We start from the raw sequence: 57,041 nt of genomic DNA, 5'->3' as shown, positions 1-57,041 counted from the left end.
CGTCACTGCCAGGCCCGTGGGCGTGATCGACGGCACGGATTACCGGCGCGCAGGCCAGGTCCGCAAGCTCGATGTGTCGGCTCTGCGCAGCGTGATGGACCAGGGCGGCATCGTCCTGCTGTCGCCTCTGGGCTTCTCGCCCACGGGCGAAGCCTTCAATCTGGCCATGGAAGACCTCGCCACCAACGCCGCGGTGGCCTTGCGCGCCGAAAAGCTGATCTTCCTGACCCAGAACCGCACGGTGACCGAAACCGACGGCTCGGTCGACACCGAACTGGCCCGCAAGGATGCCGACGATCTGCTGGCACAGGGTATTCTGGATGAAGACACCACGGTATTCCTGCGCCATGCCTCGCTGGCGGTCAAGCGGGGCGTGGCCCGCGCCCATCTGGTGCCCTATCCGCTCGATGGCAGCATTCTGCTCGAGATTTTCACCCACGACGGCGTGGGCACCATGGTCGTCGAAGATACGCTGGAAGACCTGCGCGCCGCCGAAGCCGATGACGTCGGCGCCATCGTGCAGCTGATCGAGCCGCTCGAGGCCGACGGCACGCTGGTACCCCGGGGCCTGGCAGCGATCGAACGCGAGCTCGAACGCTTTACGGTGCTCGAACACGATGGCGTCATCTATGGCTGCGTGGCGGTCATCCCGTATCTGGATGAGGGCATGGCCGAAATGGCCTGCCTGATCGTGCACCCCGAATGGCAGGGCACGGGCGACGGAGAAAAACTGCTGCGCCATGCCGAAACCACTGCACGCGCCATGGGCGTGCGGCGCCTGTTCGTCCTGACCACGCGCACGTCACACTGGTTTCTGAAACGGGGCTTCGTGCAGGGCGGGGTGTCCGATCTGCCATACGAGAAACGCACCCACTACAACCACTCGCGCAACAGCCTGGTGTTCATCAAGCGGCTCTGAGCCACCGCAACCGCGCAGCTGAACATTCAGCTCGGTCGTTGCGCGATTCGCCTCGCGCCGTCGAACGTTCGACCCAGTCGTTGTGGGATCCGCCCTACGCCGTTGGGCGCTCAGCCGCGCGGCCGTGGCGGTTCGCCCCGCGCCATGCGTTCGGTGTTGCTGACCCCGGTGTGCCGCACGTCATCGCCCAGCACCATGTAGATCACCCGCTCGGCCATGTTCTTCGCGTGATCCCCGATGCGCTCGAGCGCGCGGGCGATGAAGATCAGATCGATCGAATGTGAAATGGTACGCGGGTCTTCGATCATGTAGGTGATGATGTGACGCAGCGAGGCCTTCCATTCTTTGTCGACCGCCTTGTCGTTGCGCACCACCTGCGCAGCCGCCACCGGATCTTCGCGGGCGAAGGCATCGAGCGCAGCTCGAATCATGCTGGCCACGGCATCGGCCATGTGGCGCAGTTCGACCACCGGCTCGTAGGCCGAATCGGCCTCGTGCAGCCGACGCGCCACCTTTGCGATTTTCTCGGCCTCATCGCCGCAGCGCTCCATGTCGGTGAGCATCTTGGAGATGGACAGCAGGAGCCGCAAGTCGACCGCCGTGGGCTGGTTGCGGGCAATCAGCTGGCTGATGCGTTCGTCGATTTCGACCTCGAGCTGGTTGACCTGGCGCTCGTGTTCGCGCACCCGATCGACCAGATGCAGGTCGCCTTCGGACAGCGCCTGTATGCCATCGAGCACCATGGATTCGACCACACCGCCCATCTGCAGAAACATGGAACGGGTGGTTTCGAGCTCGGCGTGAAATTGCTTGTTGGTATGCTCCAGCATGACGGGCTCCAGGTCAGTCTTGCAATTCGAGGCGGGCAATGCCAGCCTGGCCCGCCACCAGGGCCAGATGGGCGCCGGAGATGGCAAACAGCCCACAGGTGACCACCCCAGGGATGTTGTTGATCAGCGCCTCGAATTCGGCGGGCTGGCTGCCATAGGCCAGGCCGGCCACATCGATGATCTGGTTGCCGTTATCGGTGATGAAGCCGGCACGCAATTCGGGCCGCCCACCCAGCTGGCGCATTTCGCGCGCCACGGATTCGCGCGCCAGCGGAATGACTTCGATGGGCAATGGAAACCGCCCCAGGGTTTCGACCAGTTTGGTCTCATCGACGATGCAGATGAAGCGATCGGCCACCGAGGCAACGATTTTTTCGCGGGTCAATGCCCCGCCGCCCCCCTTGATGAGATTGAGCTGATGGTCGACTTCGTCGGCCCCATCGACATAGAACGGCAGGCTTGCGACCTGATTCAGGTCGAGCACCTGGATACCTGCTGCCTGCAGGCGCCGGGTACTGCGCTCTGAACTGGATACCGCAGCCCCGAACGCATCACGATGGACCCCCAGCAGATCGATGAAACGGTCTACCGTGGAACCGGTGCCCACACCGAGCACGCTTTCGGGCTGCAGCTGGGGCAGTATGACATCGAGCGCGGCCTGCGCAACCTGCTGCTTGAGCTGGTCTTGTGTGATCATGGAAGCCCTGTTGACGGATCGTGATACGAGGCTTCCATTGTAATGGTTCTGGACACCGCCCTGTCCCTCTCGCTGACGCCCCCTTTCTTGGCAGCAAGGCTTGTGAAACACGCCGTCTGCAGCGCAGCGGATCACAGCCTTGCCGCACGCCCCTGCATCCGATTGACCGCCACCACCACCACGCCGACTGCCAGGATGAACAGCGTGGCCAGCGCATTGATTTCGGGTTTCAGCCCAAGGCGCACCCGGGAGAACACCTCGAGAGGCAGGGTGGTATAGCCCGGCCCTGACAGGAACGACGCGATCACGACATCATCCAGCGACAGGGTGAATGCCAGCAGCCAGGCGGCCATCAGTGCCGGGGCGATCAGGGGCAGCGTGATGACGAAAAAGACCCGCAGCGGCGTGGCCCCGAGATCCAGCGCCGCCTCTTCGAGCGAGCGGTCCAGATCCCTGACCCGCGATTGGATGATGACGGCCACATACGCCGTGCATAGCGTGACGTGGCCGACCCAGATCGTGAACAGGCCGTTGCCGTCAGGCCAGCCCACGACCCTGGACAGTTCGACGAACATCAGCAGCAGCGAGATGCCCAGCACGACTTCGGGCATGACCAGCGGAGCCCCCAGCATGCCCACGTACAGACCGAAGCCCCGGAAGCGCCCCATGCGCGCGAGCACGTAGCCCGCCCAGGTGCCGATGCACAGCGCCGCCGAGGCAGTCAGGACGGCAATCAGCAATGACAGGCGGGCGGCCGCCAGCAGAGTCTGGTCCTGGAAAAGTTCGACATACCAGCGCAGCGAAAACCCCGTCCATGAGGTCATCAGCTTGGACTCGTTGAATGAGAACACCATCAGGGAGGCGATGGGCACATAGAGAAAGCCATAGCCCAGCGCCAACGTCGCCCAGCGTATGGCACGGCTGCGGCGGGTCATCGGGGCTTCTCCAGCTGGCGCGCCGAACTGTACTGGAAGATGGTCAACGGCACCAGCAACAGCAGGACCATGATGCAGGTGACCGCGGCGGCCATGGGCCAGTCGGCATTGTTGAAGAACTCGTTCCACATGACCCTGCCCATCATCAGCGTGTTCGCCCCACCCAGCATTTCAGGTATCACGTACTCGCCCACAGAGGGAATGAACACCAGCATGGCGCCTGCGATCGCGCCCGGCATGGACAGCGGCAGCACGATGTGCCGGAACGTGGCCCAGGGGCGCGCACCCAGATCATGGGCCGCCTCGATCAGGCGCTGATCGAGCTTGACCAGGTTGGCATACAGGGGCAGGATGAAAAACGGCAGGTAGGCGTAGACCAGCCCGATATACACGGCCAGATCGGTCCGGTAGATTTCCAGTGGAGAATCGATCAGGCCCAGGCCCATCAACAGGTTGTTCAACAGGCCGTCGTTGCGCAGAATGCCTACCCAGGCATAGACGCGCAGCAACAGCGAAGTCCAGAAGGGCAGGATCACCCCCAGGAGCAGCAGGTTGCGGATCTGCGGCCTCGAGCGGGCAATCTGCCAGGCCAGCGGATAGCCGATCAGCACGCAGCATGCCGTGGTGATCAGGGCCATCTTCACTGAATTCAGATAGACCGCTGCATACAGACTATCGGTAAACAGCAGCAGGTAGCCGCGCAGATGCAGGGTCAGTTGCAGGGTATCGTCTTCCAGCGCAGCGATCGGTGTATAGGGCGGAATGCCAAACTGCAGATCGGAGAGGCTGATCTTCAGTACCAGCAGGAACGGCACCAGCAGGAACATCGCCAGCCAGGCGTAGGGCACCCATATGGCCCACTGACGGGCGTCGGGGCGGGGGAGTCGCCAGCGCATGCGCATGATCAGCTCGCCAGAACGGTGCCCGCGTCGTTGGACCAGGCGACGTAGACTTCTTCGTCGATGCCAGGCGCCTCGGAAGGATTCCACTCAAGTGTGGGAATGCTGGCCTCGATCACATGGCCTGCATCGAGGCGCACCTGGTAGCGCGCATAACTGCCCATCCACGCCACGTGCGACACCATCCCATGCCCCCAGTTGGCATCAGTCTGCGGCCTGTGCCGGCTGATGCGCAACTGTTCGGGACGCACGGACACGTGCACCACCATGCCCAGGGGCTCACTGACCCCATGGCTGACATGCAGGGGCCGTGGCAGCGCATCGGTCTCGATGAGCACGTGATCCGGCTGATCCACCACGATGGTACCCGTGAACAGGTTGGTGGAGCCGATGAAACCGGCCACGAAACGATTGGCCGGGAAGGCGTAGACTTCGTGCGGCGTACCGCATTGCATGATCTGGCCTTCGGTCATGACAGCCAGGCGACTGGCCATCGTCATGGCCTCTTCCTGATCGTGCGTCACCATGATGCAGGTGACGCCGACCTGAGCCAGGATATGCAGCAGTTCGATTTGCGTGGCCTGGCGGATCTGCTTGTCGAGTGCCGACATGGGTTCGTCGAGCAGCAGCAGCTTGGGGCGCTTGACCAGGCTGCGCGCCAGCGCTACCCGCTGCTGCTGCCCGCCCGAAAGCTGATGTGGCCGGCGCCGCGCGTGGCCCGCCATCTGCACCCGATCCAGGGCCTCGAAAACGCGGCTCTGGATTTCATGGCGCGGCACGCCTTCCTGCTTCAGGCCAAATGCCACATTGGCCTCGACACTCATGTGCGGAAACAGGGCATAGGACTGGAACATCATGTTCACCGGCCGTCTGTATGGTGGCAGCGCGGTAATGTCCTCACCGTCCAGGATGATGCGCCCGGATGTGGGCTCTTCAAAGCCCGCCAGCATGCGCAGCAAAGTGGTCTTGCCGCAACCCGAGCTGCCCAGCAGCGCGAAGATTTCGTGGCGGCGCACGGCCAGGTTGACCGAACGCACCGCAACCGTATCACCGAAGATCTTGACGACTTCTTCCATGCGCACGAAGTCATCGACACCCCCCGAAAGGGGCAGGCCGCGGGCATCCATCATCGCAGCTAACGGCCTGTTTTCAGATCGGCCCACAGCCTGGTCTGCAGGCGCAGGATATTGAGCGGCTGGGGCTGGATCACATAAAGCGTGCGCGAGACCTCGGGCGAAGGGTAGATCATGGGATTGCCGGCCACTTCAGTCACCACGAAATTGCGCGCCGCCTTGTTGGCGTTGGGATAGAACATCTCGTTGGTGATGGCCGCATGCACTTCGGGGGTTTCGATGTAATTGATGAAGGCATGCGCCTCGGCGACATGCTCGGCGGTTTTCGGAATGGCCATGGTGTCGAACCAGACCGGGGCCCCGCCGTCCGGGATGAAGTATTCGATGTTGTAGGATTTGCCGGCTTCCCGCGCCCGGGCGGCGGCGATCATGACATCGCCCGAATAGCCATAGACCATGCACAGGCCACCGGAGGCCAGTTCGTCGATATAGCCCGAAGAGCTGAACTGCCGGATATAGGGCCGGATGCGCTTGAGCAGCGCGAATGCTTCTTCGTAATCCGCCGGATCGCTGCTGTTCGGATTCTTGCCGAGGTAATGCAGGACGGCCGGAAACACCTGCGCGGCCTCATCGAGTATAGAAATCCCGCAGGCTTGCAGTCTGGCCGCATTCTCGGGCTTGAACAGCATATCCCAGGAGCTCAGTGGCGCGTCGGGCCCGATTGCTTCCTGCACCTGGGTCACGTTGTAGCCCAGGCCATTGGTACCGTACCCCCAGGGCACCAGGTACTGGTTGCCCGGGTCCACACTGGCCACGAGCGCCATGAGTTCGGGATCCAGATGCTTCCAGTTGGGAATCTGGCTGCGATCGAGCTTCTGGAACAGGCCGCCCTGAATCTGGCGCGCGGCATAATGAGTGGACGGCACCACGATGTCGTAGCCCGACTTGCCCGTCAGCAGCTTGGCCTGCAGCGTATCGTTGGTATCATAGACATCGTAGCGAATCTTGATGCCCGTGGCCCGCTCAAAGCCCGGAATGGTATCCGGGGCCGTGTATTCCGCCCAGTTGTAGACATTGACGACACGGTCCTGCGCAACAGCAGGCAACCCGGCAACGGCCAGCGCGGCTGCAGCCAACAGGGTGTGAATGGCGCCGATTTTCATGGCATGGCCCCTGATGATCGAGGTAAACAAAGAGACAATCCGTCCCACCATTGCGCACCGCGCAAGCCGGCAACCTTAACCAAAGAGCGGCGCAGGCGCAACCAGTTTCTTTGCGCCTGTTTCCTGGAAACCACACCCAGGCGGGCGCGATCGAAATCGATCAACCAGACCTGCTGCCTGTCATCCAGCAAAATGTTCCAGGCGTTGAGATCCGCGTGCCAGACACCGGCCGCGTGCATCTCCAGAAGCACACGGGCCACGCTGCCAGGGTCAGCGTCATCGAGGCACAGGGCCAGCGGCCTGGCTGACGGTATGCGGTGCAGCAGGATGGCAGTCCGGTACCATGGGCCCGCACGCCAGAATCCGGCTGCCAGTGGCTCCGGCACGGGTACGCCCGCCTGCTTCAGGTGCACGAGCACCCGGACCTCGGCCAGCGCACGCACCCGTGCCAATCCAAGCCAGAAATAGCGTTCCTGCCCCAGCCGGGCACGCAGACCGCCGCGTCGATAATGGCGCAGGACTGCAGGCCCATGAGCCCCCTCCACGAACCAGGCCGCCTGCCGCCCACCGGCACTGACCGGCCGGGCATCGGGCTGCGATGCGTCCAGCCATTGCAGCCCGGCCAGGTGGGACAGGTGATCAGGCACCGCCAGCCAGAGCGCTCCGAACGCGTGCAGGGACCAACCAGGCGGCAAAGGCCTCATGTGCCCCCCCTGGCCAGCAGCAGGGCCATGATGACCAGCAGCATGCAGGCAAAAATCAGCTTCAGCCGGGCTTCGGGCAGGGCATACGCCAGGCGCACGCCATAGGGTACGCACAGCAGGCTGCCGAGCGCCAGGGGGATACCCACCAGGCCATGGGCCTGTCCGTGCCATGCGTACGTGAGCAGGGCCACAACCGTGCCGGGCACGATCATGGTCAGTGCCAGCGCCTGTGCGGTCGTCTGGCGCAGGTGAAAGAATGTGGTCATGAAGGGTACCGCGAGTACGGACCCACCGACGCCGAAAATCCCGCCCGCCAGCCCAGCCCCCACACCCACGATGAAGTACCGATGCTGCGGTACTTCACTTGCCGATCGATATCCGCCCGGGGGCGCCTGCCGGGCACGCCGCCCCAGACTCTCACGAAAATAGAACAGGGCGATCAGGAATACGAAACCAGCATAAATCTGCCGCAACAGCGTCGAGTCTATGTCCAGCGCGATCAACGCCCCCACCCAGGTGAAAAAAATCGATCCCAGCGCCCCTGAAGCGGCCGATCGCCACTCGATTGGCGTGCGCTGGTGATATTTTCGCACCGTCAGCAGAACGGCGGGCAATACCATGATCAGCGCGGTCCCCTGCGCCGCCTGCTGCTCATAGCCCAATAACAGCCCGAGCAATGGGATGGCAAACAGCCCGCCCCCGATACCCAGGACCCCACCGGTGAAGCCAATCATCCCGCCAGCCGCCAGGCAGGCCGGAATCAACCAGAACCCGCTCAGCATGTATCGCTGTGCGAGAGTACCGCGAGCGCATCTTCTATGCGGTCCACAGGATGGATGAGAAGCCCCTCGACCGGTTGCCGCGGCTGGTTGGCCCGTGGAATCACAGCCCGTTTGAAGCCCAGCTTGGCCGCCTCGCGCAAGCGCTCCTGGCCCCGTGGCGCCGGGCGCACTTCGCCGGCCAGGCCCACCTCGCCGAAGGCCAGCAGACCTTCGGGCAAGGCCTGATTGCGCATGGATGAAAGGATTGCAAGCGCCACCGGCAGATCCGCGGCAGGCTCGGTAATGCGCACACCACCCACGGCGTTGACGAACACGTCCTGATCATGACTGGCCACCCCCGCGTGCCGATGCAGCACCGCCAGCAGCATGGCCAGGCGACTGCCTTCGAGACCCACCGACAGCCGGCGTGGATTGGGTGCGTGGGAGGCATCCACCAGGGCCTGGATCTCGACCAGCAGAGGCCGGGTGCCCTCCTGGGTGGCCATCACGCAGGCGCCCGCCACGCGCCGGGCATGACCCGCCAGAAACAGCGCGGACGGATTGTTCACCCCGCGCAGACCGCGATCGGTCATGGCAAACACGCCCAGTTCATTGACCGCACCAAAACGGTTCTTGATCGCACGGACCAGACGAAAGGAAGAGTGGGTATCCCCTTCGAAATACAGCACGGTATCCACCATGTGTTCCAGCACACGCGGCCCGGCAAGCGCCCCGTCCTTCGTGACATGGCCAATCAGCACCAGCGTCACCCCCGTCTGTTTGGCGATGCGGGTCAGTTGCGCTGCACATTCGCGCACTTGTGACACCGAACCGGGGGCGGCGGTCAGTTCGCCCGAATACAGCGTCTGGATCGAGTCGATCACGGCCACGGCCGGCTTGTGCTCGAGCACCGCCTGCGTGATCTGTTCGAGGCGGATTTCGGCCAGCACATCGACCGCATCCCCGGCCACCCCCAGCCGCCGGGCCCGCAAGGCCACCTGCTCGGCGGACTCTTCGCCGGTCACGTACAGCACCGGCACGCGCGTCGAGAGGCTGGCCAAAGTCTGCAGCAGCAACGTGGATTTGCCGATGCCCGGATCGCCACCGATCAGGATCACGGCACCGGACACCAGCCCGCCACCCAGCACACGATCGAATTCGTCCAGCCCCGTCGGCGTACGCACCTGCTCGCGCGCCTCGATATCGGCCAGCCGCTGCACGGGTGTCACCGCAGCCAGCGGCGCAAAGCGGTGCCGATCGGTGCGGGCTGTCTCTACGACCTCTTGCAGCGTATTCCAGGCACCGCACTGCGCGCAGCGGCCTTCCCATTTGGCCGACACGGCGCCGCAGTCGGCGCACACGAACGACGAACGCGCCCTGGCCATCAACGCCCTGCCAGGCTGCCGCCACCATCCACGCCCAGTTCCTGGCCCGTGATGTAGGAGGCGGCATCGCTGAGCAGAAACACCACCGCGGCGGCAACCTCGTCGGCCTGGGCCAGCCGGGCCATGGGGATGCTGGCCAGCACGGCCTTTTCGGCTTCGCTGCCAATGGGGCATTGCGCCCGGAACAGGCTGGTTTCGACCGGCCCGGGCGACACGGCATTGACGGTGACGCCATACGGCGCCAATTCGAGCGCCCAGGTTCTGGTACAGCCCAGCAAAGCGCTCTTGGCGGCAGAAAAGCTGGTGTGCCCGGGCGCCCCGTGCACCACCCGACCGCACAGATTGACGATGCGCCCCTCTTTGCGCGCTTTCATGCCCGGCACAAAGGCCTGGACTGCCTGTACGGCCACCCGTACGTTGAGATCGAACGCTTCGTACAGCGATGCCAGCCCGATTTCGCCCAGAACTTCGGGAATGACGGGCCCCACCCCGTTGACCACCCCATCGACGGGATATTTTTCGCGGATCATGCGCAGCAGTTCTTCGGTTTCACCGGCATGAGCCAGATCGCATGAATACAGATATCCCGGGAAATCGATGTCCGCCACATGACGGGCCAGCCCCACGACGTGGCAGCCGAGGTCGGCCAGACGCTGGCTGACCGCCCAGCCGATTCCCTTGGTAGCACCGGTGACCAGAATGCAGCGGTTTTTCATGATGACCTCAGCCTGTGCCAGCAACAGAGACGACCCGACGGGGCACCCGGGGGGCCAATGCCACCAGCAGTTCGTAACCTATGGTGGCACTGGCCGCGGCCACCTCGTCGACCGACGGGCCGCCGGCACCCCACAGAACGACCGGGGCCCCGGGCCCGGCCTGCGGGATGGGGTCGAGGTCCACCGCCAGCATATCCATGGAGATCCGGCCCACCACACGGGTACGTACGCCGGCCACCTGCACCGGCGTGCCGGTGGGCGCATGCCTGGGATAGCCATCGGCATAGCCACAGGCCACGATGCCCACGCGCATGCCATGGGGCGCCCTGTAGACGTGCCCGTAGCCGATGCCCTCACCGGCCTGCAGGCTGTGAGCGGATATGAGTACGGAGGACAGGGTCATGGCCGGCTGCAGACCCAGACTGGCCGCGCTTTTGCTGGAAAACGGGCTGGCGCCATACAGGCAGACCCCTGGACGCACGACCTGTGGCCCCTCGCCGAGGGTACGCGACAGGCCCGCAGTGAGCGTTGCGGCCGAATTGCAGACGCTGACGGGCCCCGGCAGCCCGGCCGTTACGGTACGGAAGCAAGCGAGCTGTGCCCGGGTCGTGGCCGGGTCGTCATCGGCCCGCGCAAAATGGGTCATGCGGCCCACCTGGCCAAGCTGGCCACGGGCCTGCAGGGCCAGGGCACGGGCATACTGGTGGCGGTACTCTTCTGGTTGGAAGCCCAGGCGATGCATGCCGGTATTGAGTTTGACCCAGGCATCGACCGGTCGTTCCAGGTGCATGGATTCGAGAATGTCCAGCTGGCCTGAATCATGGATCACGATGCCGAGATCATGCGCCTGCACCAGCGCCAGATCGGCGGGCTCGAAGAACCCTTCGAGCAGCAGGATCGGCTTGCGCCAGCCCAGTTCACGGCATTGCACGGCCTCGTCGAAATCGAGCAGGGCAAGGCCATCGGCCTGGGCAAAACCCTCGATCGCCGCCTGAATGCCATGCCCGTAGCCACGGGCCTTGATCACCGCCCACACGGACACGCCCGGCAGCGTGGCACGGGCAAGGCGGCTGACCGTGTCGAGATTGGCCGCCATGGCACGAGCATCGATGGTGGCCAGTACGGGGCGTGGCATCCAGTCTCCCAAAAAGCCGAATCAGAACCGGGCTCAGTATACTGCCTCACCATGGGTATCGATCATTACGAGAACTTCCCGGTTGCCTCGATTCTGCTGCCGGCACATCTGCGCCCGGCGGTACGCCGCCTGTATGCCTTCGCGCGCGGTGCCGACGATCTGGCCGACGAGGGCGATGCCGCGCCGGCCGAACGCATGCAGGCACTCGATCGCTGGCGCGCGGCCTTGCACGCCTTGTGCACCCGACAGCCCCTGCCGGCGTCTTTGTCACCCGACGAGCATACGCTGTTTGCCCAATTGAACGAAACCATACACGCACACCAGTTGCCCATACAACCACTGTTCGACCTGCTCTCGGCCTTTCGCCAGGACGTGCGACAGGCCAGTTACCCGGATGACGCGGCCCTCGTGGATTACTGCAGGCGCTCGGCCAACCCGGTGGGACGGCTGATGCTGCACCTGTACGGCGCACTCGACCCCCTTGACGTGCAGCAATCCGATGCGATCTGCAGCGGCCTGCAGCGGGCAAATTTCTGCCAGGATGTCGCGCTGGATCACGCCAAGGGCCGCTGTTATATCCCTGAAGACTGCCTGCGGCGCCACGGTGCGACGCTGGACGAGCTGGCCGCCCTGTGCCAGGCCCCACCGGCACGAGTACCGGCACATTGGCAGGCCGTACTGCACGAGCAATGCGGGCAGGCGCGCCTGGCCTTGCTGGCCGGCAGCCCGCTGGCCTGGCGCCTGCCAGGCCGGATCGGGCTCGAACTGCGGCTGGTCGTCCATGGGGGCCTGCGCATACTCGACAGGCTTGCCGCAGGCGGCTACAACCCTTTTGCCAGCCGACCCATTCTGACCCGCCGCGATATGATCCTGCTATGCTGGCGCGCATTCTGCCAGCCAAGGCCCCAACCGGTTCCAGCTCTTTCATGACGCCAGACGAATACTGCCAGCACAAGGCGGCCCGCAGCGGCTCCAGCTTCTACTATGCCTTTCTGTTCGTGCCTCCGCAGCGGCGCAAGGCCATCACTGCGCTGTACGCCTTTTGCCGTGAAGTCGACGACATCGTCGATGAGGTCAGCGAGGCCTCGGTGGCCCGCATGAAACTGACCTGGTGGCGCGGACAGGTCGAACAGATGTTCCATGGCACACCCGATCATCCGGTTGCCGTGGCCCTGCAGCCCCATCTGCAGGCATATGGCCTGAAGGCCCCCCTGTTCCATGCCATCATCGAAGGCATGGAAATGGATCTGGACCAGTTTCGCTACGCGAACTGGGCCGCACTGCAAAAATACTGCTGGCATGCGGCGGGGGTGGTCGGTGAACTGTCGGCCCGCATTTTCGGCTTCACGGATGAACGCACGCTGCAGTACGCCGAAACCCTGGGCCTGGCGTTCCAGCTCACCAATATCATCCGCGACGTCGGTGATGACGCCCGTCGCGGGCGGATCTACCTGCCCGGCGATGAAATGGCCGAGCATGGCGTTCAGGTCGACGACATCCTCGACGGGCGCTACGCCGAGGGCTTCGAACCGCTGATGCGCTTGCAGACCCAACGGGCCCGCGAACTCTATCGTATGGCGCTGCTCGCCCTGCCCGAGGCAGACCGCAGGGCCCAGCGCCCCGGGCTGATGATGGCATCGATCTACGCCACCCTGCTCGACGAAATCGAACGGGACCACTGGCGGGTTCTGGAAAAACGGATCGCCCTGACGCCGATTCGCAAATTCTGGCTGGCCTGGCGGGTCTGGGTGGGGGGCGGCCGACGGCTGATCCACAGCCGTACGGCATGAGCACTGCAGTCATCGGGGCCGGTTGGGCCGGCCTGGCTGCAGCGGCGCGCCTGATGCAGGCGGGCGAGGTTCCCCATGTATTCGAGGCGGCCGTACAGCCCGGTGGGCGGGCCCGCACGATCCACCCGGCTGCATTGGGCGGCCTGGCCATGGACAATGGCCAGCATGTCCTGCTGGGCGCCTGTCGTCGAACTCTTGCGCTGATGGCGGGCCTGGGCATCCGGCCCGCAGACGTGCTCGATGTCCGCCCCCTGAAACTGGCCACCCTCGATGGCCGCTTCAGTTTCAGCCTCCCATCATGGCGCAGGCCGTGGAATCTCGTGGGCAGCCTGTTGCTGAGCCGTGGGCTGGGCGGCCCGGCAAGCTGGCGGCACCTGCAACGGGTCTTGCAGGCTGCCCGCACACCGGGGCCCGCCATGGCATCGACCGCGGCAGATTGGCTCACGTCCCTCGGCTGCCCGCCGCGGCTGCTCGAATCCCTGTGGCGACCGCTGGCACTGGCCGCGCTCAATACGCCACTCGAGCAGGCCTGCGCAAGCCTGCTGGCCCGCCTGCTGAACGAGAGCCTGGGCGCGGCGGATGCGCAGGCCAGCCAGCTCCTGATTCCGCGCACACGATTGCACGAGCTGTGGCCTGCTGTGGTGTGTACGCAGCTGGGTGGGCGGCTGGTGCATGGACGCATCCACAGCCTGGAACACGACGGCTCGGGCTGGCGTGTCGATGGCCAGCCCTTCAGGCAGGTCATCGTGGCCACACCCGCATCCGAGGCGCAGCGGTTGCTGAGCCCGCTGGATCAGGCTTCGGCGGAACTCGCCGGCTGGCCGCACGCGCAGCAGGGCGCCATTGCAACCCTCACGCTGCAGCTCGAAGAACCCTGGCCCCTGCCCTATCCGATGATGATGCTGCGCCCTGACGATCGGCTCTCGATCAATGGACACTGGCTGTTCAGTCGGTGTCATACCGCCCGCAGCCCCGCCCAACGGTGCCTGCTGCATGTGGTGATTGCGCGCGCGCACGGCATCGAGCATCTGGGCCGGCACGCGGCCGCAGAGCAGATCGTACGCCAGATCGATGCGCAATCCGTACGGCCGCTGCCTGCCGTCCGGGCCCATCTGCTGGTCAACGAGAAACGCGCGACCTTCGATGCCCTGCCCGGCCTGCGCCGTCCGGGGCCGGGCACGCGCTGGCACGGGCTGTTTCTGGCCGGCGACTGGACCGACACCGGCTACCCGGCCACCCTGGAAGGCGCGGTCTGCAGCGGGCTGCAGGCCGCCGAGCGGGCACTTGCCGGTCAGACAGCGTGACGCCGGATGTAATCGGCCACCTGACCCACATCGCAATCGAGCACCTGGACGCGCTGGGGCCGCTGTTCGAGATCTTCCAGCCCTGCCGGTATTGCAGGCCACTGGCCCGTTGCTTCGACGATGGTCTGGGCAAACTTGACGGGCAATGCGGTCTCGAGCACCAGCATGGGGATATCCGGTTCGAGATACTGGCTGGCGACTTTCAGCCCATCGGCCGTGTGTGGATCCACCAGCACCCCGGACCGCTCGAATGTCGCGCGGATGGTCATCAGGCGATCGGCGTGCGTGCTGGTACCGGCGACGAAGCCATATTGCCCTTCGAAGCCGGGCTGCAAAGCGGAAAGATCGAATTGCCCATGCGTACCCAGCTGGCCCATCAGCTCGCTGACTCGCTGCGGATCCCGGCCCACCAGATCGAACACGAAGCGCTCGAAATTCGAGGCCCGCGAGATGTCCATCGAGGGGCTCGAAGTGGCCTGGGTCTGGCTGGCGGGCCGGGGGCGGTACAGCCCCGTGCGAAAGAACTCTTCCAGCACGTTGTTCTCGTTGGTGGCAAGCACCAGCCTGTGGATCGGCACCCCCATCTGCCGCGCGACATGCCCCGCCAGAATGTTGCCGAAATTGCCCGAAGGCACCGCAAACGAGACCGGATCGCCGGGCCTGGCCGCCACGCGCAGGTAACCCCAGATATAGTAGACGACCTGCGCCGCGATACGTGCCCAGTTGATCGAGTTCACGGCACCCAGCCGGTAGCGCTGCTTGAAATCCAGGTCGCCGGCCAGGGACTTGACCACATCCTGGCACTCGTCGAATACGCCGCGCAGGGCCAGATTGTGGATGTTGTCATCCTGTAGCGAATACATCTGGGCCCGCTGAAAGGCGCTCATGCGACCATGCGGGGAGAGCATGAAGACCGCGATCCCGGCCTTGCCGCGCAAGGCGTACTCGGCCGCCGAGCCCGTATCGCCCGATGTGGCGCCCAGTATGTTCAGCGTCTGGCCTCGGCGCGCCAGTTCGTACTCGAAGACCTGCCCCAGGAACTGCATGGCCATGTCCTTGAACGCCAGCGTGGGCCCCTCGGACAGCCCCAGAAGCAGCAAGCCGTCGTCGAGCGGCTTGATGGGCGCGAGCTGCGGGAACACGGATGGCGCATAGGCCGCACGAGTCATGGCCAGCAGATCCGCAGCCGGGATGTCGTCGATGAACAGGCCCAGCACCCGGGCCGCCAGGTCGGCATAGGGCAACGCGCGCCATGAATCCAGGGTGGCCGTGTCCAGGCGTGGCAGTTGCTCTGGCAGCGTCAGGCCGCCGTCTGGTGCGAGCCCCTCGAGCAGAATGTCGCAGAATGGTGCCGGCGGCATCCCGCCCCGCGTGGACAGATAGTTCAATTGATGTTCTCCACCCGCAGCCGAATGACCCCGGAATGCACGAAAGGCAAGCCGCCTATGGTTTCCAGGGCGTGATCGACGTCCCCTTCGCGAGCTTCGTGTGTCAGGAAAATGATGTCGGCCTGATGTTCGCCATGAGGCTGCTGGAACATGGAGCCCACCGAGATGCCCATGCTGGCCAGGACGCGGGCCAGATCAGCCAGCACCCCGGGCCTGTCATCGACCCGCAGGCGCAGATAATAGCTGGTGCGGACCTCGGCCATGGGTAGCACGGGGATGTCCACCACGGACTCGGGCTGGAAGGCCAGATGAGGCACACGATGCTCGGGATCGGCCAGGTGCAGACGCGCCACATCGACCAGATCGGCCACGACGGCCGATGCGGTCGGCAAGGCGCCGGCCCCCTGGCCGTAGTACATGGTGGTGCCGACCATGTCACCGCGCACCAGCACCGCGTTCATGGCGCCCTCCACCTGGGCCAGCAGGCAGGTATCCGGCACCAGGGCGGGGTGTACCCGCAGTTCGACCCCTTCGGCACGGCGCCGGGTCATGCCCAGCAGCTTGATGCGATAGCCCAGGCGCTCGGCATGCAGGATGTCCTCTGATGCCAGAGAGGCAATGCCTTCAATATGCACCTTGTCGAACTGGACCGGAATGCCGAAAGCCAGTGAGGCCAGCAGAGTGATCTTGTGCGCGGCATCGATGCCCTCGATGTCGAACGTGGGATCGGCCTCTGCGTAGCCCAGGCGCTGGGCCTCGGCCAGCACGTCCTGGAAGGGCAGGCCCCGCTGGCGCATTGCGGACAGAATGAAATTCGTCGTGCCGTTGATGATGCCGGCCAGCCATTGGATACGGTTGGCCGTGAGCCCCTCGCGGATGGCCTTGATGATCGGAATGCCGCCGGCCACGGCGGCCTCGAAGGCCACCATCACGCCACGCGCCTGGGCCGCGGCAAAGATTTCATTGCCGTGCATGGCGAGCAGTGCCTTGTTCGCCGTGACCACATGCTTGCCATGGGCAATGGCTTCGAGCAGACAGTCGCGCGCGACGGTATCGCCCCCCATGAGTTCCACCAGGATGTCGATGTCCGGGTCCCGGGCCAGTGCCATGCCATCCGTGGTGACGTGCACATCGGCCCCCAGGAGAGTGCGCGCCTTGGCCACATCGCGCACAGCCACGGCGGTGACCGCGATGCGCCGCCCGGCCCGCCTGGAGATCTCCTCGGCGTTCTGTGACAGCACCATCCATACGCCGCCTCCGACAACCCCCAGGCCAAGCAGCCCAACGCGCAACGGTTTCATCGAATCAACCCATCCTTGCGAAACATGTCCTTGATGCCACGCACGGCCTGACGCGTACGCTGCTCGTTCTCGATCAGGGCAAAGCGCACGTATTCGTCGCCATATTCGCCAAAACCAATACCCGGCGATACGGCCACTTTGGCATCGGCCAGCAACCGCTTGGAGAATTCGAGCGACCCTTCCGCGCGATAAGGCTCCGGGATATGCGCCCAGATGTACATCGAGGCCCTGGGTATGCTGACCGGCCAGCCCGCGTCGATCAGGCCGCGCGCCAGGACGTCACGCCGGCTGCGGTACTGTTCGACCACTTGGGCCACGCAGTCCTGTGGGCCCTCGAGCGCCGTGATCGCCGCCACCTGAATCGGCGTGAAGGTGCCATAGTCGTGGTAGCTCTTGATGCGCGCCAGGGCGCCGACCAGTTCCGGGTTGCCCACCATGAAGCCGATGCGCCAGCCCGCCATGTTGTAGCTCTTGCTCATGGTGAAAAATTCGACGGCCACGTCCTTGGCCCCCGGCACCTGCATGATGGAGGGCGCGACGTAACCATCGAACGTGATGTCGGCGTAGGCCAGATCATGCACGACCAGAATGTCATGCGCCCTGGCCAGCGCCACGATGCGCTCGAAAAATGGCAGTTCGACGCACTGCGCCGTCGGGTTGCTGGGAAAGCCCAGCACCATCATCTTCGGCTTGGGAATGGATTCGCGTACCGCCCGCTCGATTTCCTCGAAAAAATCCAGCCCGGGTGTCATGGGGACGGAGCGGATGTTGGCGCCCGCAATCACCGCGCCGTAGATATGGATGGGATAGCTGGGATTGGGCACCAGGACCGTGTCGCCCCGATCGAGCGTGGCCAGCATGAGATGTGCCAGCCCCTCTTTGGAGCCAATCGACACGATGGCTTCGGTGTCCGGATCCACGTCGACCCCATAGCGCCGTTGATACCATTGCGAAATGGCGCGCCGCAGCCTGGGAATGCCGCGCGATACCGAATACCCATGCGTGTGGTCGCGGCGCGCCACTTCGACGAGTTTGTCGACGATATGGCTGGGCGTCTGCCCGTCGGGGTTGCCCATGGACATATCGATGATGTCTTCGCCGCGCCGCCGGGCAGCCATCTTGAGCTCTGCGGTAATGTTGAACACATAGGGCGGCAGACGCTCGATGCGGGAGAAAGTCTTCATGGACATGTTCTGGAAAAGGCCGTGCCGCAGCAGAAATTGCAGTGCAGCAAATCCGATAATCTATCCCAAGCGGGCCCGTCTCGCAAATCGGCGTACTGCGCGACCAGCGGAAGCGCCCACGGTGCCTGCCGGGCTGCGCTATCATTGAACGCATTGGCCACACTTCACAGGGCGACCCAAATGCTGTTGCAAAAGGAATCGAACCCGTCGCTGAACACGATCACTGCTTATGGCGAAGGCTATCTCGAAATCAATCGCGAGCGTTTCGAGACCTCGGTGTGCCTGGCACCCGAAGGCCCGATCCGCCGCATGCCGCTGCACGGCATCGCTGAAATCGACGGCACCCTGTTGAAGGATCTGGTGGGTCTGGGCACGGCGCAGCAAGACCCCATGGCCTTCCTCGATGACGAGCCTGCACCACCCACCCTGCCGGCCGACGCCCCCGAAGTCGTGCTCATCGGCACCGGGCTGCGCCAGGCCTTCCTGCCCCCGGACGTGGTCCGCCCCCTGCTGATGGCCGGCATCGGGGTCGAGGCCATGACGACCCACTCTGCGGCCCGCACGTACAACATCCTCATGTCCGAGGAACGCCGCGTGCTGGCCCTGTTGATTCTTGGAGACGCTGCATGAGCATGCCCGCTGAGGGACAGCCCATTCCCCACCTCACTGGTCCGTCCACCCATGGGCCATTCGATTCGGCCCAATTGGTCGGCAAACCATTCGTCCTGTATTTCTACCCCCGCGACAACACGCCCGGCTGCACCACCGAAGCCCAGGATTTTCGTGACCTGCACGTGCAATTCGAAGCGCTGGGCTGCACCATCTTCGGCGTCTCCAGAGACGCCCAGAAATCCCATGAGCGTTTTGCAGAAAAGCAGTCCCTGCCCTTCGCGCTGATCAGCGACCCGGAGGAAACCCTGTGTACCCTGTTCGGTGTCATGAAAAACAAGAACATGTACGGCAAGCAGGTGCGCGGCATCGAACGCAGCACCTTTCTCATCGATGGCGCCGGCATCCTGCAGCGCGAATGGCGTGCCGTGCGGGTCCCCGGCCATGCTGCCGAAGTCCTGCAGGCCGTGCAGGCCCTGGGCACCTGAGGCAGCAGCCCCATGCCCTTGCCCAAACCCCCTGCCCGCCTGGGCGATCGGGTACAGACGCAGACCGGGCCAAAGCCGGCTGCCAAAGCACCTGAATCCAGCGCGGCACGCAAACCGCAGGCCCGCACCACAGGCAAACCCGAAGCGCATGCCGCAAGGCCGACCGTACGCGCTGCCAGCCGTCCGCCGACAGCAACGGATCCGGCGCCACCCGTTGCCGGCCGTTCGTCGGCTGCAACGGATCCGGCATCGCGCCCTGCCAGCCGTTCGACCCTGGCAACGGATCCGGCAGCGCGCCCTGCCAGCCGTTCGACCCTGGCAACGGATCCGGCAGCGCGCGCTGCCAGCCGTTCGTCGGCAGCAGACGCCAGGAAGCTGTTCGTGCTCGATACCAACGTCCTGCTGCATGACCCCAACTCGCTGTTCCGTTTCGCAGAGCACGATATCTTTCTGCCCATGATCGTGCTCGAAGAGCTGGATCACCAGAAAAAGGGCCTGTCCGAAGTGGCACGCAATGCGCGCCAGGTCAGCCGATCCCTGGACCAGCTCATCCAGTCTGCCGACCTTGCCCAGGGTGTCCGGCTGAACGCGATCGGCCACACCGAGGCCACCGGCCTGCTGTATGTCCAGATGCGCCCGGCCGTGGCGCAACTGCCCATCGAGCTGCCCATGGGCAAGGCCGACCACGTGATCCTGTCGATTGTCCACGATCTGCGCCAGAGCAGCCCGAAGCGCGATGTCGTGCTGGTGTCCAAGGACATCAACATGCGCCTGAAGGCCCGTGCACTTGGGCTGGCGGCAGAGGATTACCTGCACGATCATGTGCTCGATGACACCGACCTGCTTTATGGGGGCGTCATGCCCCTGCCCGACGACTTCTGGGCCCGGCACGGCAAGCAGGTCGAATCCTGGCAACAGGATGGCCGGACCTGGTACCGCATACACGGCCCCCTGTGCCAGGAACTGATCGTCAACGAGTTTGTCTGGCTCGAGGGGGACATGCCGCTTTACGCACAGGTACGCGAGGTCACGGGGCGCAGTGCCGTACTCGCCACGCTGCGCGACCACAGCCACCGCAAGAACAGCGTCTGGGGCATCACGGCACGCAATCGCGAGCAGAACTTCGCACTCAATCTGCTGCTCAATCCGGATATCGACTTCGTCTCGCTGCTCGGCCAGGCGGGTACCGGCAAGACCCTGCTGGCACTGGCAGCAGGCCTGGCACAAATTTTCGACACACAGCGATACACAGAAATCATCATCACGCGGGCCACGGTGCCCGTGGGCGATGACATCGGTTTTCTGCCGGGTACCGAAGAAGAAAAAATGCTGCCCTGGATGGGCGCACTCGAAGACAATCTCGAGGTTCTTCATCAGGGCGCAAGCCGCAGCACCAGCGCTGCGGCCAGCCAGAGCGACTGGGGCCGCAGCCAGCCCGCGCTCGACCTGATCCGTTCGCGCATCAAGGTGAAGTCGCTCAGCTTCATGCGCGGGCGCACCTTCCTGAACAAGTTTCTGATCATGGACGAAGCCCAGAATCTCACGCCCAAGCAGATGAAGACGCTGATCACCCGCGCCGGGCCCGGCACCAAGATCATCTGCCTGGGCAACATCGCACAGATCGACACCCCCTACCTGACCGAGGGCAGTTCCGGCCTGACCTACGTGGTGGACCGGTTCAAGGGCTGGCCGCATGCGGGGCACATCATCCTTCAGCGCGGCGAGCGGTCGCGCCTGGCCGATTATGCCAGCGCAGCCCTCTGAACACGGCGCCCCCTCGCAGGCGCCGGCCCGGCCCCTGGGCATCACCATGGGGGATGCCTGTGGCATCGGGCCCGAGCTCATCGTGCAACTGTTTGCGCGCGGCCTGCCTCACCCCGCAGTGGTCTACGGCGACGCGGCGACCTTGCAGCGCGCCTGTGCGGTGGCCGGCCTCGACGACACGCTGTCCATCATCGCCCTGGGTCACCCCGGGCCCGGTTCGACCCGCAGTACGATCGGCGTGCTCGACCGCTGGCATGGCCTGCCCCCTGATCTGCCCTGGGGCCGCGTGGATGCCCGTGCCGGTCAGGGCGCCTACGAGTACCTGTGTCACGCCATCGACGATGCCCAGGCGGGCCGGCTCAGGGCACTGGTCACGGCCCCTCTGAACAAGGAAGCCATGCAGCTGGCCGGGCTCAAGTTCCCCGGTCATACCGAAATCCTCGCCCAGCGTAGCGGGACCTCCCGCTACGCCATGATGCTGGCCAATGACGAATTGCGCGTCCTGCTGGTGACGATCCACATCCCGCTGGCCCGGGTGCCAGAGGCCATCAGCCAGGGGGCCGAGCTCGATGCCATGCGGCTGGCGCATCTGGCCTGCCTGCAAAGTGGCGTGGCCGCGCCACGTATTGCCGTGGCGGGCCTGAATCCGCACGCGGGCGAAAACGGCGCGTTCGGCACCGAGGAAATCCGCATCATCGAGCCTGCCATCGCGCAGGCGCGCGCCGAAGGGCTGGACGTCAGCGGGCCCTGGCCGGGCGACACGGTTTTCATGCGGGCCCGTCAGGGCGAATTCGACATCGTGGTGGCCCAGTATCATGATCAGGGGCTGATCCCGGTCAAGTACCTGGGTCTGGATACCGGCGTGAACGTCACGGTGGGCCTGCCCTTCGTGCGCACCAGCGTCGACCATGGTACGGCCTTCGACATCGCCGGCAAGGGCGTGGCACAGGCGGATTCCCTTGCGGCGGCCATCCGCATGGCGCTGCAGATGTCGGCCAGGCCCTGAACCAGCCGCCCCTTGCTGTCGTCTGCCACAGGTCGGGCGCAGGGCCTCACTGCGGCCTGGCAGCCTGGCCACGGAACCTGCCGCAGGCGATCAGAAGCCAGGTGAGGCAGAAAAATTGAGAAAGCGCGTGCTGGCGGCCTGGAACGTGAGACGCACCGTACCGATCGGCCCATTGCGCTGTTTGCCGATGATGATTTCCGCCGAGCCCTTGTCGGGTGAATCGGGGTTGTAGACCTCGTCACGGTAGATGAACAGGATGACATCGGCATCCTGTTCTATGGCGCCGGATTCGCGCAGGTCGCTCATGACAGGGCGCTTGTTGGGCCGCTGCTCGAGGCTGCGGTTGAGCTGCGAGAGTGCCATGACGGGGCAATCGAGCTCCTTGGCCAGGCTCTTGAGGGAGCGGCTGATTTCCGAGATTTCGGTCGCACGGTTCTCACCCGAACTGCTGGCCGACATGAGCTGAAGATAATCGATGATGTTGAGCCCCAGGCGGCCACATTGCCTGGCCAGGCGACGGGCCCGGGCACGGACTTCCATCGCGGTCAGCGCCGGTGTTTCGTCGATGTAGATCTGGGCCTGTTCGACTTTCTGCACGGCATGCGTCAGGCGCGGCCAGTCGTCCTGCCCCAGCTTGCCGGTGCGCATCCGGTGCTGGTCGAGCATGCCGACCGAGCCGATCATGCGCATGGCAAGCTGCACGGCCCCCATTTCCATCGAGAACACGGCCACCGGCAGGCCCTGCTCGATCGCCACATGTTCGCCGATATTCATGGCCAGCGAGGTCTTGCCCATCGACGGACGCCCGGCGACGATGATGAGATCCCCGGGTTGCAGCCCGGAGGTCATCCGGTCCAGATCATGAAAGCCCGTGGGCACCCCGGTGACATCGGAATCGCCCTCGCGGTGGTAGAGCTCGTCGATGCGCTCCACCACCTGGGCAAGCAGCGGCCGGATTTCCTGAAACCCGGCCATGCCGCGCGCACCTTCCTGGGCGATCTGGAATACCCGGGATTCTGCCTCATCGAGGATCTGACGCGCCTCTTTGCCTTGTGGGTTGAATGCGGCGGCAGAGATTTCGTCGGCAATGCTGACCAGCTTGCGCAGCATGGAGCGCTCGCGCACAATCTCGGCATAGCGCCGGATGTTGGCGGCCGATGGCGTATTGTGGGCAAGCGCATTGAGATACGGCAAGCCGCCACATTCGTCGAGCTTGCCCGCCGTACTCAGGGATTCGAGCACGGTGACCACATCGGCCGGGCGCGAAAGCGCCACCAGACGGGTGATGTGTTGCCAGATCAGCCGATGATCATAGCGATAGAAATCATCTTCGGCGAGAACATCGGCGATCCGGTCGAATGCCGCGTTGTCGAGCAGCAGCCCCCCAAGGACCGACTGCTCGGCCTCGACCGAATGAGGCGGGACGCGCAGATAATCCAGTTGGGCATCTGTTTGGATTTCCACAGCGATTTCTCGTACCGATTCATGCCTGCGGATGCCGGCTGGGCCGGCATCATGCAATCAGGCCATTTCGCCCTGCACGGTGAGGGTCACATCGGCCACTACATCGGCATGCAGAACCACTTGCAGCGGGAACTCACCCACGGCCTTGATGGCACCATCGGGCATGCGCACCTGACCTTTGTGGACATCATCGAACCCGGCCGATTGCAGCGCCCTGGCGACATCCATGTTGGTGACCGAACCGAACAGCCGCCCATCAACCCCGGCCTTCTGGCTGATGACCAGTGCATAGCCATGGATCCTGTCGGCCAGCGACTGGGCCGCTGCCAGTTTTTCGGCCTGCTGCCGTTCGAGTTCGGCGCGCCGTGCTTCGAACTCTTTCAGGGCGGCGTCCGTTGCCCGCCGTGCAATCTTCTGGGGAATCAGGTAGTTGCGGGCATAGCCATCGCGCACACGCACCACATCGCCCAGATTGCCCAGGTTGTAGACTTTTTCAAGCAGAATGACTTGCATGAGAGGCGCCCTTTCAGTGGTGGTTGTCGGTGTAAGGCAGCAGCGCCAGGAAGCGGGCCCGCTTGATGGCCGTATCGAGCTGACGCTGGTAACGGGCCTTGGTGCCCGTAAGGCGCGCCGGAATGATCTTGCCGTTTTCCTGGATGAAGTCGCGCAGGGTGTCGAGATCCTTGTAGTCGATTTCTTCGACCTTGGCCACGGTGAAACGACAGAACTTGCGCCGCTTGAACAAGGGATTCTGCTGACCGAACCTGCGCTTGTCCTTGGGCTTCTTGAAGTATGCCATGATAAATGCCTATATCGATATGCCAGCCAGCGGCTGGCGGATGGATTCAAAGTGCTTCTGCAAACTGCTGTATATGCAATACCAGCCGATCGGAGCCTTGCCGCAATGGGGCCAGAAACCCGCTGACCTGCAGCAGCGTGCCGTCTGTGGTCTCTGCCAGCTGTTGCGCCAGGGCGCCCAGCGCCACGGCCTGCACGCCAAAACAGACTTGCCGGGGCACACCCGCTTCGTTGACCTGGCCCTGATGCTCGAGCCATGCCCGCGCAATAGGCAGGCCTGCAGGCGTATGGCGCAGGGGCTCGATCTGGCTGGCCCGGGCGATGAGTTCAAGCCGGTTGGCAGGCTGCGGCGCCACCAGATCAGGAACTCTGGGTCTCGGTGGATGCCTTGCGCGCTTCGTCGCGTTCGACGGATTTCATCATCAGTGACGGCTCCGTGTGCGCATGCCGGGTCTTGATGAACAGATGACGCAGGATGGCATCGTTGTAACGGAACGAGTGCTCGAGCTCTTCGAGCGCGGCCGGGCCACATTCGATGTTGAAACACACATAGTGGGCCTTGACGAGCTTCTGGATGGGATAGGCCAGCTGGCGGCGACCCCAGTCTTCAACCCGGTGAATCTGGCCGCCATGGCCGGTGACCATGGCCTGGTAACGCTCGACCATGGCGGGCACCTGCTCGCTCTGGTCGGGATGTACGATGAACACTACTTCGTAGTGACGCATGATGGACTCCTTGTGGATATCTGTGCAAATGAACAGACAGCCCGACCGCACGATCGCAGGCCGGGCAAGTAACCAACCATGATAGCACGTTTCAGTGACTGCTGACCATGGCATACGCCGAATGATTATGGATGGATTCGAAATTCTCTGCCTGGACCCGATAATGGCGGATGCCGGGCAGGTTGTGAACCATGAGGGCCACGTCACGCACCAGGTCCTCGACGAACTTGGGGTTTTCATACGCATGCTCGGTGACGTATTTTTCATCGGCCCGTTTGAGCAGGCCCCAGAGCTCGCACGAGGCCTGGGCTTCGATGCGGGCGATCAGGCCCGCGAGATCAGGCGCCTGGGTCACACCCAGGTCGAGCGTGATCAGCGAGCGCTGATTGTGCGCCCCGTAGTCTGAAATCGCCTTCGAGCACGGGCACAGGCTGGTCACCGGAACCTGCACCTGGACAACGAACACCGGTGCCTGGCCCTTCTGTGCCTGTACCTGCCAGGACACCTGATAATCCATGAGGCTGCGGGCCCCCGACACCGGCGCCTGCTTGGCCACGAAGTATGGAAATGCCAGATGAATATCGCCTGCCTCGACCTGAAGCCGATCCAGCATGCGCACGGCCAGGCGCCCCAGCCCCTCGATGGAAAGAGGCTGCAAACGGTGCTCTTCGAGCAATTCGATGAAGCGTGACATGTGCGTGCCTTTCTCGGGCGCAGGCAGTGCCACCGTCATTTCAACCTCGGCAATGGTGGCCTGCGGTTCACCACCCGCGTCGATCATCAGCGGCTGTCGCAGGCCCCTGACGCCAACCCGCTGAATCGGTATCTGGCGAGTATCCAGCCCCCCCTGTACGTCGGGCAGAGTGGTCAGTACCGGGTCGAGCACGGTGTTCATGTCGGCTTCCTTGACAAGCGTTGGCGTATGGCGGCTTCGATACCTGCGGCATCCAGCCCCAGGCGAGCGAGAATGGCCTTCTGCTCGCCATGATCGATGAACGCATCGGGCAGACCCAGCTGCAGGATCGGGCAGCCGATGCCTTCACGGTGAAAGAACACGGAGACGGCGCTGCCTGCGCCGCCCATGATGGTGGCCTCTTCGAGCGTCACAAAGAGGGTGTGATCCTGTGCAAGCCGTGCCAGCAGGGCTTCGTCGAGCGGCTTGACGAAGCGCATGTCGACCAGTGTGGCATCCAGCGCCTCGGCGGCAAGGGCGGCCTCGGGCAGCAAGGTACCGAACACCAGCAAGGCGACCGCGACGCCGGTACGCCGCAGGACGGCCTGGCCGATCGCCACACTCTCGAGGCTGGTGCCCGGGTCGGCGCCGCAGCCGGCGCCCCGGGGATAGCGCACCGCAGCCGGGCCATCGTACCGATAGCAGGTACTCAGCAGCAGGCGCGCTTCGTGTTCGTCCGAAGGCGTGGCCACCACCATATTGGGCACACAACGCAGAAAGGCAATGTCGAAACTGCCGGCATGCGTGGCGCCGTCTGCACCCACGATGCCCGCTCGATCGAGTGCGAAGGTGACATCGAGGTTCTGCAGCGCCACGTCGTGGATGAGCTGATCATAGCCACGCTGCAGGAATGTGGAGTAGATCGCCAGCACCGGTTTGTTGCCCTCGCACGCCAGGCCGGCGGCGAAAGTCACCGCGTGCTGCTCGGCAATGCCGACATCGAAGTAGCGCGCCGGAAAACGCCGCTCGAACTCGACCAGCCCACTGCCTTCACGCATGGCCGGCGTGATGCCGACCAGCCGTTCGTCGTGGTCGGCCATGTCGCAGAGCCAGCGACCAAAGACCTGCGAAAAACTCTGCCGGGATGGCCGGGTGGATTTCTGTATGCCCACGGCCGGATCGAAGCGGCCTGGCCCGTGGTAGAGCACGGGATCCGCTTCGGCCAGTTTGTAGCCCTGCCCCTTGCGTGTCACGACGTGCAAAAACTGCAGACCACCCAACTGACGCACGTTTTCGAGCGTCGGAATGAGCGCATCCAGATCGTGCCCGTCGATGGGCCCCATGTAATGAAAACCCAGCTCCTCGAACAGGGTCGCCGGCGACAGCATGCCCTTGGCGTGCCCCTCGAGTTTGCGCGCCAGAGCCAGTGCGGGCGGCACATGCTGCAATACAGCACGCCCCATGTTGCGTGCCCGGGCATAGAACTGGCCCGAGAGCAGGCGCGCAAAATAATAGTTCAGGGCCCCCACGGGCGGCGAGATCGACATGTCGTTGTCATTGAGCACGACCAGCAGATTGACATCGGACAGCACGCCGGCATTGTTCAGTGCCTCGAATGCCATCCCGGCCGTCATGGCCCCGTCACCGATCACGGCAATGTGCTGCCGCTGCAGCCCTGCGTTGCGGGCGGCCACGGCCATGCCCAGGGCCGCCGAGATCGAGGTCGATGAATGGGCCGTGCCAAAGGCATCCCATGGCGATTCGCAACGCCTGGGAAAGCCCGAGATCCCCCCCCACTGGCGCAGCCCGGCCATGGCCTCGCGCCGACCCGTGAGAATCTTGTGCGGATACGACTGGTGACCGACGTCCCAGATCAATCGATCATCCGGTGTGTTGAATACATAATGCAAGGCGAGGGTCAGTTCGACGGTACCCAGGTTGGAGGACAGATGCCCCCCGGTACGGGCCACCGATTCGAGCACGAATGTGCGCAATTCATCGGCCAGAAGCGTGAGATCCTGGCGCCGAAGGCGACGCAAGTCGTTCGGCGATTCGATCCCTTCAAGTAAAGTCGTCATAAGATCATGGATTCGAGGCCACGCCCATCAGGATGAGCGGCCTATGATGAAATCGGATAATTCGCGCAGGCGCCCCGCAGCGGGCCCCAGGGGCAACAGGGCCGCCTGCGCCTGATCGTGCAGGCTGGCCAGCAGGCTGCGAGACTCGGCGAGCCCCAGCGTGGACACATAGGTCGGTTTGCCAAGGGCGGCGTCCTTGCCTGGCGTCTTTCCCAGGGTATCGGCATTGCCCGTGACATCCAGAATATCATCCACGACCTGAAAAGCCAGCCCCATGGCCAATGCATACGCCTCGAGCCCGGTGCGCGCCGTTGAACTGGCCCCGGCGACCACACCCCCCAGCAGCACGCTGGCTTCGAGCAAGGCCCCGGTCTTCATGCGATGCATCTGCTGCAGCGCTGCCACCGACATGGCATGCCCGGTATGCGCGCAATCAATGGCCTGACCACCCACCATGCCCTGGCTGCCGGCTGCCCGGGCCAGCAACTGCACGGCCTGCACGACCAGCGCCGGGGCGATGGGCATCTGCGCGAGGCAGGCAAAAGCCAGTGGCTGCAAGGCATCACCGGCCAGCATGGCCAGGGCCTCGCCATACCGGCGGTGCACCGTAGGCTGGCCGCGTCGCAGATCGTCATCATCCATGCAAGGCAGATCGTCGTGCACCAGCGAATACGCGTGGATGAGTTCGACCGCAGCGGCCGCGTTGTCCAGTGCGACATCGAGCACATCGGGCGGCCCACCTGCCGAGCGGCTGGCTTCGCCCGCCGCCAGGACCAGCGCTGCACGCACCCGCTTGCCCGGCCCCAGGACCGCATGGCGCATCGCGGCATGCAGTTGTACCGGGTCGGACTCAGCGGGTTGCGGCAGCAGTTCATCGAGCACGGCCGTGGTACGCTCGACCGTGGCACGCAGCCAGCCGTCGAATTCTGGCAAGGCCGACGTCATGCCAGACCAGCTCGCTGCCGCAGGCCATACGGGTATTGCGCGTGCCGCTGGGCCGGCCACGAGGGCCGACAGGGCCCATACCGAAAAACTTTGAACATGGCTATCATCTGTGCATTCCAGACTGGATTGTACGAGAACCCCGCCAGGGCATGAAAGGCCTTTCGCCGGCCGCCACCCGGTGGTTTGTGTTTCCGACCCATGATTGCAGGCAAACCATGAGCACACATCCGACTCCCGCAAACCCCGCCGTTCAGGGCCCCCTGCCGGTCGGCCATTACTTCGACCCTGAAATTCTGGACATCGAACGCCAGAAGGTGTTCGCCCACAGTGCCCGCTACGTGGGGCACGAACAGATGGTCCCGACGGCGGGCGACTGGCGTACTCTGGTACACGAAGGCGGTGGCCGCATGCTGCTGCGCGATGGCGACACCATCCGCCTGCTGTCGAATGTCTGCCGTCATCGCCAGGCCCTGATGCTGGGTTGCCAGAATGGCCGCGATCCCGGATGTGCATCAGGCAACCTGTCCAGTACGGGCGGCCGCATTCTTTGCCCGCTCCACCACTGGAGCTATGACACCCGGGGCCGCGTACTGAATACGCCCCTGTTCGACCCAAAACCCCGATCCGCATTGCAGTCGTGGCCGCTGCACGATTGCCATGGCCTGCTGTTCGAAGGCGTCCGCGACCCGCATGAAGATCTGGGCGCCCTGTTCACACGCCCCGAATTCGATTTCTCGAACTACGCATTGCATCACGTCGAGGTGCACCCATGCCATTACAACTGGAAAACCTTCATCGAGGTCTACCTGGAGGACTACCACGTGGGCCCATTCCACCCGGGTCTGGGGCAATTCGTCAGTTGCGACGAGCTGGCATGGGAATTCGGCGCATTCTTCAGCGTACAGCAGGTGGGCATCCACCGGGCACTGGGCCAGCCGGGCACGGACGTCTACCGGCAGTGGCACAGCCGGCTGCTCGAGTACACGTCAGGCCAGGTACCCGACTTCGGTGCATTCTGGGTGACGTACTTCCCGACGCACATGATAGAGGTCTACCCCTACTGCCTGGTGCTGTCGACGCTGTACCCGCAGGGGCCGCAGGAAACGGTCAACGTGATCGAATTCCATTACCCCGAGGACATCATTGCCTTCGAGCCCGGGTTCATCGAGGCCCAGCAGGCCGCCTACATGGAAACCGCGATCGAGGATGACGAAATCGCCGAACGCATGGACGCGGGTCGTCTGGCCCTGATGCAGCGAGGCACCAGCGAGAGCGGGCCCTACCAGCAGCCACTGGAAGACGGCATGGTGCATTTCCATGCCTGGTACCGCGAAATGATGGCCTGAAGCCGACGGCTGGCGCAGGCTTCAGGCCCCCGTGGCGACCGGATGATCCGGCCGGCTGCACCATTCGCTCCAGGAGCCCGGATACAGTGATGAACCGGGCAAGCCAGCGAGTTCCATGGCAAACAGATTGTGGCAGGCCGTGACCCCCGACCCACATTGATGCACGATACCGTGCTTCAGGCGTTCGCCCAGGAGTTCCTGGAATTCGGCGCGCAGCCGCTCGGGCGACTTGAACCGGCCATGTTCATCGAGATTCTGGCCGAAAGGCCGGTTCAGGGCGCCGGGTATGTGCCCGGCGACGGCATCCAGTGGTTCGACCTGCCCCATGAAGCGTTCCGGGGCGCGCGCATCGAGCACCGTGAAACGAGGCTGATCGATGTTGGCCAGAACGGCCCCGGCATCCACGACTGGCATGGCGGGCTGTGCGGCAAGGCGCAGACCCTGCACCGCCTGCGCCTCGCTGACCGATGGACTGCGGGTTCCGGTCTCCAGCGATCCGCCAGCGGCCTGCCACGCTGCCAGGCCGCCATCGAGTATAGCTACGGATTCGTGCCCAAGCCAGCGCAGCATCCACCACAGGCGCGCGGCCATGGCCCCGGCACCCGCATCGTAGGCCACGACCTGCACGCGGGCCGACAGACCCTGCGTGCGCATGAACGAAGCAAAATCGGCACGGTCGGGCAAGGGGTGGCGCCCGTTCTGCCCCGTACGGGTGCCGCTCAGCTGGGTCTCGGAGTCGAGAAACAGGGCGCCGGGTATATGACCCGCTTCGTAGGCCTCGCGCCCTGCACGCGGGTTCGTCAGATCGTGACGAACGTCAAAGACCAGGCATCCAGGGCGTGCCAGCCGTTCGCGCAGGCTTTCGGCCTGAATCAAGTAGGTACTCATGCATCTGCCTCCTGCGGGACCGGGCCCGCCACTTTGTTTTCGTTGTTGCCGCGCAGGATGCGTGCTTCGACATGGGTACGCCAGACCGACAGCAAGCCAGAAGCCACGATCAGCGCCATGCCGACCCAGGCCAGCGGCGCCGGCCGATCACCCCAGAACACGACCCCGATGAGCGCGGCAAAGATGATGGTCGTGTACTGCAGAGCCGCCGTCAATAGGGTCGAGCCCAAACCAAACGCGCGTGTCATGGCCAACTGGCCGACCAGCCCGGCAATGCCCAGGCCAATCAGGGCCAGCACGGTCAGCGGCGTACGCGTGTGCCAGCCATCGATCGCAATGCCCGCCAGACCACTGAGGCTGGCACCCATGGAGAAGATCAGCACGGTACGCCATTCGGGCTCGCCGATACGACCCAATTGCCGGATCTGCATCATCGCCACAGCCGACAGGGCCCCGGCGCCCAGGCCCAGCAGGGCCGCCACCCATTGATCATGCTCTATGCTGGGCCGCAACACGCCCAGCACCCCCAGAAACCCGGCCAGAACCGCCATGACGCGCACGGGGTCGCGCTGTGCCCCGCCAAAGAAGAGCATCCAGCCACCGATGAACAAGGGCGCGGTGTAGTTCAGGCTGATGGCCGTGGGCAATGCCAGATGGGATAGCGCGTAGAAGCCCAGCCACATGGACAGAATGCCGCTGACGTTGCGCCAGATATGGAACCGCCAGCTGGCTGGACGCAGCCGCCTGCGGGTGGAGCGCGCCCAGAAAAACAGCAGCAGCACGGATGGCAGCCCCCGAAACAGAACGATCTCGGGCAGGCTGGCGGTGCCATCGGCAGCCACCTTGATCAGGGCCCCCATCGTGGCAAACATGGCGCACGCCAGCAACATCCATAAAGACTGCATGCTTCTTGCCGCAATCGGGCTACCGTTTGGAAATCCAATACTATACACTTTCGTACAATCCGGGCGTCTTGCATGCATGCCCCGGCAACCCGCGCCCAGCGCCCGCCACCACATCCCGCTTTCATGAAACGTATCCTTCTGTTCCTGGCGACCAATCTGGCCGTTCTGGTCGTGCTCAACATCACCATGACCCTGCTCGGTATCGGTCCGTACCTTACGGCCAATGGCATCGATCCCGGTGCCCTGCTGGTGTTTGCCGCGATCATCGGTTTTGCAGGCTCGTTCATCTCGCTGCTGCTCAGCAAATGGATGGCCAAGACCAGCACGCGCGCGCGTGTCATCGACCCGCAGGCGCCGCGCAGCCGGCGCGAGGCCTGGCTGGTGGAAACCGTCCATCAGTTGGCCGATCGCGCGGGTATCGGACGCCCCGAAGTCGCCATCTACGAAGGCGCGCCCAACGCATTTGCAACCGGGGCCTTCCGCAATGACTCGCTGGTCGCCGTATCCACCGGGCTGCTCGATTCAATGACCGAAGAAGAGGTGGCCGCCGTGCTCGGCCATGAGGTCGCGCACATTGCCAACGGTGACATGGTCACCCTGACCCTGATCCAGGGGGTGGTGAACACCTTCGTGATCTTCCTCTCCAGACTGGTCGGATATTTCATCGACCGGGTCGTGCTGCGCAACGAGCGCGACGTGGGCATGGGCTATTACCTGAGCGTGATCGTGTGCGAGATCTTCTTCGGGCTCATCGCCTCGATCATCGTGGCCTGGTTTTCACGCCAGCGCGAATTCCGTGCAGACGCCGGTTCTGCCACGCTGCTGGGTTCACGCGAGCCCATGATCAGGGCATTGGCGCGCCTGGGCGGGCTTGAAGCGGGCGAACTGCCCAAGGCCTTTGCCGCATCGGGGATCACCGGCGCTGCCATCGGTGCCCTGTTCGCCTCCCACCCCCCTATAGAAAAGCGCATCGAGGCCCTGCGCCAGCTGCGCAGCCGCTGAATGCGATGCGGGAACTCCAGGTCCTGATCTCGTTTGGCGGCTATATCGCGCTGCTGCTCTGGGGCGTGCACATGGTGCAGTCCGGCGTGCAGCGCGCATTCGGCAAGCGTCTGGGCCTGTGGATGGGGCGCGCCATGGGCTCACTGCCGCGCGCCTTCGGCACGGGCCTGATGATCACGGCCGCCATCCAGAGCAGCACCGCCACGGGCCTGATGATCGCCGGGTTTGCCATGGATGGGCTGGTCCCCCTGGTACCTGGGCTGGCGGCCATGCTGGGCGCCAACGTGGGTACCACTCTCATCGTGCAGGCGCTCGCCTTCAACCCGACGGCAATCGCGCCCGGCCTCATATTGCTCGGTGTCTGGATGTTCCGTCATTACGTACCCGGCCGGACACGCGACCTGGGGCGGGCCCTCATCGGGCTGGGCCTGCTGCTGCTGGCCTTGCACGAACTGGTGAGCATGTTCGAGCCCCTCAAGAATGCCCCCATGCTGGGCGATGCCCTGCAGATGCTGGTAGCCACGCCTCTGGTCGCCCTGGCCGCCGCCACCTTGCTCACCTGGGCCTCGCACTCCAGCGTGGCGGTCGTGGTCCTCATCATGTCTCTCGCCCACCACGGGCTGGTCCCCCTTGAACTGGCCTATACCCTCGTATTGGGCGCGAATCTGGGCACGGCGATCAATCCGGTCACCGAGAGTGGCTCCGGTGACAATCCGGCCTCGCGCCGCCTGCCCATCGGCAACCTGGGCACGCGTGTGGCAGGCTGTGCCGCAGCCATGGCCCTGCTGCCCTGGGCGCAGCCCATCATGCAACTGCTGGGTGCCAGCGATCCTGCCCATGCAGTAGCCAACCTGCATCTGGCCTTCAATGTCGCAGTCGCCCTGCTCTTCATGCCGCTGCTGGGTCCCTACGCCCATGTGCTCGAACGTCTGCTGCCACAGAAGGTGGCGGATGTCGACCGCGCCAGCCCGCTGTACCTGTCCGAGCCCTCGCGCGAGGTACCGGCTGTGGCGCTGGGCCAGGCGGCACGCGAAGCGCTGCGCCTCACCGACCTGCTGCGCGAGTCGCTGCAGCTGACGCGCAGGGCCCTGCTGGCCGGCGACTCGGTCGCCATCAGCCGGGCCCGCGACCTCAACACCAGCATCGCCCGGCTGGATCAGACCATCACCACGTTCCTCGCCACACTCGACCAGGACAACCTGAGCGCGGAAGACGAAGGCAATCTCAAGACCATCCTGGCCTTTTCGATGAACATGGCGCATGCGGCCAGCTTCTCGGGCATGGGTCTGCTCGGTCATGCCAGCCGCATGAACAAGAAGAACTGGATGCTCGATGCAGACCAGGCCCACGAACTGGCCGAGGTCATGGACCGGCTGCTGCACAATCTGTCGCAGGCGGGGGCGCTGTTCCTGTCGGGTGATCGCATTTCAGCCCGCCACCTGGCCTACGAAAAAGACCATTTTCGCGAACTCGAGGCCCGGGCGGCCGAGCGCCACCTCGAACGCATCAAGACAGGCCGCCTCGAGGCCGCCGATATCGGCGCCTTCTACCTCGAGATTCTGCGCGACGCCGGCGGGGTCAATGCCTACCTGGTCAATGGCGCCGCCTACCCGGTGTTGTCGCGCCATGGCGAGCTGCTGCCCAACCGGCTGCGCGAAACCGAATGACGCGGCGGCCTGCATGCCATATGCCGCAGGCCACATCCCGCGACATGCGGCATGGCCGCGCGGCACACTCTGGATGAGCGTTACCCCTCGATGCGCCCGCGCGTCACACGCTCAATGCGCCTCGCTCCAGTTGGGGCCGACGCCGACCTCGGCCACCAGCGGTACGGCCAGCGTCGCCACGGACGCCATGATCTCGGGTATGTGTTCACGCAGCAGCGCCACTTCGCCGGCAGGGGCGTCGAACACCAATTCGTCATGCACCTGCATCACCATCAGGCTGTGCAGATTCTGATCATCCAGCCAGGCCTGTACCGCCACCATGGCCATCTTGATGAGATCCGCCGCAGTACCCTGCACCGGCGCATTGATCGCCGCACGTTCGGCCGCCGCAGCCCGCGCGCCCTTGGCCGTGAGCAACTCGGGGAAATGCAGGCGCCGGCCAAAGACGGTCTCCACCCGCCCCTGTTCATGGGCCTGGCGGCGGATCCGGTCCATATAGGCGGCAACGCCCGGATAGCGGGTGAAGTAGCGATCGATATAAGCGCGCGCGGCTGAGCGGGCAATGCCCAGGTTATTGGCCAGACCAAACTCGCCCATACCGTAGATCAGCCCGAAATTGATGGCTTTTGCAGCCCTTCGGTGCTCGGCGTCGACCGCATCGAGCGCCAGCCCGAATACTTCGGCCGCCGTGGCGCGGTGTATGTCCAGCCCCTGTTCGAAAGCCTTGCAGAGATTTTCATCGCCCGAAAGGTGCGCCATGACGCGAAGCTCGACCTGGGAATAATCAGCCGAGACGATGCTGCCCCCCTGGCTGGCGACAAAGGCCGCGCGCACCCGCCGCCCCTCGGGGGTCCGTACGGGGATATTCTGCAGATTGGGATCGGACGAGGCCAGCCGCCCTGTCACCACAGCGGCCTGGGCATAACGGGTATGGACGCGGCCCGTACGCGCATCGACCATGCGTGGCAGTTTGTCGGTGTAGGTGGACTTGAGTTTGGCCAGGCCGCGGTATTCAAGCAGCAGTTTGGGCAACGGATGATCGGCCGCCAGTTGGGTCAGCACTTCTTCATCGGTGGAAGGCGCCCCGCTGGGGGTCTTGCGGACCACCGGAATCTGCATGCGCTCGAACAGGATTTCGCCCAGCTGTCTGGGCGAGTTGAGATTGAACGGCTGCCCGGCGAGCTCATGCGCCTGCGCCTCGAGCGCCAGAAGCTGCTGACCCAGTTCGTGACTCTGTACGGCCAGTTCGCGGGCATCGATGGCCACGCCGTTGCGCTCGATGCGCGCCAGAACCGCAGAAGTCTGCATTTCGAGTGCGTAGATACGCGACAGCCCGGCGTCTTCGGCGACTTGCGGGAACAGGGCCTGGTGCAGGCGCAAGGTGAAATCCGCGTCTTCGGCCGCATAAGGCCCCGCCTGATCCAGGGCGACTTCATCAAAGCCGATCTGGCGGGCCCCCTTGCCACATAGATCTTCGTAGCTGGTGCCCGCCTGCCCGAGCCACTGTATGGACAGATCCTGCAGGTTGACGCGCCGGTTGGACTGCAGCACATAGGCCTGGAGCATGGTGTCGTGCCGGACCCCGCGCAGGGACAGCCCCACGTTGGCAAAGACGTGGGTGTCGTACTTGGCATTGTGCAGCACCTTGGCTGCAGAAGCGTCTTCGAGCCAGGGGCGCAATTGCGCCAGCACCCACTCGGACTCGAGCTGCCGCGGCACCCCGGGCCCACGATGCGCCAGCGGTACATAAGCAGCCACACCCGGCGCAAGCGCCACCGAGAACCCCACCAATCGCGCCGCCATGGGATCGAGGCTGGTTGTTTCGGTATCCAGAGCCACCAGCTTGGCAGATTTCAGCCTTTCCAACCACGCCAGGAACTGCCCCTGCTCGAGCACCAGTTCGTAATGCAGGGCCTGCGGCGCCTCGGCGGTTTCAGCTTCGACACGCCCGTCCTGCTCGGGAATGCGGCTCGAGTCACCTGTTTCCTCGCGCAGCCAGGAGCGAAATCCGTACTCTTCGTACAGTCGTACCAGCGTTTTGTGATCGGGCTGGCGCAAGCGCAGGGCCTGAGGCGCATGTTCGGGCACCAAGGCGCAATCCAGACGGACCGTGAGCAGTTCGCGGGTGAGCGGAAACTGCGCCCGGGCCGCCCTGAGGTTCTGGCCTGCGACCCCTTTGATGTCATCCGCATGAGCCAGCAGTTGCTCGAGGTCACCATACTGGCCGAGCCACTTGGCCGCGGTCTTCGGCCCGACCTTGTCCACCCCGGGGACGTTGTCGACCGCATCGCCGGTCAGCATGAGATAATCGACGATGCGTTCGGGTGGCACACCAAAGCGCTGGATGACCCCATCCGTGTCCTGGTGCTCTCCGGTCATGGTATTCACCAGCTTGACATCGTCATTCACCAATTGCGCCAAATCCTTGTCGCCTGTCGAAATGATGGTATAAAAGCCGTTTTCGCTGGCCTGGCGTGCCAGGGTGCCAATGACATCATCGGCTTCAACGCCTTCCTGGGCAATCACGGTCCAGCCCATGGCCGCGGCGCCCTCGTGGATCGGGGCAAGCTGGCTGCGCAGGTCCTCGGGCATCGAGGGACGGTTTGCCTTGTAATCGGGGTATAGTTCCTCGCGAAACGATCCACCTGCCGCATCGAACACACAGGCGCCATGTGTGGCCACGCCCTTGTAGTCGTGCAGCAGACGGCGCAGCATGGCCATGACCCCATACAGGGCGCCGGTTGGGTTGCCGCGCGCATTGCGCAGATCGGGCATGGCATGATAAGCGCGGTACAGGTAACTGGACCCATCCACAAGCAGCAGAGTTTTTTTCATGATCAATACAAAACGGGTCTCGGCCGAAGAACAAATCCCCACAATTATTGCAGAGATGCAGAACGCTGCCGCAGCGTTTCGGAAAATCGGCATGGGCGTCAGTGTATTTGGCAGCGCGCGCATCGCACGCAGCCACCCCTTCTATGCCCTGGGCCAGGACATCGGCCGACGGATTGCGCAACTGGGTCTGCCGGTCATTGCCGGTGGCGGCCCCGGCCTCATGGAAGCCGCCAACCGCGGCGCCTACGAAGCCGGTGGGCGCAGCATCGGCCTGAATATCCGCCTGCCGCGCGAAACCAGGAACAACCCCTACCAGACCGACAGCCTGCACTTCGAGTATTTCAATTCACGCAAGTCAGCCTTCTTCATGCACAGCCTGGCCTATGTGGTGCTGCCGGGCGGCTTCGGCACACTGGATGAGCTCTTCGAGGCCATCACCCTGATCCAGACCCTCAAACAGCCGCCGGCACCCATCATCATGGTCGGCAGCACGTTCTGGGCCGGGCTGATCGACTGGGTTCGCGCGCAGGTACTGGCCCACCACATGATCGGCCCGTTCGATCTGGACCGCCTGACCCTCACCGATGATGTCGAAGACATCGTGCGCCTGATCCAGGAGGCCATACAGATCCAGCCAGGCCGCGAACCCGCCCTGCCAGGCTGATGGCAGGGTAATGCTCGATATCCCCGGATGGCTTGCTGCAGTAAGATCACCCCTTGTTCCATTCCGACCTGTCCCGACCGGCATCAGGCCAGCCGTATTCTGACCGGCAGCCCCAGGAGACCCACCCGATGAAATTCTTGTTGTCCGGCACCTGCCTTTTTCTTGCCACCTCCATGCTGGCGGGCGCCAGCCTTGCGGCAGACGCACCAGAACTGAAGATCGCCACCGAGGCGGGCTACGCCCCATTCGAGTACCGCAACCCCAATGGCGAGCTCGAAGGCTTCGATATCGATATCGGCAACGAGCTGTGCCAGCGCATGGCGCGCAAGTGCGTGTGGATCGATCAATCGTTCGACAGCCTGATTCCCGGCCTGCAGGCCCGCAAGTTCGACCTGGCGAACTCCACCATGACCGCCACGCAGGCCCGCAAGAAAGTCATCGACTTCACCACGCCGCTGTACATCGTGCCCGTCAAGCTCATGGTGCGCAAGGGCAGCGGGCTGCAACCCACTGCCGAATCACTCAAGGGCAAGCGGGTGGGCGTGCAGCAAGGCACCACCATGGAATCCTACGCAAATCAGGAATGGGCACCCAAGGGGGTCACGGTGGTGTCCTACCCCAGCTACACCAATGCCTTTGTCGATGTCGCCGCCGGGCGCCTCGATGCCACCTTTCAAGAGGCGCCCACAGCCGTGGATGGCTTCCTGAGCAAACCCGAAGGTGCCGACTACGAACTGTCCCCCATGGTGCTCGAAGACGTCGCCATCTTCAACGAGCCCATCGCCATGGGCATACGCAAAGGCCACAAGCTCAAGGCGCAGATCGATGCGACCCTGCTGGACATGCTGGCCGATGGCACCATCCAGAATTTCGCCAAAAAGTATTTTCCGGAAAAAGGGATCCAGTTTCCAGCCCCCTGAGTCCGTATGTTTCTGGATGGTTATGGCCCATTGCTTCTGGCGGGGACGTGGGTCACCGTCCAACTGGCACTGCTGTCGCTGGCCGTGGCCGTTGGCCTGGGCCTGATCGGAGCGTGGGCGAAACTGTCTGACTCGGCACCCAGCCGCCTGCTCGCTACGGCCTACACCACGCTGATCCGCGGTGTACCCGATCTGGTCCTGATGCTGCTGATCTTCTTCAGCATGCAGATCTATCTGAACGATTTCACCGATCTGCTCGACATCGAACCGATCGACATCGATCCCTTTGCGGCCGGCGTGCTCACCATAGGGTTCATCTATGGCGCCTATTTCACCGAAACCTTCCGCGGCGCCTTCATGGCGGTGCCCCGCGGGCAGCTCGAGTCGGCCACGGCCTATGGCATGCGCGGCTCGCAGATTTTCTGGCGCATCCTCTTTCCGCAAATGATGCGCCACGCCTTGCCGGGCCTGGGCAACAACTGGCAGGTGCTGCTCAAATCGACGGCGCTGGTCTCTCTCATCGGCCTGACGGATCTGGTCAAGGTGGCCCAGGACGCAGGCAATGTCACCTTCAGGGTATTTCTGTTCATCTCCCTTACGGGTCTGATTTACCTGCTGCTCACCACGCTTTCCAACGGCATCCTGTACTGGCTCGACAGGCGCTATAACGTGGGGGTGCGTCGGCTGGCACCATGATGGACGTACTTGAACAATTCTGGCAGGCCTATCTGTTCGAGAATCACGGGCAGATGTCGGGGGTGGCGGTCACACTGTGGCTGCTGGTGCTGGCGGTCTCCATGGGTTTTTTTCTTTCGCTGTTCATGGCCGTGGGCCGGGTGTCGCCCCGGCGCAGCATTTCATGGCCGCTGTGGGCGTTCAGCTATGTGTTCAGGGGCACCCCGCTGTATGTACAGATCCTGTTCATTTACGCCGGCCTCTACAGCCTGGACTTCGTCAAGGGTACACCTCCGCTGGCCGCATTCTTTCAGAGCGGCTTCAATTGCCTGGTGCTGGCACTGACGCTGAACACCACCGCCTATACGATGGAAATCTTCGCGGGTGCGATCCGGGCCACCCCGGCGGGCGAGATCGAAGCCGCGCGCGCCTTTGGCATGGGCCGCTTCGCCCAGTATCGGCGCATCATCCTGCCATCCGCCCTGCGCCGCGCCTTGCCGGCCTACAGCAACGAAGTCATACTCATGCTGCATGCCACATCGCTTGCGTTCACCGCCACGGTACCGGATATTCTCAAGGTCGCCCGGGATGCCAACTCGGCCACCTACCAGACTTTCGCGGCCTACGGGATCGCGGCCGTGCTCTATCTCATCCTGTCTTTTGTGCTGATCGGCCTTTTTCGCCGGTTCGAACGCCGTACCCTGGCCTATCTGCGCCATAACCACTGAGTCTCATGTCCAAGCTCGAAGTCCTCGATATCCACAAGCGCTACGGCAGCAATGAAGTCCTCAGGGGGGTTTCACTGACGGCGAACAGTGGCGACGTGATCTGCATCCTGGGTTCCAGCGGCTCAGGAAAATCCACCTTCCTGCGCTGCATCAATTTCCTCGAACGGCCCGATCAGGGCTCAGTTGCGCTGAATGGCGAAACCCTGAAGATCCGCCACGACCGGCAAGGGGTGCCGCATGCTGCCGATCTCGACCAGCTCAGACGCATGCGTTCCAGGCTGGCCATGGTCTTCCAGCACTTCAACCTCTGGGCCCACATGACCGTACTGGGCAACGTGACCGAGGCCCCCACCCAGGTTCTCAGGCTGGGGCGTGCCGAGGCGCTCGAGCGCGCCCGCCACTACCTCGCCAAAGTCGGGCTGGCACGCGGCATCGAGGCGCAATATCCGTCCTCGCTGTCGGGCGGTCAGCAGCAACGGGTCGCGATCGCGCGCGCGCTCGCCATGGAACCGGAAGTCATGCTGTTCGATGAGCCGACCTCGGCCCTGGATCCCGAACTCGTGGGCGAAGTGCTCAAGGTCATGCAGAAGCTGGCCGAAGAGGGCCGCACCATGCTGGTGGTCACGCACGAGATGGGCTTTGCACGCAACCTGGCATCGCAGGTGATGTTTCTGCACCAGGGTCTGGCAGAAGAAATCGGCCCTCCCGAGCAGATTTTCGATCAGCCCAGAAGCCCGCGCCTGCAACAGTTTCTGTCGGGCAATCTGAAATAGCCGGCGTCTGCGGCAGTGTCCGTCTGGTTACCTGAAATGGCCTGGCACGGGGCCATCCGAAGTCGAAGCCTGCAACAGGATGTGTCCAGCCCGGGCGGCGTTCAGGCCGATTCTCTCAGGCTGCGGCGCCGTTCGTGCTCTTTCAGGAAGCGCTTGCGCAACCGGATGGACTTCGGCGTGACCTCGACCAGTTCGTCATCCGCTATGAATTCGACCGCGTACTCGAGGTTGAGTTCGATGGGCGGGACCAGGTCGATGTGTTCATCCTTGCCCGACGCCCGGATATTGGTCAGCTTCTTTTCCTTGATCGGATTGACCACCAGATCATTGTCGCGTGAATGGATCCCGATGATCATGCCCTCGTACACGGGCTCCTGCGGCGAGACGAACATGCGCCCGCGCTCCTGGAGCTTCCACAGGGCGTAGGCCACGGCCACGCCATCTTCCTGGCTGATCAGCACACCGTTGCGCCGCTCGCCGACGGCGCCCTCGCGCACGGGATCATAACCATCGAAAATGTGACTCATGAGGCCTGTGCCCCGGGTCAGTGTCATGAATTCACCCTGGAACCCGATCAGCCCACGTGCCGGAATACGATACTCGAGGCGGGTGCGGCCCCGGCCGTCGGCCTGCATGTCCTGCAACTCACCGCGACGGCGACCCAGTTCTTCCATGATCCCGCCCTGGTGCGCATCCTCGACATCGACGGTCAGGTGCTCCCAGGGTTCGCAGCGCACCCCATCGAGCTCCTTGAACAGTACCCGCGGACGGGACACTGCCAGCTCGTAGCCTTCGCGGCGCATGTTCTCGAGGAGAATGGTCAGGTGCAGTTCACCACGCCCGCAGACTTCGAACACGGTATCGTCCGGGGTGTCGTTCACCCGCAAGGCCACATTCGACTTGAGTTCGCGATCCAGGCGTTCACGCAGCTGGCGGCTGGTCACGAACTTCCCTTCACGGCCGGCCAGCGGTGAGGTATTGACCATGAAGTTCATGGTCAGGGTGGGTTCATCGATGTGCAGCATGGGCAGCGCCTCGGGATGCGCAGGATCCATCAGCGTGCAACCGATGCCGATGTCGTCGATGCCGTTGATCAGGACGATATCACCCGCCTGGGCCTGATCCACCTGGACGCGCTCGAGCCCCTTGAATTTCAGCACCTGGTTGACGCGGCCGCGCAGCACCTCGGCATCGGGCCCGAACTGTACGAGCACATCCTGCCCTGCGTGCAGGCGGCCCCGATTGATGCGCCCCACGCCGATCTTGCCAACGTAGCTGCTGTAGTCGAGCGAAATGATCTGCATCTGCAGCGGCCCGTCAGTGTCATCGTCACGCTGGGGCACATGCTGCAAAATGGCATCGAACAGTGGTCGCATGTCGCCCGAGCGCACGCTGGGCTCCAGGCCGGCGTAACCCGACAGGCCCGAGGCATAAATGATGGGAAAATCGAGCTGCTCTTCGGTCGCACCGAGCTTGTCGAACAGGTCGAAGGTCGCATTGACCACGTAGTCGGGGCGCGCGCCATGGCGATCCACCTTGTTCACCACGACGATGGGCTTGAGGCCGAGCGCCAGGGCCTTGCGGGTCACGAAACGGGTCTGTGGCATGGGGCCTTCGACCGCATCCACCAGCAGCAGCACACCATCGACCATGGACAGCACCCGTTCGACCTCGCCACCGAAATCGGCGTGGCCGGGGGTATCGATGATGTTGATGTGCGTACCTTCATACTCGACCGCACAGTTCTTGGCCAAAATCGTGATACCCCGCTCGCGCTCGATGTCGCCGGAATCCATCACGCGTTCGGTCACCTGCTGGTTGTCGCGAAAAGTACCCGACTGGCGCAGAAGCTGGTCGACCAGTGTGGTTTTGCCATGATCCACGTGGGCGATGATCGCCACGTTGCGTAAAGCTCGTTTCATTCAAATTCTCTTTTGACTCCGGGGGCCGGGATCAGCCCCGCCGGTAATGCATCCAGGGGGATCAGGATAGACGCGGGCTGCGCCAGTGCCTGCAGCGCATCCAGCGTGACCGCCTGTTCGATTGCAAATGGACCCACCCGGGTGCGCCGCAGCGCAGACAGATGCGCCAGACACCCCAGGCGACGCCCGATATCCTGTGCCAGCGTACGCACGTACGTCCCTTTGCTGCAATGCACGCGGATGCGGGCCTGGGTTTTTGAGCAGGACAGCAGTTCGAGTGCATGGATGGTGATGCGCCGCGGCGCGCGCTCGAGCACCACGCCCTGGCGCGCATATTCGTACAAGGGCTTGCCATCGCGCTTGAGGGCGGAAATCATGGGCGGAACCTGCTCCACGGGGCCCCTAAACCCCGCCAGTACGGCCTCGAGCGCCGCAGCCTGCACGTTCACCGAGTCGGGCTCGACCTGCGCCACGACCACCCCCGTGAGGTCACCACTGTCGGTTTCCTCGCCAAAACTCAGCGTGGCTTCGTATTCCTTGTCGGCCTCGAACATGGTGGCCGCGATTTTGGTGGCCCGCCCGAGGCAACATACCAGCAACCCCGTGGCGAACGGGTCCAGCGTGCCGGTGTGACCCGCCTTGCGGGCATCCAGTATCCGTTTGGCACGCTGCAAGGCCTGGTTGCTGGACAGGCCTGCAGGTTTGTCCAGCAACAGTACGCCATCGAGCAATTGCCCGCGTCGGCTCGCCATGATGTGATCCGTCCGGAAATGTATGACGCCCCGTCAGGGTTCTGCGTCGGGGTCAGCGGGACTGGCGCCTGGCCCATCCGTTTTGTCGGGCGGCCGGTTGGCCTCGTCGATGAGCTGGCTCAGCGCCAGGCCCTGCGCAAGTTGCACGTCGTGAACAAAGCGCAGCGTGGGCACCGTATGAATGTGAAGCAGCCTGAACAGCTGGGAATGCAGCCAGCCCGCCTTTTCGTTGAGCAGGCGGGTCGCTTCGTCGGGCTCGGCGCCCAGCACGGTGAAATACACCTTGGCATGGGCATAATCGGTAGACAGATCGACCCCGGTGAGGGTGATCAGCCCGGCTTGGGCGACCTCGATCTCGCGCTGGATCAGGCCAGCCAGATCCTTCTGGATCTGATCGGCCAGCCGCGTGTTGCGATCGGGTTTTGAGGAAGATTTGTGACGACCCATGATGTATGCCGCAGTCAGAGCGTGCGGGCGACCTCTTTGATTTCAAATACTTCGAGCTGATCACCCACCTGGATATCGTTGTTGCCCTTGAGCGTGATCCCGCAGTCGAAGCCGGATTTGACCTCTTTCACATCATCCTTGAAGCGCCGCAGGGAATCGAGCGAACCGGTCCATTGCACCACGTGATTGCGCAACAGGCGTACTTGCGAATCGCGCCGCACCAGCCCCTCGAGCACCATGCAACCGGCAATGTTGCCGACCCGTGACACTGTGAAGATCTCGCGAATCTCGACCAGACCGATGATCTCTTCACGTTTTTCGGGTGCCAGCATGCCCGACAGCGCGTTGCGCACGTCGTCGATGGCATCGTAGATGATGTTGTAGTAACGCAGATCGATGTCATTGGCCTCGGCCACCTTCTTGGCCTGGGCATCGGCACGCACATTGAAGCCGATGATCACGGCATTCGAGGCAATGGCCAGGTTCACGTCGCTTTCGGAAATCCCCCCGACCGCCGCATGCACGACCTGCACCCGGACCTCATCGGTGGACAGCTTGAGCAGCGACTGGACCAAAGCCTCTTGAGAACCCTGCACATCGGTCTTGACGATGAGTGCCAGCGTGCTGACCCCTTCGCCGAGATGATCGAACATGGATTCGAGCTTCGCAGCCTGCTGGCGCGCCAGCTTGACATCACGGAACTTGCCCTGGCGGAACAAGGCAATTTCGCGCGCCTTGCGTTCGTCGCCCAGCACCAGAAGCTCGTCGCCGGCCGCCGGGACTTCGGTCAGCCCCTGGATTTCCACGGGCGTGGACGGCCCGGCTGATTGCACCGGCTTGCCGGTATCGTTGAGCATGGCCCGCACGCGACCGTGCGCAACGCCAGCCAGCACGGCATCACCCCGGTGCAATGTGCCGCTTTGCACCAGTATGGTGGCCACAGGGCCACGCCCCTTGTCGAGCCGGGCCTCGATCACGATCCCCTTGGCCGGTGCGTCGACAGGGGCCACGAGTTCGAGGATTTCGGCCTGCAGCAGCACGTTCTCGAGCAGATCGTCGATGCCCTGCCCCGTCTTGGCCGACACGGGAATGAACGGAACGTCACCCCCATATTCTTCGGGCACGACCTCTTCGGCGACCAGCTCTTGTTTGACCCGTTCGGGGTTGGCTTCGGGCTTGTCGATCTTGTTGATGGCGACCACCAGGGGCACGTGGGCTGCCCGAGCGTGGTGGATGGCCTCTTTGGTCTGGGGCATCACGCCGTCATCGGCCGCCACCACCAGAATCACGATGTCGGTGGCCTGCGCACCGCGCGCCCGCATGGCCGTAAAGGCCTCGTGGCCCGGGGTGTCCAGGAAGGCGACCTCACCGCGCTCGGTCTTTACGTTATAGGCGCCAATGTGCTGGGTAATGCCACCTGCCTCACCCGTCGCCACCTTGGTGCGCCGGATGTAATCGAGCAGCGAGGTCTTGCCATGATCGACGTGCCCCATGACTGTCACGACCGGTGCCCGTGGCAGGGCTTCGACCTCGGCCGCTTCAGTATCGGCCAGGAACGCTTCCGGATCGTCGAGTTTGGCGGCGATGGCGGTATGACCAAGCTCTTCGACCACGATCATGGCCGTTTCCTGGTCAAGAATCTGATTGATGGTGACCATTTGCCCCAGTTTCATGAGCTGTTTGATGACCTCGGCCGCCTTGACCGAAATCTTGTGAGCCAGATCCCCAACGGAAATGGTTTCAGGCACATGCACTTCACGGGCAATGAACTCTGACGCTGGTGTTTCGTGAAAATCGGCCTGACGTCGGCCGCCGCGCCCACGCCCGCCCTTGCCGCCGCGCCCGGGCTTGCCGCCGGTACGCCAGGCCTCACGGCCCGAGCCGGCAGACAACGTGTCGGCCTTGGACGGCTTCTTGCGGCCTTCGCTGGACCAGCTGGACGATACATCGGCCGTCTTGATGACTTTCTTGCCATCGGCTTCTTTTCGAGGCGTGCCCTTGGAGCCCGCTGCCTTGTGTGACGCGGGCGTCTCTTCGGGCTCTGGGGCGCGCAGCACCTTGCGCGGCTGGCGCATCATTTCGCGCAGCGCGGCCGCCTCGGCCTCGGCCGCGCGGCGGGCGCGCTCGCGCTCGGGCTCGGCGGGCGCCCTGCGGGCCTTGCCTGGTGTCGCGGCAGCCGCGGCCGGTTGCGATACGGGGGTTGCGGATTGGGTTTGGGTACCCGGCCCGGCACGACGAGATCCAGCTTCGGCAGGCGTGCCGCCGCCATCGACCACGGTATCGGCGACCTGCACCGGCGCATCGGAACCCTGCAAAGCGGCGCCTTCGGGCGCTGCCACAGGGTGGTCTGCGCGAGCCGCTGCTTCTGCGCCAGCATCCCCCGAATCAACCGCAGGCCGGGTTTCATCTGGCCCGGATGTTGCCGATTCGGGCGCGCGCACCTGTGGCGCGGGCGCCTGGGTGGCTGACTCGGGCGTGGCCGTCTGTGCCGGAACGGCGGCGGTGCCCTGGGCCGGCTGCGCAAGCGCTGGTGCCTCGGTGGACACCGAACCTGCGGCGGCTGGCACTGCTGCCGCGGTAGCCGATGGGACCGTATCGGGCAGCGCCGACGGCGCTGCTTCGGCGGCCGCAACAGGCGCCCTTGACTCGGGCGCCACTGGCGCGACGGCCTGGGTTTCATCTGCTTCGGGGCCGGTCGTTGAAGCCTGCGCATCTGAGGCCTGCGCAGCCACTGCTGCAGCTTCGGCACGAGCGGCCTCGAGCAGTTCACTGCGATCGCGCTTGACCAAAACCCGTTTCTTGCGCACCTCGACCTGTATGGTGCGTGACCGGCCCGAACTGTCGGCCTGATGGATTTCGGATGTTTTTCGACGCGTGAGCACGACCTTCTTGCCAGAGCCGGAACCATGCGAGCGGCGCAGGGATTCGAGCAAGGCACTTTTATCTGCTTCGGTCACCTCGGCGTTCACTGAAGCCAGCTCCACACCAGCCGAGCGGAAGTGGTCCAGCAGGACAGGCGCGGGCATGTTCAGTTCTTCAGCGAGTTGGGCGACGGTGTTACTCGACATTCGGCTCTCTCTTTGACTTCGTTGATGGGCGTACCGGGGGATGCGTGAAGGCTCAGCCCTCTTCATCCTCGAACCAGTGCGCCCTTGCCTGCATGATCATGTCGCTGGCGATGTCTTCCGGGAGCCCTGTGAGCTCGGCCAGTTCATCGGTTGCCAGTTCAGCCAGATCATCCAGGCTGGTGATGTTGTTTTCTGCCAGACGGGCCACGATGGCTGCATCCATACCCTTGATTTCCAGCAGATCGCGCGCAGTCTGCACCCGTTCTTCCTGTGCAATGGCCTCGGTGAGCAGCGCATTGCGCGCCCGGGCGCGCAGCTCGTTGACCGTTTCTTCGTCGAAGGCCTCGATCTCGAGGAGTTCCTGCAAGGGCACGTAGGCGACTTCTTCGAGTCCGGTGAAGCCTTCATCGATCAGGATGTCTGCGATCTCTTCATCGACATCGAGCTTCGAGACAAAGGCATGGCGCAATTCTGCGCGCTCGGTCTCCTGGCGGTCACGGCTTTCCTCGGGGGTCATGATGTTGATCTGCCAACCCGTGAGTTCCGAGGCCAGGCGCACGTTCTGGCCGCGGGCCCCGATCGCCTTGGGCAGATTTTCTTCATCGACCACGACATCCATGGCGTGACGTTCTTCATCGACCAGGATGGACTCGACGTGCGCCGGCGCCAGCGCGCCGATCACGAATTCGGCCGGCGCATCGGCCCAGAGGACGATATCGACCTGTTCACCACCGAGTTCATTGCGCACCGCGGTGACGCGTGACCCGCGCATGCCCACGCACGTGCCGATGGGGTCGATGCGCTTGTCGTAGGCCACCACGGCAATTTTGGCACGGACACCGGGATCACGGGCCGCCGCCTTGATCTCGAGCAGACCCTGCTCGATTTCGGGGACTTCATTTTCGAACAGTTCACGAATGAAATCAGGCGAGGTGCGCGACAGGATGACCTGCTGACCACGCGCTGCATGATCGACGCGAAGCACATACGCGCGGATGCGATCGCCCGCACGAATGTTCTCTTTGGGGATCATTTCGGTACGCGGCAGCCGGGCTTCGACCTTGCCGATCTCGAGGATGGCATCCCCTTTGTCCATGCGCTTCACGGTGCCCGAAACAATGCTTTCGCCGCGATCGAGAAAGTCGTTGAGCAACTGCTCGCGTTCGGCGTCGCGAATCTTCTGCAGTATGGCCTGCTTCGCAGCCTGCGCCCCGATGCGACCAAATTCGACCGGTTCGAGGGGTTCTTCGATGTATTCGCCCACTTCGATGCCCGGCACGATTTCCTGGGCATCGGTATGGAGTTCCTGTGACTGGGGCTCCTGGAGGCCAGCCTCGTCGGGCACCACGAGCCAGCGCCTGAACCCTTCGTGTTCGCCTGTTTGCCGGTCTATGGCAACACGGATGTCGACATCTTCCTTGAAGCGCTTCTTCATGGCCGAGGCCAGAGCGCTTTCGAGCGCGCCAAACACCACTTCGCGCTCGACATTCTTTTCACGCGCCAGGGCGTCTACCAGCAGGAGAATTTCACGGCTCATCGCTTCTTACCCTTGAAATCGAGAATCGGGTCCAGCCTGGCCCTATCCACATCGTCACATGAAAACGGCAGTACACGCTGCTGGCCCGCATCGTCTTGCCAGTGCAGGCTGAACCTTGCCGGGTCTTCGGACTCGAGGTGCAACAGGCCCACGAATGTCTTGCGCGATTCGACCGGCTCATGCAGGCGCAGTTCGATGCGCTGGCCGGCGAACCGGACAAAATCGGCAGGCCGACGCAGCGGCCGGTCAACACCCGGCGAACTGACCTCGAGACGCCGGTAATCGACCCCTTCGACATCGAAGACGTGCGAAAGCTGGCGAGACACCTGCTCGCAATCTTCAATGCGCACCCCGTTCGGGCGATCGATGGTGACACGCAATACCCCCATGCGCGCGCGCTCCACGTCAACCAGTTCGACATCGAAACCCAGCAGGGCCTGCCGGGTCACCGTGAGAATGTCTGCCATGAAATCCAAAAAAAAGGGGCTGTCCGCCAGCCCTCTGTTTGCCCGCAAGAAGCCGGGCGAATTCAGGTACCTTCGGGTTGCCCCGAGCCCACAACACAAAGTGCTGTAAAGCCTTGCATTGTAACATCATTTGGATGCAACAATGCAGGATTTTTCTTGCCCCTATCGAGAGCGGCCCACACGCCAAAGCTGGGATTCATGCGCATGGGCGCCACGCGGCTGGTGTTCGCTGCGTGCCTCGGTGCCACGACGCGCCGGCCGCTTGGCACCTGCTGCCGCCTGTGGCGCACCCGCGGGCTTGCCTGGCCGCGCAGGTTTGGCCGGCCTGGCTGGCTTGCTGCCCTGCCTGGTGCCGCCCGATTTCCTGCCGCCGGGCGCAGCTGCCCCGCCGTCTTCAGGCACGCCCGCGGCAGCCCTGTGGCCAGCCTGCCCCGTTTTCTTGCGGGATGGCTTGCGACCCTGCTCTGGATGCCCATTGGCCAGACCACCACTGATCAGCAGCCCTGGCCCGAAAGGATCCACACCCTGCCGACGGCCGCCCGATACCTTGCCGCGCCGGTTGAGCCGCGCCCCATTCTGGCCATTCTGTGCGACGGTTCCGAACCCGGGCGGCAGGGCGCTGGCATGCGTGAGCGGCTGACGCTCGTGTGCGGTCTCATCGGCCGGCCCGGCCCCCAGCAGGCCCAACTGGACCATCAGCGCCCCCACCAGGTTCTGATCGAGTTCTTCCCAGCGCCCCCGGCGCAAGGACGCAGGCAGAACGAGATCGCCAAACCGGGTACGGATCAGCCGGCTGACCACGACGCCCACCGCCTCGAACAGCCGCCTGACCTCGCGATTGCGGCCTTCGCCCAAGGTGACCCGATACCAGCGATTGCTGCCCTCACCACCCAGATAATCGAGCGTATTGAAACGCGCAGGACCATCGTCGAGTTCGATGCCGTCGAGCAACTGCTGCTGCTTTTCGGCGTCGAATTCGCCCAGGACCCGCACAGCGTATTCGCGTTCGGCACCGTAACGCGGATGTGACAGCCGGTTGGCCAGATCACCGGATGTCGTGAAGATCAGCAGGCCTTCGGTATTCAGATCGAGGCGCCCGACCGACAGCCATTTGGCACCCCGCACGCGTGGCAAGCGTGCGAACACCGTGGCCCGCCCTTCGGGATCGTCATGGCTGACGATTTCTCCGGCCGGCTTGTGATAGATCACGACACGGGGCAACTTGCCGGCTTTCGGGCGCGACAGCAGGCGGCCGTTCACGCGCACCTTGTCATCGGGCCCGATGCGCTGCCCGACGTGGGCGGGCTCACCATTGACCGACACCCGCCCTGCCACGATCAGATCCTCCATGTCGCGCCGCGAACCCACCCCCGCATCGGCCAGCACCTTGTGCAGTTTGGGCCGCAGTGCGTCATGTTCGAGATACGTGCCCAGCCGGCGCTCGAGTGGCTCGGCCTGCTGCAGATAGGACAGCGCCTGATCGGCCTCTTCGGCTGAGCCGGGATCCACGCCGGGCACAGGCTCGGGCGCCCTGTCGGCCGCATCTGCCCGACGGCGCCTGTACGGGCTGCGCAACTTGCGCCCGTGCGAACGCCCCTTGCCGGCACGCTCGGCCGCAACGGACTGTTCTGCCGGGTTCTGGACGCCGGGTTCAGTGGCTTCGAGATCTGCTGTCATGAGGCTGTGTCACTCCTGAAACAATTTTTTCTGTGACCCATCCGGGTCGGCTGAATCGAGAAATAATGCATCGACCCGAGCAGACTGCTGGGGGTCGAGGGCGGGCAGTTCATCGAGGGCCCGCAACCCGAGATCATCGAGAAAACGACGCGTGGTGCCCCAGAGTGCGGGCCTGCCCGGTGCGTCGCGGTATCCCAGCGCCTCGATCCAGCCACGCTCTTCGAGCGTACGCATGATCTGGCTGGATACCATCACCCCGCGAATGTCTTCGATATCGCCGCGTGTGACCGGCTGGCGCCACGCAATGATGGCCAGTGTCTCAAGGACAGCACGAGAATATCGCGTTGGCTTTTCGGGGTTGAGGCGACCCAGGTAAGGCTGTACGTCGGGGCGGCTCTGGAAACGCCACCCGCTTGCCACCTGAACCAGTTCCAGGCCCCTGTCTTTCCAATCCAGTTGCAGGGCAGCCAGATGGCGACGGATGTCGTCTGCCGAAACCTGATCCTGAAAAAGTTTGCGCAGCTTGCCCACCATCAGGGGGTGTTCTGCACACAACAGGGCAGCTTCAAGTATACGCAGGATTTCCGCTTCGGTCATTGTAACTTGAACTCAAAAGGTTTGCTTGCATTATTTTTACAGACTTGCTATAGTTTCGTCTTCAGCCGCGGGGTGGAGCAGTTTGGTAGCTCGTCGGGCTCATAACCCGAAGGTCACAGGTTCAAATCCTGTCCCCGCAACCAATAAGATCAAGAGCTTGCCGAAATTCGGCAAGCTCTTGTGCTTTCTGAATTCGGTGTTTGCTGCAGTTTTGCTGCGCTTGTCGCTAAACCTGACTCCAACGCGAAGTCACGCCGGACCACAAAGGGGCAACCGCAGAACGTGCTTGGCTGCAGCAACTGCAAAAACATCCGCTTGCCCGACGCACCCTGGCCAGCCTGCGCAGCGTCGACTTCTCGACACACCACGACGAGCGGCAGAAAGAGGTCGCACCGAAGACCGTACATCTTGAATTATCGCTGATGTCGTCTGCCCTGGCGACCGCCAGCAAAGACTGGTCCATCCCCATTGCCAACATCCGCAAGCCCGAGCTGCCGCCCGGGCGAGAACGACGATTGGAGGAGGACGAAGAAGAACGGCCGTTTGCAGCGGCGGATGAAGCACGTGCCTCGACACTGGGCACGGGCATCACTCTAGCGCTTGAAACGAGGATGCGTCGCGGAGAAATCGCACTGTTGACCTGGACCCAGGTCGATCTTGAGAACAGGACGATGAGGCGCATCTTGCGCCTGCTGCATGAGCCTCTCCAGGACGACTTCACCCCTTTCCAAAAACCACGAAGAACAGCCAAAGCTATATGCCCACTCTCTACTGATTCACCCTTTCACAACATATGGACTGTAAATACTGAATACAATTTGCGGGCTGTATTTTTCTTACCTTGTTCGTTGTATATTGTCGTTTTACAAATTATAATCTGTAAATCAGAGATACAAAACAAGGTTTGTATGTCAGACTTTACAGTCCGCACTGCGGAGCAGCTTCCCCTGCTGTTGCAAGCATTCCGAAAACAGGCCGGCCTGACCCAGGCTAACGTCGCAAGCCGACTGGGCGTCACACAGCAGACGCTTTCCTCACTGGAACGCAATGCAGAAAAGGTCAATGCTGGCCGACTACTGGCGCTGCTGAGCGCACTCGGGGTAGAGATGGTGCTGCGTCAGAGCGGTGCTCCACACACACCCAAACCGCCATCAACCGCTCCCGACTGGTGAGTGAATGGGAAGGCGCTCACACACACAGACTCTGTATCTTTGGATGAACGACGCTTTCGTCGGCACCTGGAGCGTACATCCCCATACGGGCGAGACACTGCAGTATGACGACGGCTGGGTGGCCTCCGAACAGGGTCGACCGCTATCTCTATCCTTGCCGTTTACTCCAGGCAACCAGCCACACCGCGGCGATGCTGTACAAGCCTACTTTGAAAACCTGCTCCCAGACAGCAAAGCCATTCGCGAACGCATTGCGCGCCGGTTTCAGGCGGGCTCGACTCAGGCCTTCGCATTGCTGGCCGAAGTCGGGCGGGACTGCGCAGGAGCACTGCAGATACTTCCCGATGACGCCCCACCCCAAGGCGTTCAAGCGGTAAACGCCACGCCGTTGGACAATACAGGCGTGGCTCGCGTACTGCGCAGCGCCCTGACGCCAGCACCACTGGACGGTCGGGACCTCGATGCTGGTGATTTCCGGATTTCCATCGCGGGTGCGCAGGAAAAGACCGGACTGCTTTGGTTCAACAGCCAATGGCATCTACCTCGCGGGGCGACGCCAACTTCGCACATCCTCAAGCTGCCGCTGGGCCTGGTCGGCAATTTCAGGCTTGACATGAGCGGGTCAGTGGAAAACGAATGGCTATGTTCCAGAATTCTGCACGCATATGGTCTGCCAGCGGCACGAACGGAGGTCGTCCAGTTCGAGGATATGAAGGCGCTTGCCGTCGAGCGCTTCGACCGCAGGTGGTGGGAGGGCAAACAAGGCAATCGGTGGCTTCTGCGACTGCCGCAGGAAGACATGTGTCAGGCAACAGGGACTCCGCCGCACCTGAAGTACGAATCCGACGGCGGGCCTGGGATCCGCACCATCATGGAATTGCTGGCCACATCCAGCAATTCCGACCATGACAAGCGCACATTCTTCCAGGCCCAAGTCCTGTTCTGGATGCTGCGAGCCACCGATGGCCATGCGAAGAACTTCAGTATTTTCCTGCGCGCCAGGGGCGCCTACGAACTCGCGCCGCTATACGATGTACTTTCCGCCTACCCGGTCATCGGCACAGAGGCAAACCAGCTATCCCCATTCAAGGCGAAGATGGCCATGGCGGTACGTTCCAAGAACACACATTGGGTCATGCGTGACATTGCACGACGGCATTGGGTGACAGTAGGAACAACACACGGCATCATGGCACCTGACGGTCAGGGCGTCGAAGCTGTGCTCGACGAGATGGTCGCCCAAACCCCGGAGGTCGTGCGTGCGGTCCGCACGCAGCTGCCTGACGAATTTCCTGCACACGTGGCGGACAGTATCCTCAGCGGGTTGCAGACAGCAGCTGAAAAATTGGCCAAGTAACCAGGAGAGAGTGTTCCTTATCGCAACACTCGCCAGAAGTTTCAGTAAGTATCCCCCGGCAGAGCCGGGGGCTTTGGTTTTGTGAGCCGCTCAAAGCGGCTGAACAAGGTCGCTCACGCGGCCCCGCATGACTGGAGCCACCGTAATGGTGGCTACTCAGCGCCAAAGACTCATCTGATCCAGTCGCCGATCTTCCTGCTCCTGATCCCTCATGTAGGCTCGGATTACTTCTTCGTCCCGCCCAACTTTGGTGGCACCGACAACATCATGTGCACATGATCCAGCTGGGTATTCCGGTTGATCGTGACCAGCGATTCCGGCATCGTGACCACTCAGTCCGGCATCGTGACCAGTGATTCTGATGATCGTGACCACCCGGGCATGTCGAGGTGGTCAACAACGCAGTAAGGATTGTACTTCGGGGCCATTTTTGGCCCCGTATGGCCAGGTTTGGGAAGCGCCAGGGGTCAGATCAGTCAGCGGCTGGCGAGGCTTGATTCGGTCGCTTGGCGGCCCGCATGGACTCGCCCTTCAGGACGATGCGGTGCGCTTGCGCAAGCAGCCGATCGAGCATGGCGTCGGCCAGGGCGGGCTCGCCGATCCAGGCGTGCCAGTGATCCACGGGCAGCTGGCTGGTCACGAGCGTTGCCCGGCTGCCGGCACGATCATCGAGCAGCTCCATCAGTGCTTCACGGGTAATGGCGTCCAGCCCGACCAACCCCCAGTCGTCGAGCACCACGACCTCGGTCTTGGCCAGCTGTGCGAGCCACCGGGTGTAGGTGCCGGCGGCCTGCTGGGTGCGCAGCTCTTCGGAGAGACGCGGCACCCGCAGGTACCGGGTGCTGTGCCCTCGGCGGCAGGCGTACTGGGCCAGCGCGCAGGCCAGCCACGTCTTGCCGCAACCCGTGGCACCAGTGAGGATCACCGTCTGGCCAGCAGTGATCCACTCGCCCAGCGCCAGACTCATGAAGCGGGTGCGCTCAAGCCCGCGGCCGGCGCGGCTGTCGAAGTCCTCGATGGCAGCCTGCGGATATCGTAATTTTGCCTGCGCGAGCAGCCGTGCGCAGCGCCGTGCGTGGCGGCTGTCGCATTCGTGCTGCACGAGCAGGGCCAGGCGTTCCTCGAAGGCCATGTCGCAGGCCGCCGGCTGTTCGATCTGGCGCTGCAAGGCGGTGGCCATGCCTTGGAGTTTCAGGGCGTGCAGTTGCGCGATGGTTTGTTGAATCATCATGTTCGATCCCCCTGCTCAGTGATAGGAGCGCGCGCCGCGCAGGTGTTCGTGCTCGGGGCTGGTCCAGGGCGCCTGGGCGGTATCGGCAAGTTGATCGCGGCCATTGGCCAGGATGTCGCGCACGGTCCGGTAGTGACAAGCGCGCAGGGACAGCGCCAGGGCGCAGGCCGCTTCCAGCCGATCTTTGCCATAGCGTTTGGCCAGCGAGAGCAGTCCCAGGCATGACCGATAGCCCTGCTCCGGATGCTTGTAGCGCGCCAGCAGCTCGCCAATCAGTGTGCCGGTGGCAACGCCCACGGTCAGCCCCCAGTCGATCAGGCGCTGCGGTGTCCATTGGCGGTGCGCGCGGTGGGCCGCTGGCATGTGGGCATCGAGCGTCGTGTAGCCGCCGGCCTGGCGGCTGCGCGCGTGCGCGGCCACGCGACGGCCCCGATGCAGCAGCTCCACGGCGGTGGCGGTGATCCGGGCATCCAGTGGCTGGCCCACCAGGGCGTGCGGCACGCTGTAGCGGTGGGCCTCGATCTCGACGTGGTAGTCCACGTGGACCCGCACAGTCTTGAAGCGCGCGTACTCGTAGCGAGTCGCGGGCAACGCGCCCATGGCCGGAGCATCGATCGCGGCGAACACGCTCGCCCGGCTGCCGGGCAGCTTCTGGAAGGGCCGGCCGTTTAATTCTGCCAGCAGCGGGCGAATTGCCCGGTTGGCGGCAGCCAGGTTGGGTAGGCGCACATGACGCAGGCGGGCGAGGATCCAGCGCTCGACCACCTGCACGGCCGACTCGACGCTGGCCTTGTCTTGCGGCGTGCGCGGGCGCGCCGGCAGCACCGAGCAGCCGTAGTGGCGGGCGAAGTCCAGCACCGTGTCGCCTACGCGCGGTTCGTAGCGGTCGGGCACGGCGATGACGGCGCGCGGGTTATCGGGCACGATGAGCTCGGGCACCCCGCCCATGAAGTGCAGGGCGCCGGTCATGCCGGCGACCCAGTCGGCGGTCTTCTGTCCGGCGGTGACCTGGGCATAGGTGTAGTGCGAGGCGCCCATCGCCGAGACGAAGATGTTGGCACGGCTGCCATCGTCGAGCGCCAGCGTGGGACCCGCGTAGTCCACGAAGAGTTTCTCGCCGGCGCGGTGCACCTGGCGCATCGAGCGCTTCAGGGTCTTGGTGTACTGACGGTAGCGTTCGCAGAACTGACTGTACTGCAGGGTGCGCCGACCCAGGTGCTCGGCCTGGTACTCCTGCCACAGCAGCATGAGCGTGACGCCCTTGCGCGAGAGTTCGCGGTGCATGGCGGCGAAGTCAGGGGCCAAGGCCTGGGCCGTGCCTCTGGCGGAGATCAGGCGCGCTTCGAGCGCGGGCTCCTCAAGGGGCTCGATGGCCGACCAGGAGAGGCCCGCCGCGTGGGCTGCCGCGACGTACTTGGCCACGACGCTCTTGGAGATGCCCAGCGCCTGGGCACAACGCCGCTGGGACTGGCCCTGCGACAAGACACGTTGCAAGATTGATTTGATCATGTGCGTTCTCAGAAGAGGCGGCGGCATACGGGCTCCAAAAAGCCCATCACACTACCGCAGAGTTGATGACAACGCGTCGTTGATCAACCTCGCTGGAATGCCCTGGTCACGATCACCGGAATCGGTGGTCACGATGCCGGAATGGCTGGTCACGATACCGGAATCAG

Annotated in this window: 52 protein-coding genes, 1 tRNA gene and 2 pseudogenes (1 of these 55 running past the window's edge); 19 read left to right on the top strand and 36 right to left on the bottom strand. The window is 63.7% G+C overall.

Annotated elements, in window-relative coordinates; all coding sequences use genetic code 11:
- A protein-coding gene (gene argA, locus WCY17_RS06875) for an amino-acid N-acetyltransferase (protein WP_372701438.1) crosses the window boundary here: on the top strand, positions 1–919 show its 3' portion. Its footprint begins 437 nt before the window's first position; only the last 919 of its 1,356 coding nucleotides appear in the window; the start codon falls outside the window, past its left edge; it ends in the stop codon at positions 917–919.
- A gap of 110 nt (positions 920–1,029) precedes the next feature.
- On the opposite strand, the gene phoU is transcribed toward argA, so the two are convergent.
- The 11 genes from phoU to alr all read right to left on the bottom strand — a co-directional run bounded on the left by phoU (position 1,030) and on the right by alr (position 11,217).
- The gene (gene phoU / locus WCY17_RS06870) at positions 1,030–1,749 is read right to left on the bottom strand and encodes a phosphate signaling complex protein PhoU (protein ID WP_372701437.1); all 720 of its coding nucleotides are present in this window, start codon (positions 1,747–1,749) and stop codon (positions 1,030–1,032) included.
- Positions 1,750–1,762: 13 nt separating this feature from the next.
- On the bottom strand, positions 1,763–2,446 hold the full coding sequence (gene rpiA / locus WCY17_RS06865; protein ID WP_372701436.1) for a ribose-5-phosphate isomerase RpiA: 684 nt from the start codon (positions 2,444–2,446) through the stop codon (positions 1,763–1,765).
- Positions 2,447–2,577: 131 nt separating this feature from the next.
- A complete protein-coding gene (locus WCY17_RS06860; RefSeq protein WP_372701435.1) occupies positions 2,578–3,381 on the bottom strand; it encodes an ABC transporter permease subunit in 804 nt (267 codons plus the stop codon).
- Positions 3,378–4,277, bottom strand: a complete 900-nt coding sequence (locus WCY17_RS06855; protein WP_372701434.1) for an ABC transporter permease subunit — start codon at positions 4,275–4,277, stop codon at positions 3,378–3,380. Before WCY17_RS06855 ends, WCY17_RS06860 begins: the two co-directional genes overlap by 4 nt.
- Positions 4,278–4,285: 8 nt before the next feature.
- Positions 4,286–5,410 carry an ABC transporter ATP-binding protein gene (locus WCY17_RS06850; RefSeq protein ID WP_372701433.1) on the bottom strand — a complete coding sequence of 375 codons (1,125 nt, stop codon included), beginning with the start codon at positions 5,408–5,410 and terminating at the stop codon, positions 4,286–4,288.
- A 5-nt stretch (positions 5,411–5,415) separates the two neighbouring features.
- The gene (locus WCY17_RS06845; protein ID WP_372701432.1) at positions 5,416–6,516 is read right to left on the bottom strand and encodes a polyamine ABC transporter substrate-binding protein; all 1,101 of its coding nucleotides are present in this window, start codon (positions 6,514–6,516) and stop codon (positions 5,416–5,418) included.
- Positions 6,513–7,220, bottom strand: a complete 708-nt coding sequence (locus tag WCY17_RS06840) for a 3-deoxy-D-manno-octulosonic acid kinase (protein ID WP_372701431.1) — start codon at positions 7,218–7,220, stop codon at positions 6,513–6,515. Before WCY17_RS06840 ends, WCY17_RS06845 begins: the two co-directional genes overlap by 4 nt.
- On the bottom strand, positions 7,217–8,002 hold the full coding sequence (locus WCY17_RS06835; RefSeq protein ID WP_372701430.1) for a sulfite exporter TauE/SafE family protein: 786 nt from the start codon (positions 8,000–8,002) through the stop codon (positions 7,217–7,219). Before WCY17_RS06835 ends, WCY17_RS06840 begins: the two co-directional genes overlap by 4 nt.
- Positions 7,996–9,366, bottom strand: coding sequence for a DNA repair protein RadA (gene radA, locus WCY17_RS06830; RefSeq protein ID WP_372701429.1), 1,371 nt, complete (start codon positions 9,364–9,366; stop codon positions 7,996–7,998). Before radA ends, WCY17_RS06835 begins: the two co-directional genes overlap by 7 nt.
- Positions 9,366–10,082 carry an SDR family oxidoreductase gene (locus tag WCY17_RS06825; RefSeq protein WP_372701428.1) on the bottom strand — a complete coding sequence of 239 codons (717 nt, stop codon included), beginning with the start codon at positions 10,080–10,082 and terminating at the stop codon, positions 9,366–9,368. The genes radA and WCY17_RS06825 overlap by 1 nt, the downstream gene beginning before the upstream one ends.
- Positions 10,083–10,089: 7 nt before the next feature.
- Entirely contained in the window at positions 10,090–11,217 is a 1,128-nt protein-coding gene (alr, locus tag WCY17_RS06820; protein ID WP_372701427.1) for an alanine racemase, read from the bottom strand.
- Between the two features lie 51 nt (positions 11,218–11,268).
- Between alr and hpnC the strand changes: the two genes are divergently transcribed.
- The 3 genes from hpnC to hpnE are packed head-to-tail and all read left to right on the top strand — an operon-like array spanning position 11,269 to position 14,311.
- Complete coding sequence (hpnC, locus tag WCY17_RS06815) at positions 11,269–12,147, top strand: squalene synthase HpnC (protein ID WP_372701426.1); 879 nt, start codon at positions 11,269–11,271, stop codon at positions 12,145–12,147.
- A complete protein-coding gene (gene hpnD, locus WCY17_RS06810) occupies positions 12,144–13,007 on the top strand; it encodes a presqualene diphosphate synthase HpnD (protein ID WP_372701425.1) in 864 nt (287 codons plus the stop codon). Before hpnC ends, hpnD begins: the two co-directional genes overlap by 4 nt.
- Positions 13,004–14,311, top strand: coding sequence for a hydroxysqualene dehydroxylase HpnE (gene hpnE / locus WCY17_RS06805; protein WP_372701424.1), 1,308 nt, complete (start codon positions 13,004–13,006; stop codon positions 14,309–14,311). The genes hpnD and hpnE overlap by 4 nt, the downstream gene beginning before the upstream one ends.
- Here the strand turns inward: hpnE and thrC are convergent.
- Genes thrC through alaC form a run of 3 tightly spaced genes read right to left on the bottom strand, consistent with a single transcriptional unit; the run spans position 14,299 to position 18,184 of the window.
- A complete protein-coding gene (gene thrC, locus WCY17_RS06800; protein ID WP_372701423.1) occupies positions 14,299–15,699 on the bottom strand; it encodes a threonine synthase in 1,401 nt (466 codons plus the stop codon). The genes hpnE and thrC overlap by 13 nt on opposite strands.
- On the bottom strand, positions 15,696–17,000 hold the full coding sequence (locus WCY17_RS06795) for a homoserine dehydrogenase (protein WP_372701422.1): 1,305 nt from the start codon (positions 16,998–17,000) through the stop codon (positions 15,696–15,698). The genes thrC and WCY17_RS06795 overlap by 4 nt, the downstream gene beginning before the upstream one ends.
- Positions 16,997–18,184 carry an alanine transaminase gene (gene alaC, locus WCY17_RS06790; RefSeq protein ID WP_372701421.1) on the bottom strand — a complete coding sequence of 396 codons (1,188 nt, stop codon included), beginning with the start codon at positions 18,182–18,184 and terminating at the stop codon, positions 16,997–16,999. The genes WCY17_RS06795 and alaC overlap by 4 nt, the downstream gene beginning before the upstream one ends.
- Before the next feature lie 180 nt (positions 18,185–18,364).
- Here alaC and WCY17_RS06785 point away from each other — a divergent pair, with 180 nt between their 5' ends.
- The 4 genes from WCY17_RS06785 to pdxA are packed head-to-tail and all read left to right on the top strand — an operon-like array spanning position 18,365 to position 22,051.
- Complete coding sequence (locus WCY17_RS06785) at positions 18,365–18,814, top strand: Mth938-like domain-containing protein (RefSeq protein ID WP_372701420.1); 450 nt, start codon at positions 18,365–18,367, stop codon at positions 18,812–18,814.
- A 2-nt stretch (positions 18,815–18,816) separates the two neighbouring features.
- On the top strand, positions 18,817–19,281 hold the full coding sequence (locus WCY17_RS06780) for a peroxiredoxin (RefSeq protein WP_372701454.1): 465 nt from the start codon (positions 18,817–18,819) through the stop codon (positions 19,279–19,281).
- Positions 19,282–19,293: 12 nt separating this feature from the next.
- A complete protein-coding gene (locus WCY17_RS06775) occupies positions 19,294–21,045 on the top strand; it encodes a PhoH family protein (RefSeq protein WP_372701419.1) in 1,752 nt (583 codons plus the stop codon).
- 46 nt (positions 21,046–21,091) lie between these two features.
- Complete coding sequence (gene pdxA, locus WCY17_RS06770) at positions 21,092–22,051, top strand: 4-hydroxythreonine-4-phosphate dehydrogenase PdxA (RefSeq protein ID WP_372701418.1); 960 nt, start codon at positions 21,092–21,094, stop codon at positions 22,049–22,051.
- 90 nt (positions 22,052–22,141) lie between these two features.
- Here pdxA and WCY17_RS06765 read toward each other — a convergent pair whose 3' ends face one another.
- The 8 genes from WCY17_RS06765 to WCY17_RS06730 all read right to left on the bottom strand — a co-directional run bounded on the left by WCY17_RS06765 (position 22,142) and on the right by WCY17_RS06730 (position 28,735).
- A complete protein-coding gene (locus WCY17_RS06765; protein WP_372701417.1) occupies positions 22,142–23,515 on the bottom strand; it encodes a replicative DNA helicase in 1,374 nt (457 codons plus the stop codon).
- Positions 23,516–23,572: 57 nt separating this feature from the next.
- Positions 23,573–24,028 carry a 50S ribosomal protein L9 gene (gene rplI / locus WCY17_RS06760; protein WP_372701416.1) on the bottom strand — a complete coding sequence of 152 codons (456 nt, stop codon included), beginning with the start codon at positions 24,026–24,028 and terminating at the stop codon, positions 23,573–23,575.
- Between the two features lie 13 nt (positions 24,029–24,041).
- Positions 24,042–24,314 carry a 30S ribosomal protein S18 gene (gene rpsR / locus WCY17_RS06755; RefSeq protein ID WP_372701415.1) on the bottom strand — a complete coding sequence of 91 codons (273 nt, stop codon included), beginning with the start codon at positions 24,312–24,314 and terminating at the stop codon, positions 24,042–24,044.
- A gap of 46 nt (positions 24,315–24,360) precedes the next feature.
- On the bottom strand, positions 24,361–24,669 hold the full coding sequence (priB, locus tag WCY17_RS06750; RefSeq protein ID WP_372701414.1) for a primosomal replication protein N: 309 nt from the start codon (positions 24,667–24,669) through the stop codon (positions 24,361–24,363).
- Between the two features lie 4 nt (positions 24,670–24,673).
- Positions 24,674–25,039, bottom strand: a complete 366-nt coding sequence (gene rpsF / locus WCY17_RS06745) for a 30S ribosomal protein S6 (RefSeq protein ID WP_372701413.1) — start codon at positions 25,037–25,039, stop codon at positions 24,674–24,676.
- A gap of 91 nt (positions 25,040–25,130) precedes the next feature.
- On the bottom strand, positions 25,131–25,934 hold the full coding sequence (gene folE2, locus WCY17_RS06740; protein WP_372701412.1) for a GTP cyclohydrolase FolE2: 804 nt from the start codon (positions 25,932–25,934) through the stop codon (positions 25,131–25,133).
- On the bottom strand, positions 25,931–27,790 hold the full coding sequence (gene dxs, locus WCY17_RS06735; protein ID WP_372701411.1) for a 1-deoxy-D-xylulose-5-phosphate synthase: 1,860 nt from the start codon (positions 27,788–27,790) through the stop codon (positions 25,931–25,933). The genes folE2 and dxs overlap by 4 nt, the downstream gene beginning before the upstream one ends.
- A gap of 27 nt (positions 27,791–27,817) precedes the next feature.
- Entirely contained in the window at positions 27,818–28,735 is a 918-nt protein-coding gene (locus tag WCY17_RS06730) for a polyprenyl synthetase family protein (RefSeq protein ID WP_372701410.1), read from the bottom strand.
- A gap of 215 nt (positions 28,736–28,950) precedes the next feature.
- Here WCY17_RS06730 and WCY17_RS06725 point away from each other — a divergent pair, with 215 nt between their 5' ends.
- The gene (locus tag WCY17_RS06725) at positions 28,951–30,081 is read left to right on the top strand and encodes an aromatic ring-hydroxylating dioxygenase subunit alpha (RefSeq protein ID WP_372701409.1); all 1,131 of its coding nucleotides are present in this window, start codon (positions 28,951–28,953) and stop codon (positions 30,079–30,081) included.
- A gap of 21 nt (positions 30,082–30,102) precedes the next feature.
- On the opposite strand, the gene WCY17_RS06720 is transcribed toward WCY17_RS06725, so the two are convergent.
- Entirely contained in the window at positions 30,103–30,969 is an 867-nt protein-coding gene (locus tag WCY17_RS06720; protein ID WP_372701408.1) for a sulfurtransferase, read from the bottom strand.
- Positions 30,966–31,874, bottom strand: coding sequence for a DMT family transporter (locus WCY17_RS06715; protein WP_372701407.1), 909 nt, complete (start codon positions 31,872–31,874; stop codon positions 30,966–30,968). Before WCY17_RS06715 ends, WCY17_RS06720 begins: the two co-directional genes overlap by 4 nt.
- Before the next feature lie 123 nt (positions 31,875–31,997).
- On the opposite strand from WCY17_RS06715, the gene htpX reads away from it, so the two are divergent.
- Complete coding sequence (htpX, locus tag WCY17_RS06710) at positions 31,998–32,876, top strand: protease HtpX (protein WP_372701406.1); 879 nt, start codon at positions 31,998–32,000, stop codon at positions 32,874–32,876.
- A gap of 5 nt (positions 32,877–32,881) precedes the next feature.
- Positions 32,882–34,543 (top strand): Na/Pi cotransporter family protein, encoded by a 1,662-nt coding sequence (locus tag WCY17_RS06705; RefSeq protein ID WP_372701405.1) that lies wholly within the window; start codon positions 32,882–32,884, stop codon positions 34,541–34,543.
- A 111-nt stretch (positions 34,544–34,654) separates the two neighbouring features.
- Here WCY17_RS06705 and polA read toward each other — a convergent pair whose 3' ends face one another.
- A complete protein-coding gene (gene polA, locus WCY17_RS06700; RefSeq protein ID WP_372701404.1) occupies positions 34,655–37,378 on the bottom strand; it encodes a DNA polymerase I in 2,724 nt (907 codons plus the stop codon).
- Here polA and WCY17_RS06695 point away from each other — a divergent pair.
- The 5 genes from WCY17_RS06695 to WCY17_RS06675 all read left to right on the top strand — a co-directional run bounded on the left by WCY17_RS06695 (position 37,377) and on the right by WCY17_RS06675 (position 41,138).
- A complete protein-coding gene (locus tag WCY17_RS06695; RefSeq protein ID WP_372701403.1) occupies positions 37,377–38,042 on the top strand; it encodes a TIGR00730 family Rossman fold protein in 666 nt (221 codons plus the stop codon). The genes polA and WCY17_RS06695 overlap by 2 nt on opposite strands.
- Before the next feature lie 128 nt (positions 38,043–38,170).
- Entirely contained in the window at positions 38,171–38,962 is a 792-nt protein-coding gene (locus tag WCY17_RS06690) for a transporter substrate-binding domain-containing protein (protein WP_372701402.1), read from the top strand.
- 6 nt (positions 38,963–38,968) lie between these two features.
- Positions 38,969–39,658, top strand: coding sequence for an ABC transporter permease (locus tag WCY17_RS06685; RefSeq protein ID WP_372701401.1), 690 nt, complete (start codon positions 38,969–38,971; stop codon positions 39,656–39,658).
- A complete protein-coding gene (hisM, locus tag WCY17_RS06680) occupies positions 39,655–40,365 on the top strand; it encodes a histidine ABC transporter permease HisM (protein ID WP_372701400.1) in 711 nt (236 codons plus the stop codon). Before WCY17_RS06685 ends, hisM begins: the two co-directional genes overlap by 4 nt.
- 5 nt (positions 40,366–40,370) lie before the next feature.
- Positions 40,371–41,138: an ABC transporter ATP-binding protein gene (locus WCY17_RS06675; RefSeq protein ID WP_372701399.1), complete on the top strand. Its 768-nt coding sequence runs from the start codon at positions 40,371–40,373 to the stop codon at positions 41,136–41,138.
- 101 nt (positions 41,139–41,239) lie between these two features.
- On the opposite strand, the gene typA is transcribed toward WCY17_RS06675, so the two are convergent.
- The 8 genes and pseudogenes from typA to scpB all read right to left on the bottom strand — a co-directional run.
- Positions 41,240–43,060 carry a translational GTPase TypA gene (gene typA / locus WCY17_RS06670; RefSeq protein WP_372701398.1) on the bottom strand — a complete coding sequence of 607 codons (1,821 nt, stop codon included), beginning with the start codon at positions 43,058–43,060 and terminating at the stop codon, positions 41,240–41,242.
- The gene (gene truB, locus WCY17_RS06665; RefSeq protein ID WP_372701397.1) at positions 43,057–43,812 is read right to left on the bottom strand and encodes a tRNA pseudouridine(55) synthase TruB; all 756 of its coding nucleotides are present in this window, start codon (positions 43,810–43,812) and stop codon (positions 43,057–43,059) included. Before truB ends, typA begins: the two co-directional genes overlap by 4 nt.
- 33 nt (positions 43,813–43,845) lie before the next feature.
- Positions 43,846–44,259 (bottom strand): 30S ribosome-binding factor RbfA, encoded by a 414-nt coding sequence (rbfA, locus tag WCY17_RS06660; RefSeq protein ID WP_372701396.1) that lies wholly within the window; start codon positions 44,257–44,259, stop codon positions 43,846–43,848.
- Between the two features lie 14 nt (positions 44,260–44,273).
- Positions 44,274–47,327: a translation initiation factor IF-2 gene (infB, locus tag WCY17_RS06655; RefSeq protein WP_372701395.1), complete on the bottom strand. Its 3,054-nt coding sequence runs from the start codon at positions 47,325–47,327 to the stop codon at positions 44,274–44,276.
- Between the two features lie 52 nt (positions 47,328–47,379).
- The gene (nusA, locus tag WCY17_RS06650) at positions 47,380–48,864 is read right to left on the bottom strand and encodes a transcription termination factor NusA (RefSeq protein WP_372701394.1); all 1,485 of its coding nucleotides are present in this window, start codon (positions 48,862–48,864) and stop codon (positions 47,380–47,382) included.
- Positions 48,861–49,331 (bottom strand): ribosome maturation factor RimP, encoded by a 471-nt coding sequence (gene rimP, locus WCY17_RS06645; protein ID WP_372701393.1) that lies wholly within the window; start codon positions 49,329–49,331, stop codon positions 48,861–48,863. Before rimP ends, nusA begins: the two co-directional genes overlap by 4 nt.
- 162 nt (positions 49,332–49,493) lie before the next feature.
- Positions 49,494–51,008 (bottom strand): 23S rRNA pseudouridine(2605) synthase RluB, encoded by a 1,515-nt coding sequence (gene rluB / locus WCY17_RS06640; RefSeq protein WP_372701392.1) that lies wholly within the window; start codon positions 51,006–51,008, stop codon positions 49,494–49,496.
- 78 nt (positions 51,009–51,086) lie between these two features.
- Positions 51,087–51,605 (bottom strand): annotated as a pseudogene (scpB, locus tag WCY17_RS06635) (SMC-Scp complex subunit ScpB); the annotation flags it as partial.
- Positions 51,606–51,671: 66 nt separating this feature from the next.
- Here scpB and WCY17_RS06630 point away from each other — a divergent pair.
- From WCY17_RS06630 to WCY17_RS06620, 3 genes are all read left to right on the top strand, one after another.
- A tRNA-Met gene (locus WCY17_RS06630) sits at positions 51,672–51,748 on the top strand.
- Positions 51,749–52,513: 765 nt separating this feature from the next.
- Positions 52,514–52,777, top strand: coding sequence for a helix-turn-helix domain-containing protein (locus WCY17_RS06625; protein ID WP_372701453.1), 264 nt, complete (start codon positions 52,514–52,516; stop codon positions 52,775–52,777).
- Between the two features lie 43 nt (positions 52,778–52,820).
- On the top strand, positions 52,821–54,134 hold the full coding sequence (locus tag WCY17_RS06620; RefSeq protein ID WP_372701391.1) for a type II toxin-antitoxin system HipA family toxin: 1,314 nt from the start codon (positions 52,821–52,823) through the stop codon (positions 54,132–54,134).
- 156 nt (positions 54,135–54,290) lie between these two features.
- On the opposite strand, the pseudogene WCY17_RS06615 reads toward WCY17_RS06620, so the two are convergent.
- The 3 genes and pseudogenes from WCY17_RS06615 to istA form a co-directional block, all read right to left on the bottom strand.
- A pseudogene (locus WCY17_RS06615) lies at positions 54,291–54,383 on the bottom strand (IS200/IS605 family transposase); the annotation flags it as partial.
- 223 nt (positions 54,384–54,606) lie between these two features.
- Entirely contained in the window at positions 54,607–55,365 is a 759-nt protein-coding gene (gene istB, locus WCY17_RS06610; protein WP_372701390.1) for an IS21-like element helper ATPase IstB, read from the bottom strand.
- 15 nt (positions 55,366–55,380) lie between these two features.
- Positions 55,381–56,901 (bottom strand): IS21 family transposase, encoded by a 1,521-nt coding sequence (gene istA, locus WCY17_RS06605; RefSeq protein ID WP_372701389.1) that lies wholly within the window; start codon positions 56,899–56,901, stop codon positions 55,381–55,383.
- Between the last annotated feature and the right edge of the window lie 140 nt (positions 56,902–57,041).

Origin of the sequence: Castellaniella sp. (genome assembly GCF_041677825.1) — a bacterium.
In the GTDB taxonomy this organism is placed as follows: domain Bacteria; phylum Pseudomonadota; class Gammaproteobacteria; order Burkholderiales; family Burkholderiaceae_B; genus Castellaniella.
Note: the sequence above shows the minus strand (reverse complement) of the source record. Positions and strands in the feature narration are given on the sequence as shown.

Bases quoted from the DNA above. Each gene is read 5' to 3' on its own strand.
- phoU (WP_372701437.1), bottom strand. From the start codon at position 1,749: ATGCTGGAGCATACCAACAAGCAATTTCACGCCGAGCTCGAAACCACC.
- rpiA (WP_372701436.1), bottom strand. From the start codon at position 2,446: ATGATCACACAAGACCAGCTCAAGCAGCAGGTTGCGCAGGCCGCGCTC.
- WCY17_RS06860 (WP_372701435.1), bottom strand. From the start codon at position 3,381: ATGACCCGCCGCAGCCGTGCCATACGCTGGGCGACGTTGGCGCTGGGC.
- WCY17_RS06855 (WP_372701434.1), bottom strand. From the start codon at position 4,277: ATGCGCTGGCGACTCCCCCGCCCCGACGCCCGTCAGTGGGCCATATGG.
- WCY17_RS06850 (WP_372701433.1), bottom strand. From the start codon at position 5,410: ATGATGGATGCCCGCGGCCTGCCCCTTTCGGGGGGTGTCGATGACTTC.
- WCY17_RS06845 (WP_372701432.1), bottom strand. From the start codon at position 6,516: ATGAAAATCGGCGCCATTCACACCCTGTTGGCTGCAGCCGCGCTGGCC.
- WCY17_RS06840 (WP_372701431.1), bottom strand. From the start codon at position 7,220: ATGAGGCCTTTGCCGCCTGGTTGGTCCCTGCACGCGTTCGGAGCGCTC.
- WCY17_RS06835 (WP_372701430.1), bottom strand. From the start codon at position 8,002: ATGCTGAGCGGGTTCTGGTTGATTCCGGCCTGCCTGGCGGCTGGCGGG.
- radA (WP_372701429.1), bottom strand. From the start codon at position 9,366: ATGGCCAGGGCGCGTTCGTCGTTCGTGTGCGCCGACTGCGGCGCCGTG.
- WCY17_RS06825 (WP_372701428.1), bottom strand. From the start codon at position 10,082: ATGAAAAACCGCTGCATTCTGGTCACCGGTGCTACCAAGGGAATCGGC.
- alr (WP_372701427.1), bottom strand. From the start codon at position 11,217: ATGCCACGCCCCGTACTGGCCACCATCGATGCTCGTGCCATGGCGGCC.
- hpnC (WP_372701426.1), top strand. From the start codon at position 11,269: ATGGGTATCGATCATTACGAGAACTTCCCGGTTGCCTCGATTCTGCTG.
- hpnD (WP_372701425.1), top strand. From the start codon at position 12,144: ATGACGCCAGACGAATACTGCCAGCACAAGGCGGCCCGCAGCGGCTCC.
- hpnE (WP_372701424.1), top strand. From the start codon at position 13,004: ATGAGCACTGCAGTCATCGGGGCCGGTTGGGCCGGCCTGGCTGCAGCG.
- WCY17_RS06795 (WP_372701422.1), bottom strand. From the start codon at position 17,000: ATGAAACCGTTGCGCGTTGGGCTGCTTGGCCTGGGGGTTGTCGGAGGC.
- alaC (WP_372701421.1), bottom strand. From the start codon at position 18,184: ATGAAGACTTTCTCCCGCATCGAGCGTCTGCCGCCCTATGTGTTCAAC.
- WCY17_RS06785 (WP_372701420.1), top strand. From the start codon at position 18,365: ATGCTGTTGCAAAAGGAATCGAACCCGTCGCTGAACACGATCACTGCT.
- WCY17_RS06780 (WP_372701454.1), top strand. From the start codon at position 18,817: ATGCCCGCTGAGGGACAGCCCATTCCCCACCTCACTGGTCCGTCCACC.
- WCY17_RS06775 (WP_372701419.1), top strand. From the start codon at position 19,294: ATGCCCTTGCCCAAACCCCCTGCCCGCCTGGGCGATCGGGTACAGACG.
- pdxA (WP_372701418.1), top strand. From the start codon at position 21,092: ATGGGGGATGCCTGTGGCATCGGGCCCGAGCTCATCGTGCAACTGTTT.
- rplI (WP_372701416.1), bottom strand. From the start codon at position 24,028: ATGCAAGTCATTCTGCTTGAAAAAGTCTACAACCTGGGCAATCTGGGC.
- rpsR (WP_372701415.1), bottom strand. From the start codon at position 24,314: ATGGCATACTTCAAGAAGCCCAAGGACAAGCGCAGGTTCGGTCAGCAG.
- rpsF (WP_372701413.1), bottom strand. From the start codon at position 25,039: ATGCGTCACTACGAAGTAGTGTTCATCGTACATCCCGACCAGAGCGAG.
- folE2 (WP_372701412.1), bottom strand. From the start codon at position 25,934: ATGAACACCGTGCTCGACCCGGTACTGACCACTCTGCCCGACGTACAG.
- dxs (WP_372701411.1), bottom strand. From the start codon at position 27,790: ATGACGACTTTACTTGAAGGGATCGAATCGCCGAACGACTTGCGTCGC.
- WCY17_RS06730 (WP_372701410.1), bottom strand. From the start codon at position 28,735: ATGACGTCGGCCTTGCCAGAATTCGACGGCTGGCTGCGTGCCACGGTC.
- WCY17_RS06725 (WP_372701409.1), top strand. From the start codon at position 28,951: ATGAGCACACATCCGACTCCCGCAAACCCCGCCGTTCAGGGCCCCCTG.
- WCY17_RS06720 (WP_372701408.1), bottom strand. From the start codon at position 30,969: ATGAGTACCTACTTGATTCAGGCCGAAAGCCTGCGCGAACGGCTGGCA.
- WCY17_RS06715 (WP_372701407.1), bottom strand. From the start codon at position 31,874: ATGCAGTCTTTATGGATGTTGCTGGCGTGCGCCATGTTTGCCACGATG.
- htpX (WP_372701406.1), top strand. From the start codon at position 31,998: ATGAAACGTATCCTTCTGTTCCTGGCGACCAATCTGGCCGTTCTGGTC.
- WCY17_RS06705 (WP_372701405.1), top strand. From the start codon at position 32,882: ATGCGGGAACTCCAGGTCCTGATCTCGTTTGGCGGCTATATCGCGCTG.
- WCY17_RS06695 (WP_372701403.1), top strand. From the start codon at position 37,377: ATGATCAATACAAAACGGGTCTCGGCCGAAGAACAAATCCCCACAATT.
- polA (WP_372701404.1), bottom strand. From the start codon at position 37,378: ATGAAAAAAACTCTGCTGCTTGTGGATGGGTCCAGTTACCTGTACCGC.
- WCY17_RS06690 (WP_372701402.1), top strand. From the start codon at position 38,171: ATGAAATTCTTGTTGTCCGGCACCTGCCTTTTTCTTGCCACCTCCATG.
- WCY17_RS06685 (WP_372701401.1), top strand. From the start codon at position 38,969: ATGTTTCTGGATGGTTATGGCCCATTGCTTCTGGCGGGGACGTGGGTC.
- hisM (WP_372701400.1), top strand. From the start codon at position 39,655: ATGATGGACGTACTTGAACAATTCTGGCAGGCCTATCTGTTCGAGAAT.
- WCY17_RS06675 (WP_372701399.1), top strand. From the start codon at position 40,371: ATGTCCAAGCTCGAAGTCCTCGATATCCACAAGCGCTACGGCAGCAAT.
- typA (WP_372701398.1), bottom strand. From the start codon at position 43,060: ATGAAACGAGCTTTACGCAACGTGGCGATCATCGCCCACGTGGATCAT.
- truB (WP_372701397.1), bottom strand. From the start codon at position 43,812: ATGGCGAGCCGACGCGGGCAATTGCTCGATGGCGTACTGTTGCTGGAC.
- rbfA (WP_372701396.1), bottom strand. From the start codon at position 44,259: ATGGGTCGTCACAAATCTTCCTCAAAACCCGATCGCAACACGCGGCTG.
- infB (WP_372701395.1), bottom strand. From the start codon at position 47,327: ATGTCGAGTAACACCGTCGCCCAACTCGCTGAAGAACTGAACATGCCC.
- nusA (WP_372701394.1), bottom strand. From the start codon at position 48,864: ATGAGCCGTGAAATTCTCCTGCTGGTAGACGCCCTGGCGCGTGAAAAG.
- rimP (WP_372701393.1), bottom strand. From the start codon at position 49,331: ATGGCAGACATTCTCACGGTGACCCGGCAGGCCCTGCTGGGTTTCGAT.
- rluB (WP_372701392.1), bottom strand. From the start codon at position 51,008: ATGACAGCAGATCTCGAAGCCACTGAACCCGGCGTCCAGAACCCGGCA.
- WCY17_RS06625 (WP_372701453.1), top strand. From the start codon at position 52,514: ATGTCAGACTTTACAGTCCGCACTGCGGAGCAGCTTCCCCTGCTGTTG.
- WCY17_RS06620 (WP_372701391.1), top strand. From the start codon at position 52,821: ATGAACGACGCTTTCGTCGGCACCTGGAGCGTACATCCCCATACGGGC.
- istB (WP_372701390.1), bottom strand. From the start codon at position 55,365: ATGATGATTCAACAAACCATCGCGCAACTGCACGCCCTGAAACTCCAA.
- istA (WP_372701389.1), bottom strand. From the start codon at position 56,901: ATGCCGCCGCCTCTTCTGAGAACGCACATGATCAAATCAATCTTGCAA.